This is a genomic window from Rhodococcus sp. PSBB066 (genome assembly GCF_017068255.1).
GTDB lineage: Bacteria > Actinomycetota > Actinomycetes > Mycobacteriales > Mycobacteriaceae > Rhodococcus > Rhodococcus aetherivorans.
This window is the reverse complement of record NZ_CP070859.1, coordinates 1879632-1935576: the sequence shown is the minus strand read 5'-3', so window position 1 is coordinate 1935576 and position 55945 is coordinate 1879632. Positions and strand designations below refer to the sequence as shown.

At 70.7% G+C, this 55945-nt stretch carries 56 protein-coding genes and 2 pseudogenes (2 of these 58 only partly in view); 31 read left to right on the top strand and 27 right to left on the bottom strand.

Annotated elements, in window-relative coordinates; genetic code table 11:
* From JYA75_RS09065 to JYA75_RS09050, 5 genes are all read right to left on the bottom strand, one after another.
* Positions 1-1425 carry the 5' portion of a 2-oxo acid dehydrogenase subunit E2 gene (locus tag JYA75_RS09065; RefSeq protein ID WP_203329901.1) on the bottom strand. The gene continues 126 nt to the left of window position 1, outside the view, so 1425 of the gene's 1551 nt are visible here — the first part of the coding sequence; its start codon is at positions 1423-1425; the stop codon falls past the left edge of the window.
* Position 1426: 1 nt separating this feature from the next.
* Positions 1427-2458 carry an alpha-ketoacid dehydrogenase subunit beta gene (locus JYA75_RS09060; RefSeq protein ID WP_017679840.1) on the bottom strand — a complete coding sequence of 344 codons (1032 nt, stop codon included), beginning with the start codon at positions 2456-2458 and terminating at the stop codon, positions 1427-1429.
* A gap of 14 nt (positions 2459-2472) precedes the next feature.
* A complete protein-coding gene (locus JYA75_RS09055) occupies positions 2473-3438 on the bottom strand; it encodes a thiamine pyrophosphate-dependent dehydrogenase E1 component subunit alpha (protein ID WP_006944220.1) in 966 nt (321 codons plus the stop codon).
* Positions 3439-3839: 401 nt separating this feature from the next.
* On the bottom strand, positions 3840-3962 hold the full coding sequence (locus JYA75_RS29095; protein WP_255326707.1) for a hypothetical protein: 123 nt from the start codon (positions 3960-3962) through the stop codon (positions 3840-3842).
* Between the two features lie 582 nt (positions 3963-4544).
* Positions 4545-5438: an IclR family transcriptional regulator gene (locus JYA75_RS09050; protein ID WP_043798636.1), complete on the bottom strand. Its 894-nt coding sequence runs from the start codon at positions 5436-5438 to the stop codon at positions 4545-4547.
* A gap of 247 nt (positions 5439-5685) precedes the next feature.
* Here JYA75_RS09050 and JYA75_RS09045 point away from each other — a divergent pair, with 247 nt between their 5' ends.
* Positions 5686-6585 (top strand): TIGR03619 family F420-dependent LLM class oxidoreductase, encoded by a 900-nt coding sequence (locus tag JYA75_RS09045; RefSeq protein WP_168580100.1) that lies wholly within the window; start codon positions 5686-5688, stop codon positions 6583-6585.
* Positions 6582-7076, top strand: coding sequence for a nuclear transport factor 2 family protein (locus tag JYA75_RS09040; RefSeq protein WP_203329900.1), 495 nt, complete (start codon positions 6582-6584; stop codon positions 7074-7076). Before JYA75_RS09045 ends, JYA75_RS09040 begins: the two co-directional genes overlap by 4 nt.
* A gap of 66 nt (positions 7077-7142) precedes the next feature.
* On the opposite strand, the gene JYA75_RS09035 is transcribed toward JYA75_RS09040, so the two are convergent.
* On the bottom strand, positions 7143-8765 hold the full coding sequence (locus JYA75_RS09035) for an acyl-CoA synthetase (protein WP_050035891.1): 1623 nt from the start codon (positions 8763-8765) through the stop codon (positions 7143-7145).
* Positions 8766-9050: 285 nt separating this feature from the next.
* Here JYA75_RS09035 and JYA75_RS09030 point away from each other — a divergent pair, with 285 nt between their 5' ends.
* From JYA75_RS09030 to JYA75_RS09005, 6 genes are all read left to right on the top strand, one after another.
* A complete protein-coding gene (locus tag JYA75_RS09030) occupies positions 9051-9989 on the top strand; it encodes a 3-oxoacyl-ACP reductase (protein WP_050035892.1) in 939 nt (312 codons plus the stop codon).
* Between the two features lie 16 nt (positions 9990-10005).
* Entirely contained in the window at positions 10006-10758 is a 753-nt protein-coding gene (locus JYA75_RS09025) for an SDR family NAD(P)-dependent oxidoreductase (RefSeq protein WP_050035893.1), read from the top strand.
* Between the two features lie 195 nt (positions 10759-10953).
* Positions 10954-12093 carry a 12-oxophytodienoate reductase gene (locus JYA75_RS09020; protein WP_203329899.1) on the top strand — a complete coding sequence of 380 codons (1140 nt, stop codon included), beginning with the start codon at positions 10954-10956 and terminating at the stop codon, positions 12091-12093.
* A gap of 44 nt (positions 12094-12137) precedes the next feature.
* Positions 12138-13001 carry a coniferyl-aldehyde dehydrogenase gene (locus tag JYA75_RS09015; RefSeq protein ID WP_203329898.1) on the top strand — a complete coding sequence of 288 codons (864 nt, stop codon included), beginning with the start codon at positions 12138-12140 and terminating at the stop codon, positions 12999-13001.
* Positions 12998-13462 carry a nuclear transport factor 2 family protein gene (locus JYA75_RS09010; protein WP_203329897.1) on the top strand — a complete coding sequence of 155 codons (465 nt, stop codon included), beginning with the start codon at positions 12998-13000 and terminating at the stop codon, positions 13460-13462. Before JYA75_RS09015 ends, JYA75_RS09010 begins: the two co-directional genes overlap by 4 nt.
* Positions 13463-13475: 13 nt before the next feature.
* On the top strand, positions 13476-14000 hold the full coding sequence (locus JYA75_RS09005; RefSeq protein ID WP_006931593.1) for a nuclear transport factor 2 family protein: 525 nt from the start codon (positions 13476-13478) through the stop codon (positions 13998-14000).
* Between the two features lie 9 nt (positions 14001-14009).
* On the opposite strand, the gene JYA75_RS09000 is transcribed toward JYA75_RS09005, so the two are convergent.
* The gene (locus JYA75_RS09000) at positions 14010-14600 is read right to left on the bottom strand and encodes a helix-turn-helix transcriptional regulator (protein WP_203329896.1); all 591 of its coding nucleotides are present in this window, start codon (positions 14598-14600) and stop codon (positions 14010-14012) included.
* Positions 14601-14649: 49 nt separating this feature from the next.
* Here JYA75_RS09000 and JYA75_RS08995 point away from each other — a divergent pair, with 49 nt between their 5' ends.
* Positions 14650-15489: a class I SAM-dependent methyltransferase gene (locus JYA75_RS08995; RefSeq protein WP_203329895.1), complete on the top strand. Its 840-nt coding sequence runs from the start codon at positions 14650-14652 to the stop codon at positions 15487-15489.
* On the opposite strand, the gene JYA75_RS08990 is transcribed toward JYA75_RS08995, so the two are convergent.
* From JYA75_RS08990 to JYA75_RS08980, 3 genes are all read right to left on the bottom strand, one after another.
* Entirely contained in the window at positions 15486-16406 is a 921-nt protein-coding gene (locus JYA75_RS08990) for a TIGR03619 family F420-dependent LLM class oxidoreductase (RefSeq protein WP_102799493.1), read from the bottom strand. The genes JYA75_RS08995 and JYA75_RS08990 overlap by 4 nt on opposite strands.
* Positions 16407-16436: 30 nt before the next feature.
* Positions 16437-17258: an SDR family NAD(P)-dependent oxidoreductase gene (locus JYA75_RS08985; protein WP_203329894.1), complete on the bottom strand. Its 822-nt coding sequence runs from the start codon at positions 17256-17258 to the stop codon at positions 16437-16439.
* 88 nt (positions 17259-17346) lie between these two features.
* A complete protein-coding gene (locus JYA75_RS08980; protein WP_203329893.1) occupies positions 17347-18264 on the bottom strand; it encodes an NAD(P)-dependent oxidoreductase in 918 nt (305 codons plus the stop codon).
* A gap of 95 nt (positions 18265-18359) precedes the next feature.
* Here JYA75_RS08980 and JYA75_RS08975 point away from each other — a divergent pair, with 95 nt between their 5' ends.
* On the top strand, positions 18360-19001 hold the full coding sequence (locus JYA75_RS08975) for a ScbR family autoregulator-binding transcription factor (RefSeq protein WP_006931603.1): 642 nt from the start codon (positions 18360-18362) through the stop codon (positions 18999-19001).
* A gap of 14 nt (positions 19002-19015) precedes the next feature.
* On the opposite strand, the gene JYA75_RS08970 is transcribed toward JYA75_RS08975, so the two are convergent.
* Positions 19016-19954, bottom strand: coding sequence for a ScbA/BarX family gamma-butyrolactone biosynthesis protein (locus JYA75_RS08970; RefSeq protein WP_203329892.1), 939 nt, complete (start codon positions 19952-19954; stop codon positions 19016-19018).
* Positions 19955-20323: 369 nt separating this feature from the next.
* The gene (locus tag JYA75_RS08965) at positions 20324-20638 is read right to left on the bottom strand and encodes a helix-turn-helix domain-containing protein (RefSeq protein WP_029545995.1); all 315 of its coding nucleotides are present in this window, start codon (positions 20636-20638) and stop codon (positions 20324-20326) included.
* Between the two features lie 440 nt (positions 20639-21078).
* Between JYA75_RS08965 and JYA75_RS08960 the strand changes: the two genes are divergently transcribed.
* The 5 genes from JYA75_RS08960 (at position 21079) to JYA75_RS08940 (ending at position 24286) form a co-directional block, all read left to right on the top strand.
* Positions 21079-21714 carry a TIGR03086 family metal-binding protein gene (locus tag JYA75_RS08960; protein WP_029545998.1) on the top strand — a complete coding sequence of 212 codons (636 nt, stop codon included), beginning with the start codon at positions 21079-21081 and terminating at the stop codon, positions 21712-21714.
* 124 nt (positions 21715-21838) lie between these two features.
* Positions 21839-22585, top strand: coding sequence for a pentapeptide repeat-containing protein (locus JYA75_RS08955; RefSeq protein WP_006931611.1), 747 nt, complete (start codon positions 21839-21841; stop codon positions 22583-22585).
* A 73-nt stretch (positions 22586-22658) separates the two neighbouring features.
* Complete coding sequence (locus JYA75_RS08950) at positions 22659-23039, top strand: hypothetical protein (protein WP_029546000.1); 381 nt, start codon at positions 22659-22661, stop codon at positions 23037-23039.
* Between the two features lie 10 nt (positions 23040-23049).
* The gene (locus JYA75_RS08945; RefSeq protein WP_203329891.1) at positions 23050-23721 is read left to right on the top strand and encodes an alpha/beta hydrolase; all 672 of its coding nucleotides are present in this window, start codon (positions 23050-23052) and stop codon (positions 23719-23721) included.
* Positions 23722-23971: 250 nt separating this feature from the next.
* The gene (locus JYA75_RS08940; RefSeq protein ID WP_006931619.1) at positions 23972-24286 is read left to right on the top strand and encodes an ANTAR domain-containing protein; all 315 of its coding nucleotides are present in this window, start codon (positions 23972-23974) and stop codon (positions 24284-24286) included.
* Here the strand turns inward: JYA75_RS08940 and JYA75_RS08935 are convergent.
* Positions 24287-25898 (bottom strand): annotated as a pseudogene (locus JYA75_RS08935) (hypothetical protein).
* 95 nt (positions 25899-25993) lie between these two features.
* Between JYA75_RS08935 and JYA75_RS08930 the strand changes: the two are divergent.
* Positions 25994-26317, top strand: a complete 324-nt coding sequence (locus JYA75_RS08930) for a hypothetical protein (RefSeq protein ID WP_006931622.1) — start codon at positions 25994-25996, stop codon at positions 26315-26317.
* A 13-nt stretch (positions 26318-26330) separates the two neighbouring features.
* On the opposite strand, the gene JYA75_RS08925 is transcribed toward JYA75_RS08930, so the two are convergent.
* The 3 genes from JYA75_RS08925 to JYA75_RS08915 form a co-directional block, all read right to left on the bottom strand.
* Positions 26331-27035 carry a hypothetical protein gene (locus tag JYA75_RS08925; RefSeq protein ID WP_206530938.1) on the bottom strand — a complete coding sequence of 235 codons (705 nt, stop codon included), beginning with the start codon at positions 27033-27035 and terminating at the stop codon, positions 26331-26333.
* A gap of 100 nt (positions 27036-27135) precedes the next feature.
* Entirely contained in the window at positions 27136-28044 is a 909-nt protein-coding gene (locus JYA75_RS08920) for an alpha/beta hydrolase (protein WP_029546010.1), read from the bottom strand.
* An 88-nt stretch (positions 28045-28132) separates the two neighbouring features.
* Entirely contained in the window at positions 28133-28453 is a 321-nt protein-coding gene (locus JYA75_RS08915; protein WP_043798738.1) for a winged helix-turn-helix domain-containing protein, read from the bottom strand.
* A gap of 160 nt (positions 28454-28613) precedes the next feature.
* Here JYA75_RS08915 and JYA75_RS08910 point away from each other — a divergent pair, with 160 nt between their 5' ends.
* Both JYA75_RS08910 and JYA75_RS08905 read left to right on the top strand, forming a co-directional pair.
* Positions 28614-28961, top strand: a complete 348-nt coding sequence (locus tag JYA75_RS08910) for a VOC family protein (RefSeq protein ID WP_174824761.1) — start codon at positions 28614-28616, stop codon at positions 28959-28961.
* 162 nt (positions 28962-29123) lie between these two features.
* Positions 29124-30189 (top strand): annotated as a pseudogene (locus JYA75_RS08905) (TerC family protein).
* Here JYA75_RS08905 and JYA75_RS08900 read toward each other — a convergent pair.
* On the bottom strand, positions 30173-30790 hold the full coding sequence (locus JYA75_RS08900) for a TetR family transcriptional regulator (RefSeq protein ID WP_050035902.1): 618 nt from the start codon (positions 30788-30790) through the stop codon (positions 30173-30175). The pseudogene JYA75_RS08905 and the gene JYA75_RS08900 overlap by 17 nt on opposite strands.
* A 92-nt stretch (positions 30791-30882) precedes the next feature.
* On the opposite strand from JYA75_RS08900, the gene JYA75_RS08895 reads away from it, so the two are divergent.
* The gene (locus JYA75_RS08895) at positions 30883-32232 is read left to right on the top strand and encodes a cytochrome P450 (protein WP_043798673.1); all 1350 of its coding nucleotides are present in this window, start codon (positions 30883-30885) and stop codon (positions 32230-32232) included.
* 1 nt (position 32233) lies between these two features.
* Here the strand turns inward: JYA75_RS08895 and JYA75_RS08890 are convergent, their stop codons facing one another.
* Positions 32234-33451: an FAD/NAD(P)-binding oxidoreductase gene (locus tag JYA75_RS08890; RefSeq protein ID WP_102800646.1), complete on the bottom strand. Its 1218-nt coding sequence runs from the start codon at positions 33449-33451 to the stop codon at positions 32234-32236.
* Positions 33452-33697: 246 nt separating this feature from the next.
* Positions 33698-35815: a thiamine pyrophosphate-dependent enzyme gene (locus tag JYA75_RS08885; RefSeq protein ID WP_029546024.1), complete on the bottom strand. Its 2118-nt coding sequence runs from the start codon at positions 35813-35815 to the stop codon at positions 33698-33700.
* 131 nt (positions 35816-35946) lie between these two features.
* Here JYA75_RS08885 and JYA75_RS08880 point away from each other — a divergent pair, with 131 nt between their 5' ends.
* Positions 35947-36921, top strand: coding sequence for a hypothetical protein (locus tag JYA75_RS08880; protein ID WP_050035905.1), 975 nt, complete (start codon positions 35947-35949; stop codon positions 36919-36921).
* Positions 36922-36931: 10 nt separating this feature from the next.
* Here the strand turns inward: JYA75_RS08880 and JYA75_RS08875 are convergent, their stop codons facing one another.
* The gene (locus JYA75_RS08875) at positions 36932-37663 is read right to left on the bottom strand and encodes an HNH endonuclease family protein (RefSeq protein ID WP_006931648.1); all 732 of its coding nucleotides are present in this window, start codon (positions 37661-37663) and stop codon (positions 36932-36934) included.
* Entirely contained in the window at positions 37663-38682 is a 1020-nt protein-coding gene (locus JYA75_RS08870; RefSeq protein WP_006931650.1) for a beta-ketoacyl-ACP synthase III, read from the bottom strand. The genes JYA75_RS08875 and JYA75_RS08870 overlap by 1 nt, the downstream gene beginning before the upstream one ends.
* Positions 38683-38938: 256 nt before the next feature.
* Between JYA75_RS08870 and JYA75_RS08865 the strand changes: the two genes are divergently transcribed.
* The 3 genes from JYA75_RS08865 (at position 38939) to JYA75_RS08855 (ending at position 42579) form a co-directional block, all read left to right on the top strand.
* The gene (locus tag JYA75_RS08865; protein WP_203329890.1) at positions 38939-40003 is read left to right on the top strand and encodes a DUF4185 domain-containing protein; all 1065 of its coding nucleotides are present in this window, start codon (positions 38939-38941) and stop codon (positions 40001-40003) included.
* Between the two features lie 30 nt (positions 40004-40033).
* Positions 40034-40642: a class I SAM-dependent methyltransferase gene (locus JYA75_RS08860; protein ID WP_029546031.1), complete on the top strand. Its 609-nt coding sequence runs from the start codon at positions 40034-40036 to the stop codon at positions 40640-40642.
* A gap of 101 nt (positions 40643-40743) precedes the next feature.
* On the top strand, positions 40744-42579 hold the full coding sequence (locus JYA75_RS08855) for an acyl-CoA dehydrogenase (protein WP_050035906.1): 1836 nt from the start codon (positions 40744-40746) through the stop codon (positions 42577-42579).
* Positions 42580-42789: 210 nt separating this feature from the next.
* On the opposite strand, the gene JYA75_RS08850 is transcribed toward JYA75_RS08855, so the two are convergent.
* Positions 42790-45165: a VanW family protein gene (locus JYA75_RS08850; RefSeq protein ID WP_203329889.1), complete on the bottom strand. Its 2376-nt coding sequence runs from the start codon at positions 45163-45165 to the stop codon at positions 42790-42792.
* A 242-nt stretch (positions 45166-45407) separates the two neighbouring features.
* Positions 45408-46721, bottom strand: coding sequence for an acetyl-CoA C-acetyltransferase (locus JYA75_RS08845; RefSeq protein WP_006931659.1), 1314 nt, complete (start codon positions 46719-46721; stop codon positions 45408-45410).
* 130 nt (positions 46722-46851) lie between these two features.
* Between JYA75_RS08845 and JYA75_RS08840 the strand changes: the two genes are divergently transcribed.
* Entirely contained in the window at positions 46852-48198 is a 1347-nt protein-coding gene (locus JYA75_RS08840) for a 3-oxoacyl-ACP reductase (RefSeq protein ID WP_203329888.1), read from the top strand.
* Complete coding sequence (locus tag JYA75_RS08835) at positions 48198-49055, top strand: MaoC/PaaZ C-terminal domain-containing protein (protein ID WP_029546038.1); 858 nt, start codon at positions 48198-48200, stop codon at positions 49053-49055. The genes JYA75_RS08840 and JYA75_RS08835 overlap by 1 nt, the downstream gene beginning before the upstream one ends.
* Before the next feature lie 126 nt (positions 49056-49181).
* Here the strand turns inward: JYA75_RS08835 and JYA75_RS08830 are convergent, their stop codons facing one another.
* Positions 49182-49667 carry an SRPBCC domain-containing protein gene (locus JYA75_RS08830; protein ID WP_203329887.1) on the bottom strand — a complete coding sequence of 162 codons (486 nt, stop codon included), beginning with the start codon at positions 49665-49667 and terminating at the stop codon, positions 49182-49184.
* Positions 49664-50038 carry a metalloregulator ArsR/SmtB family transcription factor gene (locus JYA75_RS08825; protein ID WP_029546042.1) on the bottom strand — a complete coding sequence of 125 codons (375 nt, stop codon included), beginning with the start codon at positions 50036-50038 and terminating at the stop codon, positions 49664-49666. The genes JYA75_RS08830 and JYA75_RS08825 overlap by 4 nt, the downstream gene beginning before the upstream one ends.
* Before the next feature lie 211 nt (positions 50039-50249).
* Here JYA75_RS08825 and JYA75_RS08820 point away from each other — a divergent pair, with 211 nt between their 5' ends.
* Genes JYA75_RS08820 through JYA75_RS08805 form a run of 4 tightly spaced genes read left to right on the top strand, consistent with a single transcriptional unit; the run spans position 50250 to position 53059 of the window.
* Positions 50250-51473, top strand: a complete 1224-nt coding sequence (locus JYA75_RS08820) for an alkane 1-monooxygenase (protein ID WP_006940284.1) — start codon at positions 50250-50252, stop codon at positions 51471-51473.
* A complete protein-coding gene (locus tag JYA75_RS08815) occupies positions 51473-51634 on the top strand; it encodes a rubredoxin (protein ID WP_003939211.1) in 162 nt (53 codons plus the stop codon). Before JYA75_RS08820 ends, JYA75_RS08815 begins: the two co-directional genes overlap by 1 nt.
* Position 51635: 1 nt before the next feature.
* Positions 51636-51821, top strand: a complete 186-nt coding sequence (locus JYA75_RS08810; RefSeq protein ID WP_006940282.1) for a rubredoxin — start codon at positions 51636-51638, stop codon at positions 51819-51821.
* The gene (locus JYA75_RS08805; RefSeq protein WP_203329886.1) at positions 51818-53059 is read left to right on the top strand and encodes an FAD-dependent oxidoreductase; all 1242 of its coding nucleotides are present in this window, start codon (positions 51818-51820) and stop codon (positions 53057-53059) included. Before JYA75_RS08810 ends, JYA75_RS08805 begins: the two co-directional genes overlap by 4 nt.
* Before the next feature lie 8 nt (positions 53060-53067).
* On the opposite strand, the gene JYA75_RS08800 is transcribed toward JYA75_RS08805, so the two are convergent.
* Positions 53068-53676: a TetR/AcrR family transcriptional regulator gene (locus tag JYA75_RS08800; protein WP_006940279.1), complete on the bottom strand. Its 609-nt coding sequence runs from the start codon at positions 53674-53676 to the stop codon at positions 53068-53070.
* A gap of 67 nt (positions 53677-53743) precedes the next feature.
* Positions 53744-54925 (bottom strand): glycoside hydrolase family 3 N-terminal domain-containing protein, encoded by a 1182-nt coding sequence (locus JYA75_RS08795; protein WP_006940277.1) that lies wholly within the window; start codon positions 54923-54925, stop codon positions 53744-53746.
* A 100-nt stretch (positions 54926-55025) separates the two neighbouring features.
* Here JYA75_RS08795 and JYA75_RS08790 point away from each other — a divergent pair, with 100 nt between their 5' ends.
* Positions 55026-55493: a universal stress protein gene (locus JYA75_RS08790; RefSeq protein WP_006940275.1), complete on the top strand. Its 468-nt coding sequence runs from the start codon at positions 55026-55028 to the stop codon at positions 55491-55493.
* A gap of 45 nt (positions 55494-55538) precedes the next feature.
* Positions 55539-55945 carry the start of an isochorismate synthase gene (locus JYA75_RS08785; RefSeq protein WP_006940273.1) on the top strand. It continues 676 nt past the right edge of the window, so 407 of the gene's 1083 nt are visible here — the first part of the coding sequence; the start codon lies at positions 55539-55541; its stop codon lies beyond the right edge, outside the window.

Sequence of the window (55945 nt, the reverse complement as noted above, 5' to 3'; positions counted from 1 at the left end):
GACCTGACCGTCGACAACGACGGGACGCTCCTGTGCGGCACCGACCGCGAGGATGGCGCCCTGCGGTGGGTTGATGATCGCGTCGAATTCCCGCACACCGAACATGCCGAGATTGGACACCGTGAAGGTGCCGCCCTGGAACTCGTCGACCGCCAGTTTCCCGGTCTTGGCCTTGGTCACCAGTGACTGCACCTCCCCGGAAATCTCGGCGAGAGTCTTGCCGTCGGCGCCGCGCACGATCGGGGTGATCAGACCCGACGGCAGTGCGACAGCCACCGAGATGTCGGCACTTGCATAGCGCAGCACCGACTGTGTCGCCTCGTCGAACTGAACGTTGACATCGGGCACCTTCCGCAGCGCTGCGGCACACGCCTTGACGACGAAATCGTTGACCGACAGCTTGACGGCCGGAACGGTTGCATTGATCTTTGCCCGCAAGGCCAGAAGATCGTCGATCTGCAGGTCCGCGGTGAGCCGGAAGTGCGGGGCGCTGCGTTTCGACTCCTGCAACCGCTGCCCGATCGCCTTGCGCATCGCGGTGAACGGAATCGTCTCGAACTCCGCCTCCGCGACGGGTTCGGGCGCTGCGACGACTTCCGGTTGCAGCCGGAACCGGCGCTCGGCCTCGCGGACGTCGGCCTCACACACCCGGCCGCGTGACCCGGTGGCCCGGCAGTCGTGCAGGTTGATCCCGAGGGATGCGGCCAGACGTCGGGCCACGGGGGTGGCCGGGACGGTGCTGTCGTCCTCGAAGGAACGTCCCGGTATACCTGACCGCGTCGGCGACGGCGGTTGTGCGACGGTTCCACCGGCCGCCCGGATCGTGTCGTGGATGTCGGCAACGGAGATCCGGCCGTCCCGGCCGGTCCCCGTCACACGGGCCAGGTCGATCGACAACTCGTCCGCCAAGCGGTGGGCGTGCGGGGTCGCGAACACGTCACCGTTCGTCCGTCCTCGCAGGGCATCGGGAACGATCGTCGCACCGGGCCGCTGACGGGACCCGGTGGTCGCCCCGGTCACCGGTACCGATTCGTGGGCCGCCGGCGCCGGCGGGCTGCTCTCGAGATCCGGCTGCGCGGGGGCGGGCTGTCCGGCCGGTGAGCGCCCGGACTCGGCCGGGGTCGGCACCTGATCCGCCCCGATGCCGGCGAGGAATTCCTCGATTTCGGCGTCGGAGACTGCAGCCTCGGCCGACACCGCCAGCACCGCACCGACCGGCAACGTCTCCCCCGGCTTGGCGACGACCCGTCGGAGCACCCCGTCGAACGGCGCCTCCAACTGGTTGGCGATCTTGCTGGTCTCGATCTCGCAGATCAGGTCGCCCTTCGAAAAGGACGCTCCCTCCTCGACCAGCCACTCCGCCACGGTGCCTTCCTCCATGGACAGGCCCCACTTCGGAACTTCGATCAATTTGATCTCACTCATGTCAGGCACTCACAACCTTGCGGACGGCGGCCTCGATCCGAGCCGCGTTCGGCAGCCACGCCTGCTCGAGGACCGGGGAGAACGGCACCGGAGTGTGCGGCGGGGTGACCAGTTCGATCGGCGCCTTCAGTGACCCGAAAGCACGCGTCGCGATCAGCGCGGCGACGTCGTGACCGAACCCGCAGCGCGCCGCGGACTCGTCGGCGATCACTACCCGGCCGGTGGACGCCACGGATTCGAGGATGCCCTCCTCGTCGAGCGGCGACACCGTGCGGGGGTCGACGACCTCGACGGAGATCCCCTCGGCGGCCAGCTTGTCCGCGGCGGTGTTGGCGGCGTTCACCATCGCCGACAGCGCGATGATCGTGACGTCCGTGCCTTCACGGGTGTAGTTGGCGACACCGAACGGGATCGTGTACGGCTCGTCCGGAACCTCGCCCTTAACGTCGTAGAGTGTCTTGTGTTCGCAGAACACGACCGGATCGTCGTCGCGAATCGACTGGATCAGCAGGCCTTTGGCGTCGTAGGCGTTCGACGGGGCGACGACCTTGAGGCCGGGAACGGCGGCGAACACGTTGTACGGTGACTGCGAGTGCTGAGCGGCGGCGGAGAATCCGGCGCCGATCATGCCCCGCACCACCAGCGGGGTACGGGCCTTGCCGCCGAACATGTACCGGAACTTCGCCGCCTGGTTGTAGAGCGCGTCGTAGCAGACTCCGAAGAAGTCCATGAACATCAACTCGGCCACCGGCCGCAGCCCGGTCAGAGCAGCGCCGGCTGCCATGCCGATGATCGCGGACTCGGTGATCGGGGTGTCGATGACACGGTCGGAACCGAACTCGGTCCACAGACCCTTCGTCACCCCCAGCACACCGCCGAACGCCTCCACCTTCCCGGACTCGAGTTCCGGATTGGTGCCGGCGTGACCACCGCGCAGGTCCTCACCGATCTGCACGACCGTCGCGTCCCGCTGCATCTCCTGTGCGAGTGCGGCCTTGATCGCTTCGCGATATGTCGTCTTCGACGTGGTCATTTTCGTTCTCTCTCTCAGTACGACACGTAGACGTCGGTCAGCAGGTTCGTCAGCGGCGGGTACTCGGCAGCTCGCGCCTTCGTGACGGCGACGTCGACCCGTTCACGAGCCTCGGCGTCGATCGCATCGAGTTCCTTCGCGGTGACCTTCTTGCCGTCGACCTTCGCGCGGAACTTCACCAGCGGATCCTGGGTCCTGCGGAGTTCGGCGACCTGGTCCGCGGTGCGGTACAGCTGGGCGTCGCCCTCGAAGTGGCCGTGCCAGCGGTGTGCCACCGCCTCGATGGTGGAGGGACCGCCTCCCCTGCGGGCTCGCTCGACCGCCTCGCGCGCTGCCTCGTGGACCTCGAAGAAGTCGGTACCGTCGACGGTGGTGGCGGGCATCCCGAACGACGCGGCCCGCCCAGCGATACTCGGTGTGCCGACCGCATAGTCGCGGCCGGTGGCCTCACCGAATCCGTTGTTCTCGATGACGAAGACGATCGGCAACTCGAGCACGACCGCCATGTTCATGGCCTCGAATACGGTGCCCTGATTGGATCCGCCGTCGCCAGTGAACGAGGCCGCGACACCGCCGTTCCCCAGGGTCTTGGCGCTCAGCGCAGCGCCGATCGCCAGCGACGGGGCACCGCCGACGATCGCGTTCGCGCCGAGCATGCCGACCGACAGGTCGGCGATGTGCATCGATCCGCCCTTGCCGTGGCACAATCCGTCGTTCTTGCCGAAGATTTCGGCCATCATCCCGTCGAGGTCACACCCCTTGGCAATGCAGTGGCCGTGCCCGCGGTGGGTGGAGCCGATGTAGTCGGTGTCGTTCAGGTTCTCGCACACACCGACTGCGATCGCTTCCTGCCCCGAGTACAGGTGGATGAACCCCGGGATGTCGCCGGTCGCGTTCTCCTCGTGCAACCGGTCCTCGAATTCGCGGATCTCCGACATCTTCCGATACGCGCTCAGTAATGCACTCTTGTTCAGCGCCATTGCTCTCCTCTACTTTCTGTCCGAGGGCCGGCCGCACAGGTTCAGGCCCCGAGCGTGACGAGACTTCGGGACGGTTCTCGTCTCACGCCGTGTAACCCAGGCCACGAATGTAGGGAGAGGGGGCGAGCCCACTCAACGTTGCAGCGGATTGCAGCCCGGACCCCGCACGAGCACTCGCGGTGGCAGCCGGGCCGAGCGCCGCACGGAACGCGCGCGGGCTGGGTACCGCGCGCCCGAGAAGCAGGCACGGACTGGCGCCGCGCGAGGAGAGCATCCGACATCCGCTCGGCGCGGGGGTTGCTCCGGGTACTCCCGTCGGCACTTCATGCGCCCTGATCCGGCGGTGTCGGTAGTAAACCGGTGAAGACCGCTGTGTGCCTGGTGAATTCAGTGGTCGGTGGTCAACCGGCGCGTAGTGCCGGCTGCAGCAGCTGCCACATCTGTTCGATCCGGACGACAGGGCCGGTGCCGTCGGCGAGCGCGACGGACACCTCCTCCACCCCGCGGATGGCAGCCGCCGTCACGAAGGCCACTTGGCTGGAATCCAGGTCGTTGCGCAGATCCTGATGTGTCCCAGCCGGGCCATCCGCTCGAACACCGGTGCAGCGGCGGCAGTGAAGTCGTCGAGCACGGCGGCCATGCGCCTGTGGTGCTCGGCCGACACAGCCTCGGCGATCGCATCCTCGGTCGGGTCGACCGCCTGCCCGCCATGCCCTCGTTGTCCCGCTGTTGCACGGGAACATCATTGGTCACCACGAGCGCCTCGGAGGGCTCGGTTGCGACCGATCGGATGCGGTGCGGAACTGAGGCGTCGAACCAGCAGGTGTCACCGATCCGCGGTAATGACACCCGCCCGTCCGAAACCGAATTCGAGTGCACCGGCACGGACAGAAGTCGACTGGGAGTGCCGCGGACCGCGGCATACCGTATCGGCTGTTCCGCCGGCGGCCGCAGCCGATCCTCGACATGTTGGGCGCCGGATCACGCGCGTCGACGGTCTGGGTGCAGTCCGCCGGGGGCGGCGCAGGACGCGCCGACGAACCACTGTCGGCGGGGCCCAGGCCGCGGTCTCGATCAGAGCTGGTGACCGCTGGCGCCGCTGGTCGCTAGAGCCACTGCCCGCTCTGGACCGACAGCAACCGGTCCATCGCGTCCGGGGACCACGTGCTCTCGGGCGGTTCGGGTGCCCTGCGGCCCCGGCGCGGGGCGCCGAGTTCCGGGTAGAGGCTGCGGGAGACCTCCCGGGCGGCATCCACCACGAGGGGCGCGACCCGCTCGAGCTGCGCGGTGCGGGCATCGCCACACAGCGAGATCGCGGCGACCGGACCGTCGTGCCCGCGCACCGCGACGGCGACGCAGGCAACGCCGCGTACGGACTCGCTGCGCTCGAACGACAGACCGCGCCGCTGCCGGATCCGGCTGAGTTCCTGGTGCAGGGTCGCAAGGTCACCGATGGTGTGCTCGGTGCGGCGGGCCAGGCGCCGCTCGTACAGGTCGTCCACGCGTTCGGGCTCGAGCCACGCGAGCATCGCCTTGCCGCCGGCAGTGGTGTACGCCGGTGCCCGGCCGCCGACCCGCGAGGGCAGCGCCGCGGCGAAGCGGCCGCCGACCTTGTCGAGGTAGACGCTCTCGGCGCCGTCGAGGACGGCGAGGTGGACCACCATGCCGGTCTGCATGTGCAGCTCGTGCAGGAGCGGCGCCGCCGACGCCCGGATCTCCCCGTGGCCGCCGTCCCCGCCGCCGAGGCCGAGCGCCCGCCGGCCGAGGCAGTAGCCGAAGGATGCGTGATCGACCCAGTTCAGCTTCACGAGCTGATCGAGGATGCGGTGCACGGTCGAGCGGGGCAGCCGGGTGCGGCAGGCCACCTCCTCCAGCGTCAGCCGCGAGGACCGGCCCTCGAACGCGTCGAGGATGAGTGTCATCCGTTCGACCATCGACGGCGGCACGTCGCGCCGCGGGGCGGAGGTAGCTGTCGGTTCCGTTGCTTCGACGACTGCCATCTGCGGCCTCCCGATACATCTGCTCCCGGGGTGGGAGCGGGAAAACTGAAATGAATTCTGAAAGTGTATCAGCTCACTCTCGCCACCAGTAGTGATCGGCGGCGCGAATCTCCCACCTGCGACCCTGACGCGCCTCGCGTCCACGATCGACCCGGATCCCGCTCATCGGAACGTCGACCGCGACGGAGCGATGCCGTCCGGTACAACGGACCGACACCCTCCCAGTCCCGGCAGCGGAGAGGCTCGCATGCGCATCGGAATCGTCAGCCCCGTCGTGGTCCAGCACCCCGGCGTGCACTCACCGTGGGAACGCGCCGCCGGCGTCGACGACCTCGTCCGGGTGGCCCGGACCGCCGACCGGCTCGGCTTCCACCATCTGACCTGCAGTGAGCACGTCGCCGTGCCGGTGGACATTGCGGACACCCGCGGAGGCACCTACTGGGACCCGCTCGCCACCCTGAGCTATCTCGCCGCCCGGACGCACCGCATCCGGCTCGCCACCCAGGTGCTCGTCCTGGGTTACCACCACCCGCTCGCGATCGCCAAACGCTACGGCACCCTCGACGTCCTCAGCGGCGGCCGGCTGACGCTCGGCCTCGGGGTGGGCAGCCTGCGCGAGGAGTTCGACCTCCTCGGCGCCCCGTTCGACGACCGGGGCGCCCGCGCCGACGACGCCCTGGCCGCGTTGCGCGCCGCGTTGTCCCGACGCCTGCCGGAGTACCACGGGTCCTATTACGAATTCCAGAACCTGCTCGTGGAGCCGCACGCCGTCCAACCCCGCGTCCCGCTGTGGATCGGGGGCCGCACGCTGCGCTCGCTGCGCCGCGCCGTCTCCCACGGCGACGGCTGGGTGCCGTTCGGTCTGCCCCTGCCCGACCTGACCGCGATGCTGGGCCGGGTGGACCTCCCGGCGGGCTTCGACGTCGTCCTCGACACCGGGGCGCCCGTCGACCCGCTGGGCGCGCGCGAGCGCACCGTCCGGTCCCTGGAACGCCGTCGCGAGGCCGGCGCCACCGTCGTGGGGGCGACCGTCGCCGCGACCGGCGTCGAACACTACTGCGAACAACTCGAGTGCCTGCGGGCACTCGGCACCGACCTGGGGCTGGACTTCGCCCCGGCCGAACCGTCCGAACAGGAGACCCGATGACCGACACCGCAGCGACCGACACCGCACAGCTCGTCCAGTCCCTCCTCGCCCGCGTCCAGCTCCTCGAGGACAAGATCGCCGTCCAGGAGATCGTCACCGCCTACGGCCCGGCCGTCGATGCCGGTGACGCCGACGCGGTGGGCGAATTGTGGACCGAGGACGCCGTCTACGACGTCGACATGCGCACCATGAACGGCCGCAGGGAGATCATGGAGATGGTGCGCACGCGGCCGCACCAGGACTACATCCACGAAGGATGCGGACACCTCCTCGACCCTGTGCACATCCGGGTCGAGGGTGACACGGCCGTGGCCACCTGCCATTCGCAGCTGCTGCGTCACGACGAGAACGGCTTCCGCGTCTGGCGCGTAACGGCCAACCGCTTCGAACTCATCAAGAACGACGGTCGGTGGCGGATCCGCAAGCGCACCGCACGGGTCCTCGACGGCCGCGACGAAGCGCGCGAGCTGCTCGCCCGAGCCGGCCGCTGACGTGCCCCGAAGACCGGGAACGGCCGGCCCCGGATGTGGGGCCGGCCGCTTCCGTGTCCGACGGCGTCAGGCGTCGACGGTCGCGTTCTCGAGCGTCGCCTTGGCCCACCGATAGTCCGCCTTCCCCGCCGGTGAGCGCATCACCTCGGGAACCGGCACGATCGTCTTCGGGATCTTGTACCCGGCAATCAGGGTCCGGCAGTGATCGGCCAGTTCCGTGACCGAGGGCGCTTCCACACCGGGACGGAACTGGACGGCCACCGAGACCCGTTCTCCCAGTAGCGGATCCGGAACTCCAGCCACCACCGCATCGAGGACGGCTGGATGGCTCTTGACGGCCTCCTCGACCTCCTCCGCGTAGACCTTCTCGCCGCCGGTGTTGATGCACGCCGAGCCGCGGCCGAGTACCACGATCGAGCCGTCCGGCTCCACGGTGGCCAGGTCGCCGAGCAGGCACATGCGCACGCCGTCGCGCTCGGGGAACGTCGCCGCGGACTTGTCCGGGTCGTTGTAGTAGCCGAGGGGAACGTGGCCGATGCGCGCGAGGTAGCCGATGGTCTCCGAGCCGGGCTCGACCTCGGCCAGATCCGTATCGACCACCCGTAGCGTCGGCGACGGGGAGATCCGGGCACGGCCGTCCGAACCGACGTCGAGGGTGCCGGTCGCGCCTGCCTCCGACGAGCCGAACGAGTTGCGCAGGTAGACGTTCGGCAGCAGCTCCGCCAGTTGCGCGCGCACACTCGCCGACCACAGCGCCCCGCCGGAACCGATGACCAGCAGCGAACTCAGGTCGAACTCCTTGCCGCGTGCGGCCACTGCGTCGGCCAGCGGCCGGCTGATGGCGTCGCCGACCACCATCACGATCGCGATCCGGTGCCGTTCGATCAGGCGTAGCGCCTCCACCGGCTCGAACGACCGCATCAGCACCTGCTTCGCACCCGTGAACAACCCCATCAGCACCGAATACATCGCAGCCCCGTGCATGAGCGGTGCCGTGACGAGATAGGACATCGGGTGCTCGTTTGCCGCGGCGGCCGCGGCGAGATCGGCAGGGCTGCGGTGCGGTTCGCCGTACGGGTTGCCGCCGGCCAGCGCCGCGAAGTAGAAGTCCTCGTGCCGCCACATCACGCCCTTGGGCATGCCCGTCGTGCCGCCGGTGTAGAGGATGTACCGGTCGTCGCCGCTGCGCTCACCGAAATCCCTCTCCGCCGAGGCGCTCTCCGCCGCCTCCGCATACCGCACCACGGTCGCACCCGCACCTGCCGCAGCCTGTTCGAGCGCCGCCGTCTCCGCGCTTCCGACGACGACGATGTGCCGCAGCCGTGAGGTGTGCGGCACGGCCTGCGCCGCGACGTCGGCGAACTCGTCGTCGAGCACGAGTGCCACGAGGTCCGCATCGGTGTAGAGGTGCACGAGCTCGGCACCCACGTAGCGGAAGTTGATGTTCACGGGTACTGCGCGAATCTTCAAACAGCCCAACATGACCTCGAGGAATTCGAGGCTGTTGCGCATGTGCAGGCCCACATGATCACCTGCGGTCACTCCGACGGCCGCGAGGTAATGCGCGACCCGGTTGGCGCGGGCGTCGAACTCGGCGTACGTCCGGGACTCGTCCCCGCAGCTCAGGGCCGTCCGGTCGGGTATCGCATCGACGACGGCCTCGGTGAGGTCGGCCAGGTTCAGAGACATCGCGGGTCCTTCCGGAGTTCGTGGGTGGGCGAGGACGCGCACGCCCACGCGATCGTCGCGTGTGTGCCGCGGATCACAGCAGATTCAGTAGAACATATTCCTATTCCTGGATCAACGGCCGGATAGCGACGAACGAGGAGCCAGGCCCCCAGCCTGGCTGCAGGATTCGAGGACCGCCTCCCACCCGAGGGACCGCGGTCCGAGAACACCCTTGTGCAAGCAATAGAATGAATACTAGTTTTCAGTCATCGTTCTGCATACCCGCACGGACACAAGGAGCCCACCATGACCCAGAACCTGACCCTCGACGGCCGCGCCGCCGTCGTCACCGGAGCAGGCGCCGGCCTCGGCCGTGCCGAAGCCCTCGCCCTCGCCGACGCCGGGGCCGCCGTCGTCGTCAACGACATGGGTGCCGCCGCCCACGACGTCGTCGACGAGATCCGCGCCGTCGGGGGCCGCGCCGTCGCCGTCACCGGCGACGTCTCGGACTGGGCGCTCGGTGAGGAACTCGTCCGCACCGCGGTCACCGAGTTCGGCTCGATGGACATCCTGGTCAACAACGCCGGCATCCTGCGCGACAAGATGATCTTCAACCTGTCCGAGTCGGACTGGGACGACGTGATCCGGGTACACCTCAAGGGCCACGCTGCGACGTCGCGCGCCGCGGCCGTGCACTGGCGGCAGGCTTCGAAGGACGCAAACGGCCCGGTCTACGGCCGCGTCATCAACACCTCCTCCGAGGCGTTCCTGTTCGGCTCGGCCGGGCAGCCCAACTACTCGGCCGCCAAGGCCGGCATCACCGCCCTGACCCTCTCGACCGCCCAGGGCCTGTCGCGGTACGGGGTGCGAGCCAATGCCATCTGCCCCCGCGCCCGCACGGCCATGACGGCGGACGCGTTCGGCGAGAACAACACCGGTGCGTCGGGCCTGGACCCGCTCGCGCCCGAGCGAGTGGCCACCCTGGTCCGGTACCTCGCCTCCGCCGTCTCCGACGAGGTCAACGGCCAGGTCTTCGTCGTGTACGGCAAGATGGTCGCGCTCATGGAAGCACCCAAGGTCGAGCATCGTTTCGACGCCGCCGGTTCCGCGTTCACCGTCGAGGAACTCGGCGGACAGCTGTCGTCCTACTTCTCCGGTCGCGGACCGTACGAGACGTACTCGGCCTACAGTGTGGCCGAACTGGAGAAGGTCGCGCTGGCCACCGGTGAGACCGTCGGCGCCTGAGCGGAAGGACACGGTCGTGAAACTGAGCGGAAAAACCGCCGTCGTGACCGGCGGCGCGGGCGGGATCGGGCGCGCCGTCACCCGGGTGTTCGTCCGCGAGGGCGCCCGCGTGCTGTTCGTCGACGTCGACGACGAGCGCGGCCACGCCCTCGAGACCGAACTCGTCGACTCCGGCGGCGCGGCGAAGTTCCTGCAGGCCGACATCTCCCGGCGCGAGAGCGCGGAGCGGATCCGGGACGCCGCCGTGGCGGCGTTCGGAGGCATCGACGTCCTGGTCAACAACGCGCACGCGTCCCGCCAGGCCCCGCTGCTCGAGCACACCGCGGAGATGTTCGAGCTGTCGTTCGGCACGGGCTTCTACCCCACCGTGCACCTCATGCAGGCCTGCCACCCGCAGTTGAAGCAGGCCCGCGGGTCCGTCGTCAACTTCGGCTCCGGATCCGCCCTCGACGGCATGCCGACGCAGACGTCGTACGCGGCGGCGAAGGAGGCGATCCGGGCGGTGAGCCGCGTGGCCGCGAACGAGTGGGCGGCCGACGGCATCCGCGTCAACGTCGTGTGCCCGTTCGCCGCCACAGAAGGTGTGCTCGCCTGGCAGCAGGCGTTCCCCGACCGGGCGGCCGCCGCGGCGGCGAAGGTGCCGTTGCAGCGGATCGGCGATCCCGAGACGGACATCGCCCCGGTGGTCGTGTTCCTCGCGTCCGACGATTCGAGGTACATGACGGGCCAGACGCTGATGGCCGACGGCGGCAGCATCAAGTTGCGCTGACGCGGCCGGGGACGCCGGCCCGTTCCTCGATCGCACTGAGTGGGACACCGGGTCGCCGCCGGCCGGACCGCATGGGAATGTGAGCCGCACGGGCCCGCCGGCCGGTGTCGTACCCGGCCGGCGGGCCACTTCCAGACCGTCCCGCCGAGAGGCGGGAGATTCCATACCGTCCTGCCGAGAGAGGTTTTCGACCGCATGGCTTCCTCCTCCCCGCTGTTCCGCCCGCTCCGCGTGCGTTCGCTCGAACTGGCGAACCGCATCGTCATGTCACCCATGACGCGGTCGTACTCGATCGACGGCGTGCCGGGCGACGATGTCGCCGCCTACTACCGCCGGCGGGCCGAGGGCGGGACCGGCCTGATCGCCACCGAGGGGGTGGCCGTCGATCATCCGACGGCCGTGGACAATCCGCGGGTACCCCGCATGCACGGCGCGGCTGCGCTGGCGGGCTGGCGCCGGGTCGTGGACGAGGTGCACGCAGCCGGCGGGCGGATCGTCCCGCAGTTGTGGCACGTCGGGCCGCTGTGGGGTGCGATGAGCGCCGTGGACCCCGCACTGAAGCCCATGCGCCCCTCGGGCAGCTGGGGCACCCCGGGGGTCACCTCGTATTCCGCCGACTACGTCGCGCGGGCGTCGCGCCCGACGGAGGCGATGACCGAGCAGGACATCGCCGACGTGATCTCCGCCTATGCGCGCGCGGCGGCCGCCGCGGCGGAGGTCGGCTTCGACGGGATCGCGCTGCACGGCGGGCACGGCTACCTGCTGGACTCGTTCCTGTGGGAGGGCACCAACACCCGCACCGACGCCTGGGGCGGCGACCTCGAGCGCCGCACCCGGTTTCCCGCTGCGGTGGTCGAGGCCGTGCGCGCCGAGATCGGCGACGACCTGCCCATCGTGTTCCGTTTCTCGCAGCACAAGCAGCAGAACTACACCGCCCGCATCGCCGAGACGCCCGACGAGCTGAAGGTGATCCTCGGTGCTCTCGTCGAGGCCGGGGTCGACATCCTCGATGCGAGCATCCGGCGCTTCGACACGCCCGCCTTCGAGGGCAGCGACCTCTCGCTCGCCGGCTGGGCGAAGCAGCTGACCGGGGTCACGACGATGGCCGTCGGCAGCGTCGGCATCGGCAAGTCGCTGCGGGAGAGCCGGATCAGCGGCTCGGCACCGGTCGACGACAACATCCCCGAGCTCGAACGGCGTCTCGGCAGCGGGGAGTTCGACCTGATCGCCGTCGGCCGGCTGCACCTGGCCGATCCGGCGCTGGCGACCACCCTGCGCGCCGGGGGACCGCTGCCCGCATTCGACCGCGAGATCCACGAAGCGTCGCTGACCTAGCGCCCGGCACGGGCGGGTACGCGGCGGTGACGACAGGAGGCCCCATGGAATCCTCGTTCCCCGAGCAGCTTTCCACTGTACTCGATCGGCAGCGCCGTGCGCCCGCGACCGCGCCGGCCACCGATCCCGCGCACCGCGTCCGGACCGTCCGCGCGATGATCGACGTGCTCGTGCGGCACCACAAGCCGCTGACCGAGGCGGTCCACGCGGACTTCGACGGTGTGCTGCCGTCGCACGTGGTCATGGACGACATCGTCACCTCCCTGACGGCGCTGCACCGCGTCCGGGAGTCCCTGGAAGGCTGGGGCACCGCCGCCCGTCCCACCTACCGGATCCCCGGACCGTCCGGAGCGCTGTGGCACTGCGGCCCCCACCACGACGCCGGGACGGTGGCCATCCTCGGAACCCGCACCGCTCCCCTGTTCTCGCTGCTGGGGCCGTGGGTCAGCGCGGTCGGCACCGGGCACCGTGCCGTCCTGATGCCGGCGCAGGGCCTGCCGCGCACCGTGCGTGTCCTCTCCGAGGCCGCCGAGTCCATGCTCGACCCCACGGACATCGCGGTGATGATCGGCGTCGGCGAACACGACGATGCGATCACCGCCGACCGGTTCGACCACGTGGTGATCACCGGCGAGCGCGCACCCGCCGGCGCCGGGACGGCGACCGTGCTGCGTCCCGGCGCCGCGCGATCGGTGACACCGCACCGCCGCACGTTCGCCGACGCGCTCGCCGCGACGTATGCCGCGCTGCTCCCCGCCGTCACCGAGAACGCCGGCCTGGTCGTGACCGTCACCGACCATCCGGGCACCTGCCCCGTCCTGCGCTTCACCCGCCCCGGCGCGGCGCCGTCCGGTCAGCGGGACGAGGGACGCGCGCCGGCCGGCGGGCGATGGAGAATGCCGGCATGAGCAGCCCCGTCGAGGACCGCCTCGCCCTCGCGGACGTCGTCGCACGGTATGCCCGCGCCGTCGACCGGCGCGATCCGGCCGTGCTGCGCTCGCTGTTCGCCGACGACGCCGAGTTCGTGCAGCCGCCGGGACTGGTCCGTCGCGGGCACGACCCGGTGCTCACCGGAGCAGGGCCGATCGCCGAGGGGGTGCTCGCCGCGGTCGCGCACCTGCACTCCACCCGGCACGTCCTCGGCCAGCATGTGATCGACTTCGACGGCGACCGGGCCCGGGGCGAGCTGTATTGCGAGGCGCACCACGTGTACCCGAGCGGCGACGGATACCGGGACTACACGGTGTCCGTCCGCTACCGGGACGAGTACCGCCGAGTGCCGGACGGGTGGCGCATCGCGCGCCGGGAACTGGTCGTCGACCTCACCGCCGACCGCGAGGTGCGGCTGCACCGATCCGCTACCGAGTGAAGGGAAAGCCCTTGTGACGCATACGGAACCGGCCCTGACGCTGACCGCCGCGGAACAACTGCTGGCCGTCGAGGAGATCAAGCGGCTCTTCGCCGCGCGGCTTCGCGTGATGGACACCAAGCAATGGGACCTGTATCCCACGCTGCACACCGAGGACGTCGTGAGCGAGACATGGGGCGGCCTGCCCGAGGACACCCAGCCGCGGACCGGTGATCGCGCCAACCGGGTGGTGGGCCGGGAACCGCTGCGGCGCGCGATCGAGAACCTGCTCGACGGAGGCACGCCGGTCACCAGCGCGCACCACGGTCACACACCCGAGATCACGCTCACCTCCGACACCACGGCCACCGGGATCTGGGCGATGGAGGACCAACTGTGGTGGACGAACGGAGCGGTCGAGGAGCACCTGCACGGCTGGGGCCACTACCACGAGGAGTACCGGAGGGTCGACGGCGTGTGGCTGATCAGCTACCGCGCGCTCACCCGGCTGCGGCAGGTGCACACGCCCGGGTTCTTCGACTTTCTGAAACCGCTGTAGCCGCCGGCGTCACGGCCGCGACGTGCCGTGCTCACCGTGGAGGTGGGCACGCTCGCCGTCGTGGTCGAAGATCGTGAGAATCTCCACCGGACCGTCGTGGGCACCGATCACGTGCGGGACCATCGTCGAGAACGCGGCGGCCTCGCCGGTCCGCACGAGCACGGTCCGCTCGCCCAGCTGCAGTCGGGCCGTGCCGGAGAGCACGGTGAACCACTCCCGGCCCGGATGCACCTTCGCCGCACCGGTTCCGGTGGACCGGTCGGGGGTGATACGCATCTTCGCCACCGTCACGCCGTGCATGGCACGTTCCCGGGACAGCAGCCACGTGGTCACCCCGGGCATGTGCTCGGGCTGCGGCCGGATCACCACGTCCTCGTCCTCGGCGGATTCGACGAGCTGATCGAGCGTGGTGCCCAGGGCCCGGGCAATCGGCACCAGTTGATCCAGAGCGATCCGACGGTTGCCGGTCTCGATGCGGCTCAGCGTCGACGGGCTGAGCCGGCAGCGGGCCGCCAGCGAATCGAGCGACCAGCCACGGGCCAGTCGCAGGCCGCGGATGCGTCGGCGGATCACGGCGTCCAGATCGAGATCTTGCGTCATACGCAAGATGGTATGCCCTTCACGCATCGAAGTCGCTACCGTGGCAGCCATGACGCACGATCATCAGCCCCCCGGCAGCCGGCACGCACACCACGACCCGGGGCTGGCAGAACTACTGGACCTGGACGCGGAGGTACTGGGCTCGTACCTGGACGAGGTGACCGCGTGGGCCGAGCTGCACGCCCCGCAGGGGCCGCGCACGATCGTCGACGTCGGCGCCGGAACGGGCACGGGCAGCCTGGCGCTCGGGCGCCGCTTCCCCGCCGCCGAGATCGTCGCGGTCGACAGGTCGGCGTCGATGCTCGCACGCGTCCGCGCCGCCGCGGCCGAGAACGGCACGGCCGAGCGGCTCCGGGTCGTGCTCGCCGACCTGGATGCCGCCTGGCCCTCGATCGGTACGGTCGATGTCGCGTGGGCGGCCTCGTCGCTGCACGAGGTCGCCGACCCGGACAGGGTGCTGCGCGACCTCCACGCCGCACTGAATCCCGGTGGCCTGCTGGTGGTCGTCGAGATGGACGAGCTGCCCCGGTTCCTGCCCGACGACGTCGGGCGGAGCAGGCCGGGCCTGGAGCGGCGCTGCCATGAGGCCCTGGCGCGCGCGGGCTGGAACGCGCACCCGGACTGGCGGACCCACCTGGAGCGGGCCGGTTTCGAGGTCACCGCCCAGCGCAGCTTCACCGTGGCGGCGGCGCCGGCACCACCGAGCGCGGCCCGCTACGCACACGCCTACCTGTCCCGCATCCGCGCCGCGCTCGACGGCCGGCTGGCCACCGACGATCTCGAGACCCTCGACGCTCTGCTGGCGCCCGACAGCCCCGACGGTCTGCTGCACCGCGGCGACCTGACGGTCCGTGGCAGCCGCACCGCGTGGGCGGCCCGCCGCCGCTAGAGGGCCGCCTCCCGCAGCACCGTGACGAGCGTCGCGAGCCGGTCCGCGGCCCGGTCCGGATCGGGATGCACCAGGGTCAGCGGCACCATCACGTCGGTGACACCCACGGCGAGAAGCTCCTTCACCGCCTGCGCCGTCGCGGGCACGGCGATCTCGCCGGCCGAGTCGTGGACCACCTGCAGCCGTCCGCGGATCTGCAGGACGTCGGGATCGCGGCCGTCCCGCTCGAGCGCGCCGCGGAGCAGATCGCGGCCCCGGCGCAGCTCGTCCGGGCCGGCACCCATGATGGGAATCCACCCGTCGCCCCACCGGGCGAGCCGGCGGATCACCGGCTTCGACAACGACCCCGAGACCCAGACCGGGATGCGACGGCCGCCGGGACGCGGCGCACAGTACACGTCGGTGAACGCCACGCTCGGGCGCTGCACCGAGGCCGGGGCGTGCTCCCACAGCGCCCGGCAGGCGGCGAGCGTGTCGTCGAGCAGCGGGCCACGATCGGCGAAGCTCAGTCCCGCGGCCTCGTATTCCTTCTCCTGCCAGCCTGTTCCGACCCCGAGGTCGAGCCGCCCTCCCGACATGTGGTCCAGGGTGGCCGCGGTCTTGGCGAGCACGGCGGCGCCCCGCAGCGCCGCGATGATCACGCCGGTGCCGAGGCGAATCGTGCGGGTCCGGCCGGCGATCACCGCGAGCACGGTCATGGGTTCGAGCCACATCGCATCGGGTTCGGTGGCGAACGGTCCCCACGCGTAACCGGAGGTGTCGGCTCCCATCACGACATGGTCGGTGACGTTCACGCGGTCCACGCCGCATTCCTCGGCCCGGACCGCGACGTCCACGAGGTGGGCGAAGTTGTCGCGGGCCAGCACGTCGCCGAAATTGGGGAGATTGACGCTCAGCGTCGGGGGGAGGAAGTTCACGCGAAAACCCTTCGGGTGTAGAGGATCCGGTCAGGGCAACAGGGGACGATTGGTCCACGAGCCGTCGGCGCGCGGGAACCAGCCGCCGGCCGCGAGGCTGCCACCGTCGACGTGAACGGTGGACCCCGTGACGTAGCGGGAGAGGTCGGAGGCGAGGAACAGGGCCGGTCCGGCGACGTCCTCGGGGCGGCCCGGGCCGCCCAGCGGCGCCCACCCCGGCCAGCGGTGCCGGTCCGCCTCCGGCACGAGCCGCTCGTACGGCACCTGCGGCGTCGCGATCAGGTCGGGGGCGATCGCGTTCACCCGGATGCCGTGCCGGCCGACCTCGACCGCGAGACTGCGGGTGAAGTGCCGCAGCCCGGCCTTGTACGTGCCGTACACGACGTGCCCGGGAATGCCGCGGTGCGCCTCGACCGTGGTGACGTTGACGACGGAGCCGCCCCGGCCGCGGTCGATCATGCCCGGAAGGACGGCGCGGGTCATCCGCAGGGCGTGGTCGAGATTGGCGCGGGCCAGGGCCTCCCATTCGGATTCGTCGGCCTCCGCGAAGGGCGTCGACGGGCGGAGGAAGTCACCGACGTTGTTGACGAGTACGTCCGGGGCATGGCTCGCGGCCTCCGTCGCGACGGCCGGGTCCGCGGCGTCGCCGACGATCGGCACCACGCCGGGAATTCCGGCGGCCAGCCGCTCGGCCGCCCCACGATCGGTGTCGACGAGGACGACGCGGGCACCGTGCTCGGCGAACAGCCGGACGACGGCCGCGCCGATGCCGTTCGCCCCTCCGGTGACGATCGCCGTTCTTCCGGACAGCAAGGGATGCGACATATTACTCGAAGCCGGAACGGTGGTCACCGTCGCGACGGTAGCTGCCGCGCCCCGAGGCGCCCCGGTCGTTCCCGGTGGCCGGGAACGAGACCGAGCCCGCGCGCAGGGAGGGCCCCTACGGACCGAAGGCAGAGGGCGGCACTCGCAGCCCGGTCTCCCGCCAGATGCGCGTCGCGTCGTAGTAGTGGTCGTGGCCGGCGAGATCTATGTGCCGCTCGGTCAGTCCCCGCTCCGGCGCGACGGCCACGGCCTCGTCGTACCCGAGACTGGTGCGGGGCAGGTCGAATCCGGCGCCGCGCGCGAAGGCCGACGCGAGGGCCCGCACACTCACCGGATCCGGGTGGGCGGCGTGCAGGACCTCGCCGCCGGAGCCGGGGCGGGTGCCGCGGACCGCGAGTGCCGCGATCAGGCGGCCGAGATCACCGACCGAGATCACCGACAGCAGGGGGCGGCCGTCCTCGACCCAGGCGCCGAGGCGAGTGAGGATCTGCGCGATGCCGGGCACGAACCAGCGGTCTCCGGGCCCGTAGACGAAGGCGGCCCGCACCACGGTGCCGCCGTAATCACGCACGGCCAGTTCGGCCGCGAGCCGGCTCTCGCTGAGCACCGAGACCGGATTCGGCACGACGGCATCCTCGTCCACACCGCGGTGCGGGCCGGGACCGTAGACCCCGATCGTGCTGACGTAGATCACGTGCGGCCGGTGCTGCCGGACCGCCGCGGCCAGGAGGTTCCCGGTCCCGGCACGGTTCACCGCGTCGCACGTCTGCGGGTCCGATCCGGTGTAGGAGGCGGCGTGCACGATCACGTCGGCGGCGGCGACCACGGCGTCCAGGGACGACGGTTCGGTCAGGTCCGCCGCGGCCGTCCGCGTCGCGGCGGGTGGCAGCTCGTCCGGCCGTCGCGCGACGGCCGTGCAGGGCACGCCGGACGCCGTGAGCGCCGCGAGCACGGCGCCCCCGACGAAGCCGGTGGCGCCGATCAGCGCGATTCGCAGGGGTTGCGACGAACCTTCGTCGCGGCGGCGGTCCATTACTGTGGGTACCATTCGGCCGGGTGGGGGAAACCCGATGGGGTTCGTCACGATGCACCTCGTCGGAACACAGGGTGGGAACGGAGTGAGGACGGATGGCTCAGCAAGCGCGAGCGGTGGCGACCAGGCAGCAGATCGTTCTCGGCGCGGCCGAGAACTTCGAACGGTCGGGCTACGAGGGCGCGAGCCTCGGCGCGATCGTCGAGAGCTCGGGCATCACCAAGGGCGCCCTCTACTTCCACTTCCGGTCGAAGGACGAACTCGCCCAAGTCGTCATCGAGGAGCAGCATCGCATCTCGATCGCCGCGGTCGAGGCCATCGCGGGCCTCGACATTTCCGCACTCGAGCAGATCGTGATGCTCTCGCACGAGATGGCGCGGCAGATGATCGACGAGCCGATCGTGCGGGCCGGCATCCGCCTGACGCTCGAACTCAGCGCCACCGACGGTCCCACCGGCCCGTACCTGGACTGGATCGCCGCCTGCGAGAAGCTCACCGAGCAGGCGATCGCCCAGGGCGACATCCTCGACACGATCGACGCGGCCATGCTGGCCCGGTTCGTGATCTCCGCCTACAACGGCGTCCAGCTCGTGTCCAACGTCCTCACCCACCGGCAGGATCTCGAACAGCGCCTCGACGAGATGTGGATCCTGTTGCTGCCCGCCGTAATGCCCGCAGACCGCCACGGTGAGATCCCGCGGATCCGTCGGGCCCGCTGGACGCCGCCCGCCGACTGAACGCCACGCGGCGGTCAGCATCGTGACCGATCCGGTGCGAGCCGCACCGTGCCGGTCGCCAGCGCCTCGCCCCACTGCTCGACCGAGGTCCGCACGGTCCACGGATCGTGCGGATCGATCCGCGCCACCACGTTCGCCCGCTCGTCCAGTTCGACGAACCGGTGGTAGGCGGCCTCGATGAGGTCGACGTCGGCGTGCGGGCGGCCGCATGCGGCGCGGGCGCTCTGCCGGAACGCCTCGAGGACGAGCATGCCGGGAACGTGATCGCTGGGGTGGTCGAACAGGACCGGATGACGATCGTCGACCCGCAGGCGCCAGCGGTTCTCGGCGTACTGCGGACCGAGCACGACGTCCAGTGACCGGGACTGCCCGACGACGGCGGGGGGAATCGCCGGGGGGCAGACGGGATCCCCGATCGTGCGCGGGCCGGTGCCGTTCCAGCGCAGCCGCTGGTAGTCGTCCGGGGTGAGGACGTTCGCCACTCCCTGTCCGGTGCCCACCTGCCGTCCGCCGACGACGAACACCACCGTCAGATCGAACTGGGACAGCAGCCCGCCGCGGTACACCGGGTCCTCCAGGCAGGCGTCCAGCACGACCTCCGCGGCGCCGGTACCGATGGCGAGCGCGTGCACCGCCGCGTCCACCCGCAGGGTCTGCATGACGAAAGGATGACCGAGGGGAACGCGATATTGCGTGTGCCCCAGGTAGATCGCCGTCTGGCGCAGGGTCTCGGCGATCAGCATGGTGTCGTATCGGCCGGTTTCGGTCCGGTAGAAGCCGTGCAGCCGTGGCCACTGCGCGCCCAGCAGGAATCGATGGTCGGCGCCGACGGACGTGCAGTCCGTCAGGAACACCTCCGACACCGATTGCCGGTGGACGTACCGTCTGGGCACCGTCGACTCGAAACCGAGGACGGGACTGTTCCGAGGCACTGCGTCCGCATCCACGGTCATTGTCGCTTCTTTCATTGCAAACCGGCCGGACTGCTTTTATCGAGGGACTATAGACGACCCGGACGAATCGGGGCACGCCCGTGTCCAGTGACTGGATCGGACGCCAGGAACGGCTTTCGTCCCCTGTCGGTCGCTCAGATGAATTCTTCGAATCCAACAAACCGATCGACCGGTTTATGGTAAGGTGTCAAGCAGTCGGGAAACAAATGAAACAAATGAACAGGGTCGGCCGTCGAGCACGCGGAGGGGTGTTCGCGCGGCAGGCCCGAGGTCACAGCACCTCCGCGCCGCCGGGACTATACGAGGGGTAGCCCCTGCGGCGCGGAGGCGTGTCTGCGTTCACATCGCCGCCACCCGAAACCGGGTGCCTCACTTGCTCGGAATGCGACTTCGCGCTTCGGCGAGCTGATCCTCGAGGTAGACGATCCGGCACGCCGCGTCCACCGCGGTGCCGCTGTCGACCAGTTCCCGCACCCGCGCGACGAGCCGGAGCTGGTTCCGGGAGTAGCGGCGGTGACCGCCCCCGGAACGGTGCGGCACCACGAGGCCCGTGTCGTCCAGACTGCGGAGAAAGGCAGGAGTGACCCCGAGCGCCGCAGCGGCGCGACCCATGCTGAAGGCGGGGTAGTCGTCGTTGTCGAGTTCGTTGGTGACCGCGGGAGCGCGGTCGGGTGTGGGATCCACGTGCCCTTCGTTGCTACGAGAGGGAACCCCGGCACATGGGGCACCGGGGTTCGTGACGGTTATGACAGTGCCGGCCTCGACCGGCACGAGGAAATGACATACACGAGTTCGCAATCCCGATGGATACGCATCACCAGCCTCTCGCTCTGCTCTCCGGTGGCGACGTGGTCGGCCTCCGCAGAGTCCGCCCGTCGCGTCGTCGGGGTGGAGCCGCAGAACCGAGTGCGGCTCCGCCCCCTCTGCAACTTCCCCGGCAACCCGTCGGCTGCCCCTCTTCCGGATCCTTCGCGTTGACGTCCTCGATGTTATCGGCCTCGATGCCGAAAGTCTACTGTTGCGACTGTAGATTTTCCCGTCGCGTCGAGACGTCCGGAACGGCCCGGCCGAACCTGTCGGACCGGTGCGGCACCATGAGCACACCGCCGCCGGAAGGAACGCTCATGACCGAGATCCTCGACCTGGCACCGGCCGCCCACGAGATGGCACGGCTCGTCGGCGCGCTCACGCACGAACAACTCGCCCGTCCCACCCCGTGCGCGGGCACCACCATCGGGGACCTGGTGGATCACGTGGGCGGGCTGTCCCTGGCATTCACCGCCGCCGCCGGGAAAGCCGTCGGCGACCACACCGGGCAGGGACCGTCCGCCGACGCGTCCCGGCTCGGCGACGACTGGCGCACCAGGATCCCCGGGCAGGTCCTCGCCCTCGCCGAGGCGTGGCGCGATCCCGGCGCATGGACCGGAACCACCCAGGCCGGCGGCATCGATCTGCCCGGTCACGTCGCGGGGATCGTGGCGCTCGACGAACTCGTGATCCACGGCTGGGACATCGCCACCGCCAGCGGCCGGAGGTTCTCCTGCGATCCCGCCGCGCTGGCCGCGTGCCTGTCGTTCGTCGCCGCGACCACCGACGAGGAACGCGCGGCCGGCGGGCTCTTCGGGCCGGCGGTCGCGGTTCCCGACGACGCCCCGGACCTCGATCGTCTGATCGGACTCAGCGGGCGTGACCCGTCGTGGCGGCCACCGCCCGGCCCCTCGGGCCGCCCACCGCGGGCCCCGGAGGGCGGGCCGGGCTAGGCTCGGCCGGCCACCGGCTGCGCCCCGCCCACCGAAAGGAACGTGAGCCTTGTCCGAGACGGACCGCCGCCCTCCCCGTCCGGACCTTCTGGCCGACTGCGGCAGTTGCTTCGGTTTGTGTTGTGTGGCTCTGCCTTTCGCCGCGTCGACCGATTTCGCGATCGACAAGGAGGCGGGCCGGCCCTGCCCGAACCTGCGGGACGACTTCCGCTGCGGCATCCACCGGGACCTGCGGCGCAAGGGGTTCACCGGGTGCACCGTCTACGACTGCTTCGGCGCCGGCCAGAAGGTCTCACAGGTCACGTTCGGCGGCGCGGACTGGCGTCGCGCGCCGCAGACCGCCCGGCGGATGTTCGACGTCTTTCCCGTCGTGCGCCAACTGCACGAGCTGCTCTGGTATCTCGACGAGGCGGTGTCCCTGCCCACCTCCGGGCCGCTCCGCGCGGACCTGCGCGGTGCGCGTGCCGCGACCGACCGGCTGACCCGCGGCGACGCCGACGCCCTCGCCGGACTCGACGTCGCGGCGCACCGGCAGGAGATCAATGCCCTGCTGTTGCGCGCGAGCGAACTCGCCCGGGCCGCCGTGCCCGGCCGGAGGAAGAACCGCCGCGGCGCGGACCTGCTCGGCGCGAAGCTCCGGCGCGCCGACCTGCACGGTGCGAACCTGCGCGGCGCCCTCCTCGTCGCCGCGGACCTGCGCGAGGCGGACCTGCGCCGGGCCGACCTCATCGGCGCCGACCTGAGGGACGCCGACCTGCGCGGCGCCGACCTCACCGGATGCCTGTTCCTCGTCCAGTCACAGGTCGATTCCGCCCGGGGCGACGCACGTACCCGGCTGCCCGCCACAGTGGCCACACCCGAGCACTGGTAGCGCAACGGGCGAATCGGGCCCGTTGCTCGCGAAAGCCCTCGATCCGGCCGCGATCGGGTGTGCAATAGGTCCCATGAACATCCCCGACCTCCTTCCCACAGACCGCCGCCGGATGGCTCGTGCTGCCGTGGATTCGTTGGGCAGCCAGCGCAGCGACCACGCCCTCGTACGCGTGAAGTGCCCCGCCAGCCACAACGTCGCCACCGTCTACCGCACCCCGGAGGGGCCGGTGCTTGTCGCCGGCGGTGGTCCGACGGCGCACGGCAATCGCGACCGGTCCGAGACCGCGCACCACGGCGGATCCCTCGGGTCCGAGTTCGTCGACACCCTCGAGGCGACCCAGTTCGAGGACGACGACGTGCCCGCGCGCTGCGCGTGCGGTCCGCACACCCTCTCGCGCCAGGACCTGCAGGCCGCGGTCCGCTCGCACACCCGCACCGTCACCCTGGCCTGAGCCGGACCCGATGAGCACCGCCGACAGCCGGCGCGACCGCGGCGTCGATTCCGGCGGCCGGGACGTCGAGCTCGAGCTTCGCGACGTGAGCCTGGCCGGCACCCTGACCGTCCCCGCCGGATCGGACGGCCTGGTGATCTTCGTGCACGGCAGCGGCAGCAGCCGGTTCAGCCCGCGCAACCGGTACGTCGCCGGGGAACTGAACGCCGCCGGCCTGGGCACGTTGCTGTTCGACCTGCTGACCGCCGGCGAGGAGGGCGACCGCGCCCTCGTCTTCGACATCGAACTGCTCGCGAGCCGGCTCGGCGAGGTGACCGATCTCGTCCGCGCGGAAGCCGAGTGGATCGGCTACTTCGGGGCCAGCACCGGCGCCGCCGCGGCGCTGTGGGCCGCCGCCGATCCGGACCGGGAGATCGCCGCCGTCGTCTCCCGCGGCGGGCGACCCGATCTGGCGATGCCCCGGCTCGGCCGGGTCCGCGCCCCCACGCTCATGCTGGTCGGCGGCCTGGATCGCATGGTGATCGAACTGAACCGGCAGGCCGCCGCGGCCATGCGGTGCGAACACGAACTGCGGATCGTGCGCGGGGCGACGCACCTGTTCGAGGAACCCGGCACGCTCGAGGTCGTGGCACAGCAAGCGCGGGACTGGTTCCTCGATCACCGCCCGACGCCTCCGGCCTGACCGGCGCGCAACATACACGGCGTCGGATCTCTCTGCCGCTCCGGGGAATTCGGACATCGACGACGGAACGCCCGGGGGCACCGCACCGACTCACCGGCTTGCGCTGGGCAAACACGGGTACGGTGGACACGACGGCACAGTCCTCGTACTGTGACGGAGGACACAAACTCGGGTAACTGCCGAACCGGCGGGGTACCCGCACTACAACGAGTTGACACACGCCCAGTGGCGACACCTCAGAGGCGGACAATTGACGATCGAAGCACACCGTGACATCCCCGCGGTACGACGCCTGACGGCACTCGACACCGCGCAGGCTCTTCTCCGCTCCGCAAGGGGCCGTTCCTACACCGAGGACCAGGCGTTCGACGAACTGCTCGACGCCTCGATGCGCTTCCACGTCGACATCGTCGACCTGTGCGAAGCCCTCACCGACCTGGCCACCGGTCCCGGCACCGTCCAGGGACTCCGACGTACCGTCCACGGACACCGGCGCGCCCACACCGTCGCGGCCGAACTGTGGGGCCCGCTGCTCGACCGGAGGACCGCCCCCGCCGAGAACTGATCACCGGAAGCGGATGCTCAGCGTGCGCCGGACGAGGTCACCGATCTCGTCCGCCCACGCGAGGATGCCGAGCGTCGAGTCGATGTTCCCGGGCGGCGTCCGTACCAGGGTGTCCCTGCGGATCAACCGCTCGAAGTCCACCGTCACCGGATCCGGGCGCACCCCGCCGTTGCCGTGGTGGAACTGCACCCCGGCGCGGCGCATCACGTTGATCAGCTCCTGCGCAAGGATCCCGTTCGCGACCGTCGTCGGATGCACGCCGTCGAGGGAGAACAGCCCGCCCGCGGCCCGGCCCCCACGACCGTCGGCCGTCAGGAACCGCGAGTCCGGCACGGGGTCGAGCGCGGCGAGTGCGGACGGGAGCGGGTACGGGGTCCACCACGCCGGACGGGCACCGACATCGGTGACGAAGCGCCGCGACGCGAGGCGCTCGAGCAGGCCGGCCACGTCCAGCAGATACCAGTCCCGGGCCGGGCCGTGCACCCCGGAACGAGCGTCGGCGACCGCCTGCTCGATGCGCTCGTTGTACAGGTCGATCGCGACGTCCACCGCGTACGCGCCGGCACCCGTGATGTGCTCGTCCTGAGCCGGGTCGAACCGCGCCTCCTCGATCCACGGCCGGGTGTAGTACGGGAAATAGGGCGACCCCGGTTCCATCTTGCGTCCGAGTCCCTTCGCGATCGGCGCGATGGTGACGTGGGGAATCGTGCACCACACGACGTGCCGCGCACGGATCGCCGTCACCCGCTCGACCACCTCCGCGAACTCGGCCGCGAAGTGCTCGGGCCGCCAGATGGTGTAGGCGTCCTTCGCGGTGAGGTCGCGAAAATCCGGACCGCTCCATGCGATGCGCAGGTCCGTGACCGTGCCGAGCGCGTTGTTGGAGCCGAGGAACACCACCAGCGTCTCGATCCCGGACTCGGTCGTGTCGTCGTGGTCGTCGCCGAGCGCCGCGGCCGCGTCGAACAACGTCATCGCCTTCGCCCCGTCGCTCCAGCGCGGATACACCCGCAACGCGGCGCGCTCCCCGTTGTTCTGCACGATCTGGTCGAGCAGGTCGTCGTTCGGTGCGGCGATCGCCGCCTCGCACGTCGCGGCGGTCTTGCTCAGGGCGTCGCGCAGGTCCCAGCCGAAACAGGACAGGTTGTGCTGGTATGCCACCGGCAGCGACGGCTCCCGACCGGGCCCGCGCTCCCAGTAGTCCTCCACCTGGTCCATGAACGCGCGGACGGCGAACAGCGCGAGCGGGGTCTCCCACATGTTCACCGACGGCCCGAAGCGTCGCTCGAGATCGCGCAGGAGCAGTTCGATGTTGAGCGGCAACCCGCCCGGACCGCCGTAGCGCGGATAGCGGAACCGGCGGAGCCAGCCGAGTTCGTGGGCGACGATCGCGGGGACCGAGACGTCGGTGTGGAAGACGGCGCCGCTCTGGAACCCCTGCAGCACCGAGTCGCCGATCGCGACGAGCCGGTGCGGGGGCACCCCCTTGGTGTCGACCCGCACGTCGCGGCCGAGCGCCGGATCCGACACCGGCACCCGGGGGGGTGGACGCCGCGCGCACCCGCACGTCCGCGGGTGTGCCGTCCGGGAGATCCATCGGAGTCACCGGCATCTCGTCCTCCCCCGGGCCGCGCGTGCGCCTGCTCCGAGCGTGAGCCGCGCGCGGTGGGTTGTCAACGACCCGGCCGGCGACCAATTCTGTAGGGCATGGCTACCGACGAGGACTTCGCGCACACCGACGAGGCAGCCCGCAATCGGCGGGAGAAGGCGCTCGTCCTCGCCCGGTTCGCCTGGAATCGCGGCATCACCGCGGACGAGCTGCTGGCCCTGAGCGACGACGTGCGCCGGAAGCTGGCCCGGGCCGCCGGAGCGCACCCGCCGCGCACGATGGAGACGTGGGCGCTCGTCGCGCGGCTGCTCACCGAGAAGTCGGCGTGGGCCGCGCAGCATCCCGGCCATCCCGCAGCCGCCCCCACCGCCGCGGACGAGAAGATCATGTGGGTGAAGAAGCCGCCGCGCCGGTGGCTGTGAGCCCCCCGGACCCTCACGCGCCGAGCGGGTCGAACGCGTACGACACGGCCGGCACCTGCATCGCGAACCGGACGAGGTGACCCTCGCGCGCGGCGCAGACGCTCCCGGCACCGCCGGGCAGGGGTGGCAGCGCGACGTCGCGTGGTGGGAGCAGCCGTCCCGGCACCGGCACGCCGTAGCAGCGGGCGTCGCCCAGCTCGATCCGGGCCACGCCGTCCGTGACGGTGACGTCGACGAGCGCGGTGAGCCGGCGGCGGCGATGCGTCGCGCGGATCGATCCGTCGCGGTCGAGGGCGAGAACCCAGGCGTGGCCGAGGGTGTTGAGCCAGTCGAGCACGGTGCCGACGCCGCTGGTGCCGTGCACGTCGAGGCGGTGTGCGCTGAGCCGGGTGCGGAGCCCGGGGACGACACGCACCCCGTGCGCCACCACGGTCACCTCGTCCACCCGGCGCCCGCCCCAGTCGACCGCCGCGAGCTCGACCCGGGACTGCAGGTGCGCGCGGCGACGGCGCACCTGCACCGACCGCACCGTCGCCCGCACCGGCACGCCGTGCACGTCCGTCGCGACGGTGCGTCCGACGTATCGGTGCGTCAGGCCCAGAGCGAGCGCGGTGACGATCACGTCCGGGACCAGGGCGGTCGTCGTGCCGGCGGCGAGGTCGGCGAGCGGCTCCACCCAGCGGGTGGCCCACCCGTCCGCTTCGACGCCGGTGTCCATCCGGACATCATGCCCTCTCCGGCGCCGTGCGCCCCGCCTCGGCCGAATGTGACACGCGTTCAATGTGATCGAACCTGTGTGACATTCGGCCACCGCGGAGTCAGCGGTCGGCGTCGTCCCAGATCCGCAGGATGGTCGAGAGGATGTCCTCGGACACGCCCAGGCCGCCGAGGTGGCTCTCGCCGGGCAGGTGGTGGAACTGGGCGTCGGGCAGCCGGCCCACCACATGCAGGCCGTGTTCCATGGGGACGATGTGGTCCGTGTCGCCGTGCCACCACCGGACCGGCACCTTGACGTCCTCGAGACGGAAACCCCAGTCCCGGGCGAACGCCACGATATCGGCGAAGGGCGCGGCCATCTGCTTGCGGCTGCCGTTGAGCAGATCGTCGAGGAACATCGCCTTGAACTCGGGGCGGGCCAGCAACTGCCGGTCGGCCTCGGGCGAGAGCCACCCGTACATGTCGATGAGCGGCGACGCGAACGGCCGCACGACCCGGATCATCGACGTCACGCCCATGCCGATGGGGACACCCCAGACGGTGAGCAGCGGCGCGACCATTGTGCCCAACCGCATCAGGCCGCCGCTGATCGCGTCGGGCCCGACGACGGGCGCAACGCCCCCGAGCACCGCGGCGGCCACGACCCGCTCGGGCATCGCATGCGCCGCGGCGAGGGTGTAGGGGCCGCCGCCGGAGAGTCCGACGACCGCCATCCGGTCCACGCCGAGAGTGTCCGCGACGATGCGCAGGTCGTCCGCGAAGGCGAGGACGTTCTCGTAGCGGTGCGGACTCGACGAGCCGATGCCGGGGCGGTCGAGGCCGATGAGCCGTACGTGCTCGCGCTCGGCGTAGCTGCGTGCCTCGACGGGGATCTGCCGACGCGCCCCGGGGGTGCCGTGCAGCCAGAACACCGCCCGGCCCTGGGCCGATCCGAACTCGGCGAAGCCGATCCGGCGGCCGCCCCCGACCGCGACGGAACCTTCCAGCTTGGGACGTTCGACGTCGATCATAGGCGCCAGCATGCCACGTGGCTGCGGTCACACGACGCAGGTGTCCGTGACAGCGCGGGCCGGGCATCCCCGGCGACGGGCCCCGCGCTCAGCGCAGCGCGTCGATCAGCTCGCCGACGGTGTGTGCGGATTCGAGCGGATGACGGAGCCGCCCGGCCGGATTCACCGAGTACAGGTTGCGGCGGCCCGCGCGGGTGCGGGTCAGGTAGCCGCCGTCGACCAGGTCGGCGAGGATCGTCTGCACGGACCGCTCGGTGATCCCGATCCGCTGCGCGAGTTCGCGGACGGTGGGCTGTCCGTCTCCGGCGACACACAGCAGTACGTGCGCGTGGTTGGTCAGGAACGTCCAGCCCCGGGCACGGTCCTCGTCGCCGGCGGGCGGCGTTCCGGGGCGGGCGGAGGAGGTCACCCGCACACCATAGGGCACCGCGGTTTCCGGTATCGCGCTTCGCGCTCGGGCCGCGGCCGCATCCCTGGTGCGCCCGGGCGGCCCCGGGTAGGGTTCGCCGGGTGAACACCGGGCCGGCACTACGCCACTCACGGATCGGCGACCCGGTGGAGGTCTGAGCGTGGACCGCAACGAGTCGGCGCGGTTCTTCCGTGAACTGCTGGAACTGTCGGAAGCACCGTCCTGGGGCCCGTTCACCAACATCCAGCTCGACGACGGCGTACTGCTGCAGTTCGCCGAGCCCCCGGTGGAGATCCAGATGCGGCACTACGCGTTCATGGTCGACGACGACCTCTTCGACCGGGCGTATCGGCGGCTGTGCGACGCCGGCATCGAGCACTGGGCCGATCCGCAGATGCGCCGCCCCGGCGAAACGAACACGGGGCACCGCGGGCGCGGGGTCTATTTCAGGGACCCGGCCGGTCATGCGATCGAGCTGCTCACCCGCCCCTACCTCCCGATCCCTTGACAGCTAACCGGAAATACTATTCACTAATTACAGTTCGCGAAAGGGAGTATCCCTCCGCGCTTCGTCGTCAACTCGGGGGCCGTCCGCCGGCCCCCCGGCGGAGCGGGCTCGGTTCGAGCCGGGAAAGACTTTCGGCCGTTTCGAGGCTGAGAGGTGGTCCCGATGACCGTTCCGTTGTGGTTGTGGGCGGCGGTACTCGCCGCGATCGTGGCGATGCTGGCGGTGGATCTGTTCGCGCACCGCCGCGCGCACGTGATCGGCGTGCGCGAGGCCGCAGGCTGGTCGCTGTTCTGGGTCGGCACCGGCGTCGGATTCGGCGCGCTGATCTGGTGGCAGTACGGCTCGGAGTTCGGCCAGCAGTACTTCTCCGGCTACCTGATCGAGAAGTCGCTCGCCGTCGACAACGTCTTCGTCTGGGCGATCATCCTGACGTACTTCGCCGTGCCGCGTGAGTACCAGCACCGGGTCCTGTTCCTCGGTGTGCTCGGCGCCCTGGTGTTCCGGGGTCTGTTCATCGCGGCGGGCTCGGTCCTCATCGCGAGCTTCGGCTGGATCCTCTACCTGTTCGCGGCGTTCCTGCTCTACACCGGCTACCGGATGATCCGGCAGCGCGACGAGCACCTCGACCCCGAGAAGTCCCGGGCGCTGCGGCTGTTCCGCCGCCACGTACCGATGACCGACGCCTACCACGGACAGAAGTTCCTCGTCCGCCGCGGTGGTGCGCTGCTGGCCACCCCCCTGCTCGCGGTGCTGGTGCTCATCGAGATCACCGACATCGTCTTCGCGGTCGACTCGATCCCCGCGATCTTCGCGGTCACGGACGTGCCGTTCCTCGTCTTCACCGCCAACGCGTTCGCGGTGCTGGGCCTGCGGGCGATGTACTTCCTGCTCGCCGACCTGATCCACCGCTTCGTGTACCTGAAGATCGGGCTGGCGCTGGTGCTGATGTGGGTCGGCGTCAAGATGCTGCTGAAGATCGACGTGTTCTACGTGCCGACACCGATCTCGCTCGCCGTCGTCGCCACGATCCTGACCGTGTCGATCGTCGCCAGCCTGCGCGCCACGCGCGGCCAGGGCCGTCGCAGCCTCGCGGCGCCCGCGACCCCCGCCGTTCCGGGTGGCCACAGCCGAGGAGACCGCGGCGCTCGAACCCGTGTGGCGGCTGCCGGGCAGCCGGCGCCGCGCGGCGCGGCCCGAGCGCGACGACAGCCTCAGCGGTGGGCGGTGAACGTGTACTGGCGAGTCGCCGCCTCCACGATCTGATCGGGGGTCACGTCGATCTCGCCGCCGAGCCACGCGGTCATGAGCTCGGCGAGGCCCCCGACGAACAGCAGCGCGGCGATCTGGTCGTGGGGCGGCTGCAGCGCGCGGTCGCCCCACAGCTCGCGGGATTCGATCGCGACGAGGTCCGCGAACTGGCGCAGCAGTTCCCGGCGACGGGTGCGCACGGGCCCGGCGGCCGCGGACTCGACGACGGCGACCCGGCCCTTGCGCGGATCGTCGGTGAGGACCGCGACGAACGCGGCGATGGCGGCGCGGGCCCGCTCCTCGGGGCCGCGCTCGGATTCGGCGAGTGCCGTCAGCGCGCGCTCGCGGATCTCGTCGGCGATCCGCTCGACGACGCACACGAGCAGCTCGTCCCGGCCGGAGAAGCTCTCGTAGAAGTACCGCTCGGTGAGCCCGGCCTCCTGGCAGATCGCGGTCATGGTGGCACGGTCACCGCCCTCGCGGCCGAACACCGTCAGGCCGGCCGCGAGCAACTGCTCACGGCGGTCGGCGGTGCGCTGCTCGGCGCTCTTTCCGCGGTACTGACGACTGGGCCTGCCCATAGTCGAATCTTGACAGATCGCCGCCTGTGATCCACGCTACTGTCAATTGACAGAGCTTCATGTCAGATACGGTCCGACGAATCGGAGACCTCATGACGAAAGTGCTCGCGCCCTCCCCGCCCGGCCTGACCGCGGTACCCGGGGACGCCGGCCTGCCCTACGTCGGGTACGCCCTCGACTACATGCGCAACCCGCTGAGGGCCTACGACCGGCGATACCGCGAACACGGGCCGGTGTCCTGGTTCCGGTTCGCGGGCCGGCCCTGGGTGGTGCTGCTCGGACCCGACGCCTGCGGCGCCGCGCTGCAGAACCGCGACCGGGCCCTCGCGAACGGTCCGGGCTGGCGGACCCTCATCGGCCCGTTCTTCGACCGCGGCCTGATGCTGCTCGACGGCGACGAGCACCGCACGCACCGCCGGATCATGCAGCAGGCCTTCACCCGGGACCGCCTGGCCCGCTACACGGACTCGATGCAGCCCGCGATCGCACAGGCCCTCGACTCGTGGACACCGAGCGAGGATTTCCGCGCCTACCCGGCACTGAAGGACCTCACCCTCGGGCTCGCCACGTCGATCTTCATGGGCGGTGCCGAGGGATCGTCGGCCACCGAGATGGCCGAGGTGAACAAGGCGTTCATCGGGTGCGTGCAGGCGGCCACGGCGATCGTGCGCTATCCCCTGCCCGGAACCCGCTGGCGCCGTGGCGTGGTGGGCCGCCGCCGGCTCGAGGAGTTCTTCCGGCGTTACCTGCCGGCCCGTCGCGCCGGTGACGGCGACGACCTGTTCACCGCGCTGTGTCACGTGGAATCCGAGGACGGCGAGCGATTCTCGGACGAGGACGTCGTCAACCACATGATCTTCCTGATGATGGCTGCGCACGACACCTCGACCATCACGCTGTCCACCGTGCTGCAGTACCTCGGCCAGTTCCCCCAGTGGCAGCAACTGTGCCGGGAGGAGTCGCAGGCACTCGGTACGACGAGCCCGACCCTGGCGGACCTCGAATCGCTCACGAGCCTGGACCTGGTGATCAAGGAGTGCCAGCGGATCGTGACCCCGGTACCCGGCATCGTCCGGTACACCACCGCCGACACCGAGATCCTGGGCCACTTCGTGCCGCGCGGCACCCTGATCAACGTCGGGCTGCACTACAGCCACCACATGCCCGAGTTGTGGCCGGAACCGGAGAAGTTCGATCCCGGTCGCTTCGCACCGGAACGACGTGAGGACCGCGTGCACAAGTTCGCGTGGACGCCGTTCGGCGCCGGAGAGCACCGCTGCCTGGGCATGTACTTCTCCGGCGCCGAGATCAAGACGGTGCTGCACCACCTGCTGCTCGGGTACCGGTGGCACGTTCCGTCCGATTACGTTGCGCCGCTGAACTTCACGTCACTTCCGTACCCGTCGGACGGGCAACCGATCGCGCTGCGCCGCCTCCGGTGACTCAGACGCGGCCCTTGACCATCCCGTGCCAGTACATGGCCGGCAGGCCGTAGCGCTTGAGCAGCCACATGTCGCGGCGATCCTTGGTGGTGTCGATGACCGGGATGCTCGGAGAGGGGTTGAGCTCGTAGTCGAACTCCGCGAGCATCATCCTGTCCCGGGCGGTGACGAACGGGCAGGACGAGTACCCGTCGTAGCTCTTGCGCTTGCCGACGCCGCGCATCTCGGCGACCAGGTTGGCGACGAGAACGGGCGCCTGCTTGCGGACCGCCGCGCCGGTCTTCGACGTCGGCAGGTCCGCGACGTCACCGAGTGCGAACACGTTGGGATACCGGCGGTGCTGGAGCGTGTGCTTGTCGACCTCGACGTAGCCGAAGGGACTCGCCGGGTTGGCGAGCGGGCTCGCCGCGACCCAGCCGGGCGCGCGCTGCGGGGGCACGGCGTGGAGCATGTCGAACCCGACGACCTCCTCGGTGCCGGTGGCGTTGTTCACGATCGTCGCCTTGCGCGACGATCCGTCGAGCGCGGTCATCTCCGAGCTCAGGCGCACCTCGATGCCGTACTTCGCGGCGACCCCCTCGAGGGTCTGCCGCCAGGACGGGATGCCGAACATCGAGTCGCCGGGCAGGACGAGCATGACGCGGATCCCGTCCAGCAGGCCCTGCCGCCGCCAGTAGTCGGAGGCGATGTAGGCGATCTTCTGCGGCGCGCCGGCACACTTGATGGGGCCGGCGGGCTGGGTGAAGATCGCCGTGCCGGAGCGCATGTTCCGGATCAGCTCCCACGTGTAGGGGGCGTACTGCGAGGAGTAGTTGCTCGAGACGGCACCGTGCCCGACGGCCTCGGCGAGGCCCGGCACGCCGTCCCAGTCGAGTTGCAGGCCGGTGGCCAGCACAAGGTAGTCGTAGCCGACGACGGTCCCGCGCTCGGTCGTGACGGTCTGCGCGTCGGGGTCGACGGCGGTCGCGGCGGCCCGGATCCACCGGACGCCCTTGGGGATCAGCTTCTCCTCGGCTCGGCGGGTCTCGTCCAGCGACGCCTGTCCGCCGCCGACGAGCGTCCACAGGGGCTGGTACCAGTGCTCATCGGAGGGCTCGATCACCGCGATGTCGGTGACGCCGGCCCGGCGCAGGCGCGCAGCGGTCGCGATTCCGGCCGTGCCACCTCCGACGACGAGTACTCGATGTCGCGCGGCACCGTTGCCTGAATGGAGCGACATGTGAACAGTCCTTTCCGTCCGTGACGCAGGCGCGGACGCGGGCTGGGCCTCCACGCCCCTTGATACCCGGTGGGGTATTCAACGACGACTGTAGACCCGGGCCCGGGACTCTTCAAGTACCCCTCCGGGTATTCCTGCCCGGTGAAGGTCCCCGCTTCCCGGGACCTTCGTCCCTGCCGGGGCGGGGCGCGAGGCCGTCGAGCTGCGCGACGGCGGCGACCCGGAGACGACCGCGACCGCGCGCCGCTACTCCGTCGCCGCGCTGACGACGTCGTCCTCGGACAGCAGCACCTCGGCCGCCGCCGGGCCGAGCGGCACGAAACTGTCGCGGCTGGTGACCCGCGAGATCCGGCCCCGGTAGCCCGCGTCCACCAGTGCGGTGACCACCGCCTCCGACACCCCGCCGCTGCGCCGCGTCTCGTCCACCACCAGCACGCGCGGGAAGGACTGCGCGCACGCCAGCAGTTCCGCCAGCGGCAGCGGCGCCAGCCACTGCAGGTCCAGCACGGCGGCCTCCACGCCGCGCGCCGACAGCCGACGGGCCGCGCGCAGGCTCATCCGGACGCCGTTGCCGAACGTCACGATGAGCACGTCGTCGCCCGTACCGTACACCCGCACCGAGCCCGGCTGTACCGCAACGGAATCGGGCGGCTCCTGCCACAGCCCGTCGCCCTCGTCGTACAGGTCGCGCTCGTGGTACAGCGCGATCGGCTCGAGGAACACGCACACCCGGCCCTCACTGCGCGCGAGGTGCACGCAGCTGCGCAGCAGCGCCCCCGCAACCGACGGACGGCTCGGCACCGCGAGCACCAGACCGGGAATGTCGCGCAGCACCGCGACGGAGTTGTCGTTGTGGAAGTGCCCACCGAAGCCGCGCTGGTAGGCGAGGCCGGCGATGCGCACCACCATCGGGTTGCGGAAGCGGCCGTCGGAGAAGAACATCAGACTCGCCGCCTCGCCGCGCAACTGGTCCTCGGCGTTGTGCAGGTAGGCCAGGTATTGGATCTCCGGAATCGGCAGCAGGCCCGCCACCGCGAAACCCAGTGCCGTACCGAGGATCGTCTGCTCGTCCAGGATCGTGTCGAAGACGCGGTGCGGCCCGAATCGGCGGAGCAGACCGCGCGTGAGCCCGTACACCCCGCCCTTGTCCGCCACGTCCTCACCGAACACGAACGACTCCGGTATCGCCTCGAGAATCCCTGTGAGCGCGGCGTTCACCGCCTGGGCGAGCGTGCGGGGCTCCGGCGACGGGAGCCCCGGCTCGTCCGGAACCCGCCGGCGACCGTGCGCGTGCAGCGGCCGCATCACCTCGGCGGCCGATACCAGCCGCGGGGCGGTCGCGAGCGCCTCCATCTCGGCGGCGACGACGGAACGCATCTCCTCGTATCGTTCGAGAATCCTTGCGGAGGAAAGTGTTCCGCGGTCGACCAGAGTACGCGCGGTGGCCAGCAACGGATCCCGGACGTAGTCGGCGGCGATCTCCTCGCGGGTGCGGTACGCGGTCTCGGCGTCGGAGCCGGCGTGGCCGAGGAACCGCACCGTCTTCAGGTGCAGCACGGCCGGTGCGCGGGAGGTGCGGACGGCGACGAGCAGGTCCGCGACGGCGGTGAGCACGCCGACCGGGTCCGCGCCGTCGGCCGCGCGGTAGCTCACCCCCGGATACGACGAGAGGGTGCGTTCCGCCCAGCCCTCCGGCGTCCGGACGCTGATGCCGAACCCGTTGTCCTCGCACACGAACAGCAGCGGCAGCGGCAGCCCCCGGTACGCGCAGTAGGCGGCCGCGTTGAGCGCCCCGACCGCGGTGGAATGGTTCGCCGAGGCGTCCCCGAAGCTGCACAGCACCACCGAGTCCGCGGGCCACGGGCACTGCAGGCCCAGCCGGGCCGCGCGGGCGAGGGCGAACGCCGTCCCCACCGCGCGCGGCAGATGGGAGGCGATCGTCGAGGTCTGCGGGAGAATGTTCAACTCGGCGTTGCCGAACACCTTGTGCCGGCCGCCGGAGATCGGGTCCAGCGTCGAGGCGGTGCAGCCGGCGAGCACGTCCCGCACCGGCGTCGTGCCCGGCACCCGGGCCGCCCGCGCGGCATAGAAGGCCCCCGACCGGTAGTGCAGCAGTGCCGGATCGGTGACCCGGGACAGCAGGCCCAGGGCGGCGTTCGCCTCGTGCCCGGCCGAGCCGATGGTGTAGAACCCGGCACCGCGCCGCTGCATCTCCCGGGCCGCGAAGTCGAGGTGACGGGACTGCAGTTGGGCGTCGAAACAGCGCAGCACCAGCTCGTCCGGTACCTGTCCGGCCACGGCACGGCCGGCGCTCCAGCCGCGGACGGTGGCGGTGAAGTACTCGTCGAGCGGCTCGGCCGTCATCGCGCTTCCCCACACCCTCGCAGGTCCTGCCCAATACTGTGTACCGGCACAGTACCGCCCGGTCCCGGTCGGCGCGGGTCGCCCCGCCCGGCCGCACATGCAGGCCGGGACCGAACGGAAGGAACACCGAGATGTCCACCCGCCTCACCGACGGGGAACTCGTCGACCGGTACCTGCACGCCGTCCTCGTCCACCTGCCGCGGTCCCGGCGCGACGACGTGGCCGCCGAACTGCGCCGGCGCATCGACGACGCCGCCGCCGACCGCGACGTGCGTGAGGTGCTCGCCGGCCTCGGCTCCCCGGAGGATCTCGCCCGCACCTACCGGGGCGCCCCGCGGCACCTGATCGGTCCCCGGCTCTACGACACCTACCTACGGGTGCTGTGGCCCGTCGTCGGGGTCGTGGCGGCGGTGCTCGGCGGACTGACCCTGCTCGGCGCCCTGACCGAGGCCACCGCTCCCGCGGCCGCGCCCCTCGACACCGCCGACGTCGTGTGGGACGCGATCGACGCGGCCCTGACCGGCGGTGTGTACGCCGCGTTCTGGGTGACCGTCGTCTTCGCGGTGCTCGAGCGCACCGCGCCCGCCGGCACGGACCTCGGCCGGTGGGACCCGGACGACCTCCCGGCGGTGCCGCACGGCCGGGAGATCCCCGTCGGCGAGGCGGTCGCGGAACTGGTGTTCGCGGTGGTCGTGCTGATCGGGGTGGCGAGCCTGTCCCCGTCGCTCGCGCCGTCGTTCTTCGGTGCCGGGTACGAAGCCCTCGACCCCAGCTTCACCGACCGGCTGGTGCCGGCGATGATGGCCGTCGCGGCGCTGTGGGTGGTCTCGGCGAGCGTGGCGCTGGTCGTGCGCAGCTGGACGACGGTCGTCACCGCCCTGTCGGTGGTCTCCGATCTGCTCGCCGTCGCGGTGGCCACGGCCGTGCTCGTGCACCGGCCGTACTTCTCGCCGCAGTTCCTTTCCGACCTGCGCGAGCGCACGGGCTCCGACCTGACGGCTCAGCTGAACCTGGCGGTCGGCATCGTGTGCATCGTGGTGATCGTCGCCTCGGCGGTCGGGGTGGTGACGGCGGTTCGCAAGCACCTCGCGCACCGCCGCGCCTGAGGCCCGGCCGTCAGCAGGTGGCCAGGACGCCGGCCATCGCGTCCCTCTCGTCCGGCGTGATCCACAGGCCGTACTCCGCCTTCACCTCGATCTGCCGGGAGACGTAGGTGCAGCGGTACTCCGAGTTCGGGGGCAGCCACTGCGCCGCGTCCTTGTCGCCCTTGCCCTGGTTCGTGGGCCCATCGACGGCCTGCAGGTTCCGGGGATCGTTCGCGAGGTTCTTGCGGGCCTGCGCATCGAGCAGCCGCGCACCCTTCTGCCACGCGTCCGACAGGGCGACGACGTGATCGATCTGCACCGCCGACGACGTGTCGACGCCGCGCCGGAAGTAGATCTCCCGCCCCGTGTACGGGTCGTACAGGGTCCCCGCCTCGACGGTGCACTCCTTCGTCACCGGCGCCAGCTTGATGTTCACGAGATCCCGCTTCAGGACGTCGTTGCGCGTGTCGCAGCCGTTGCGCCCGCCCGCGACGGTCACGTCGTCGGTCCATGCCGGCCCGAACAGGGCGCGGTCGTAACCGCCGGACGGGTCCGGTTCCCGCACGGCGAGGCTCTTCAGCAGTTCGACCGCCTCGGCGGCGGCGGCCGACGACGGGGCCGGCGCGGGCGCCGACGTGGACCCGCCGGGACCCGCCTCGTCGCCGCCGTACGTCTGCTGGAGGACGACGAACGCGACGAAGGCGAGCACGTAGGCGAGCAACCACAACCAGCGCCGGCGGCCGGCGGAGTTCGCCGCGGCCACTACTGCGCGAGCGGCGGCATCTTCACGACCTGTCCCGCGTAGGACAGGCCGGCACCGAAGGCGAGCAGCAGGCCGAGCCCACCCGGCTGGACCTGACCGGTGCGCAGCATCTTCTCCATCGCGAGGGGGATGGAGGCGGCGGAGGTGTTGCCCGTCTCGATGATGTCGTCGGCGACGGCGACCGTCTCCGGCAGGTCGAGCTGGCGGACGATGACGTCGTTGATGCGCAGGTTGGCCTGGTGCGGGACGAACGCGTCGAGGGCGGCGAGCTCGACACCGGCCTTGTCGGCGATCTGCCGGGCGATCTTGCCCATCTCGAAGGCCGCCCAGCGGAACACCGCGGTGCCCTCCATGATGATCCAGGGCCGCTTCTGATCGGGGTTGTTCGCGAAGTTCACCCAGTCGGGTTCCTGGCGGATGGCGTCGGCCTGCGAGCCGTCCGATCCCCACACGGTGGGGCCGATGCCCACCTCGTCGGACGGGCCGACGACCACGGCGCCGGCGCCGTCGCCGAAGATGAACCGCACCGAGCGATCGGTGGGCTCGGTGGTGTCGCTCATCCGCTCGACGCCGATGACGAGCGCGTAGTCCTCGGTGCCCGCGCGCACCAGGTCGGAGGCGACGCCGAGGGCGTAGCAGAAGCCGGCGCAGCCTGCGGAGATATCGAGGGCGGCGGCGCCGCCGGTGCCGAGGGCGTCGGCGACCAGCGCGGCGGACTGCGGGGTCTGGTACGGGTAGGTCGAGGTCGCCACGATGACGGCGCCGAGCCGGTCGCCGGTGATGCCGGCGGCCTCGAGCGCCTTGCGGCCCGCGGAGATCGCCATGTCGAGGACGGTCTCGCCGGTGTCCTCTGCGAAGCGCCGCTCCTTGATGCCGGAACGGGACTGGATCCACTCGTCGCTCGAGTCGATCTGCTGACAGATCTCGTGGTTGGTCACGATCCGCTCGGGGCGGTGCACGCCCAGCCCGAGCAGTGCGGTGTTCCGCAGCGGGGCGGGACCGGCGATCTGTGCACCCATCAGGCGAACTCCTCTTCTTCGTGCACTGGCTGTCAGTGCATCGCGTTCCTGACACGGTAACGCGCGCGCGAATCGTAGCGGAGCCGACCCGTCGGCCACGGCCCTTGCGCGCGGGCCGCCGGGACACGCCGACGGGCCCGGGACCGCGTGTGACTACTGCCACCTCCTGTTACCGTCTGTGGCCGTGCACACACGTAATGGGGGTTACCGACGTGCTTCCGCCCGCCTCGGAGTCCTTGCGCTGACCTGTGCCGCCGTGACGGTGGTTCCGTTCGCGGGCACTGTGGCGGCGAACCCGAACGCGATCAATCCCATCCCGGGACTCAACGGGGTCAACGGCCTGCCGGAGCTGCGCGGCCGCACCCAGGTGGTGGCGCAGCAGACCGGGATGCTCAGCACCAACCGCACGCAGGACATGAACGTGCTCGGCACCGACCTCGGCGTCATGTGGGACAACGGCCGCGGCCAGGTGCTGACCGCGTTCGGCGACACGGCGGGCCTCGGGCTGCCCAACCTTCTCTCGGGCAGCATCTGGGCCTGGCGCAGCAGCGCGCTGTTCCGCAGCTCGGACCGCAACCTCACGGACGGAATGACGTTCGACAGCGCGGCCCGTGACTTCTTCGGTCAGGCGAAGGAACTCGTACCGAGCCCGAAGATCCCGTTCGTGGAGATCAGCCGGATCCCCACCGCGGGGATCGCCGTCGGCGACACCCAGTTCCTGAGCTTGATGTCGGTGAAGAACTGGGGGCAGGCCGGCTCGTGGGAAACCAACTTCTCGGGGCTGGCCTTCTCCCACGACAACGGGGAGAACTGGACGGTGGCGCCGCAGACCGAGCGGCCGAGCGTCGGCGGGAACCGGAACTTTCAGATGGGCGCCTTCGTCCGGCACGGCGGGTTCGTCTATCAGTACGGAACGCCGCCCGGCCGCGGCGGCCTGGTGCACCTGGCGCGCGTGCCGGAACTGCAGATGCTCGATCTCGCGGCGTACGAGTACTGGGACGGCGGCGCGTGGGTGCGCGACGTGAATGCGGCCCGCCCGGTGATGGCGGGCGGCGCGGCCGAGCTGTCGGTGCAGTGGAACAACTACCTCGGGCAGTTCGTGCTGCTGACCACCGACGGCCACAACTCCGTGGTGCTGCGCCGCGCCCCGTCGCCCACCGGCCCGTGGAGCGCGCCGGAGGTCGTCGTCGACACCCGGGAGCTGCCGACGGCGTACGGCGCGTACATCCACCCGTGGTCGTCGGGTCCGGACCTGTACTTCCTCACGACCGTGCACCAGAACTACAACGTGCTGCTGCTGCGTACCACGCTCCACCCCTGACCGGCGCGGCGTCCGGGCTACCGTGCGTCCATGGACGCACAGGAGTGGGATGCGCGGTATGCGGAGAGCGAGACGGTGTGGGGATCGCCGCCGAACCCGGTGATCGTCGAGTTCGCGACGTCGCTGCCGCACGGCCGGGCACTGGATCTGGGGTGCGGCGAGGGCCGGCACTCGCTCTGGCTGGCCACGCGCGGCTGGGAGGTGACCGGCGTCGACTTCTCCCGGGTGGCGGTGGACAAGGCCCGGGCGATCGCGGCGCAGGCGCCGCGACGGGTGCGTGAGCGCCTGACGTACGCGTGCGCCGACGTGACCGAGGTCACCTTCGACGCCGAATATGATCTCGTCCTCTCCGCCTATCTCCATTTCCCTCCGCCACAGCGACGAGCATTGATCGACAATGTGATCGCGGCCCTGAAACCTGACGGAATCCTCATATTTCTGGGGCACGATTCGACCAATCCCACCGAGGGCGTCGGAGGTCCTCGCGATCCCGAGATCCTCTACACACCAACGGATCTCGCCGAGGAAATGCACGACCGGCTGGATATCCGGACCGCCGAGCGGAGAATGCGGGAAACGGACGCAGGAATGGCGATCGACGCGCTGGTCGTGGCACGCAAACCGACCCTTGGCAGTTAGTTGCCCGGCGGGTAACATAGGCGGATGTTACCGACGAGTAATAACTTGGGCGGTACTCGAACACTGCTTGACCGCACCATCTCACTGGGAGTAGCGCAGACATGGGCCATTACAAGAGCAACCTCCGGGATCTGGAGTTCAACCTCTTCGAGGTGCTGAAGATTCAGACGCTCCTCGAGGCCGGGAAGTTCGGTGACCTCGACGAGGAGACCTCTCGTGGCATTCTGGCCGAGGTGAAGACCCTCACCGAGGGCCCCGCGGCGGAGTCGTTCGCCGAAACCGACCGCACCCCCCCGGTCTTCGATCCCGAGACCCACTCGGTCTCGCTGCCCGAAGGCTTCAAGAAGGCGTTCAACTCCTGGTACGAGGCCGGCTACTGGTCTATGGGCCTCGAGGAGGAGATCGGCGGAACGCCGGCGCCGCGCGCCCTGAGCTGGGCCGTCAACGAGATGATGCTCGGCGCCCAGCCGGCCGCCTTCATGTACGCCGCCGGTCCGTCCTTCGCCGGCGTGCTCCACGCCAACGGCACCGACGAGCAGAAGAAGTGGGCCGCGACCATCGTCGAACGCGGCTGGGGCGCCACCATGGTCCTGACCGAGCCCGATGCCGGTTCCGACGTCGGCGCCGGCCGCACCAAGGCGATCAAGCAGGACGACGGCTCCTGGCACATCGAGGGCGTCAAGCGGTTCATCACCTCCGCCGACTCCGACGATCTGTTCGAAAACATCTTCCACCTCGTCCTCGCCCGCCCCGAGGGCGCCGGCCCCGGCACCAAGGGCCTGTCGCTGTTCTTCGTCCCGAAGTTCCACTTCGACTTCGAGAAGAACGAGATGGGCGAGCGCAACGGTGTGTTCGTCACCAACGTCGAGCACAAGATGGGCCTGAAGGCGTCCGCCACCTGCGAGGTCACCTTCGGCGGCCACGGCGTGCCCGCCCAGGGCTGGCTCGTCGGCGAGGTCCACAACGGCATCGCCCAGATGTTCGACGTCATCGAGCACGCCCGCATGATGGTGGGCACCAAGGCCATCGCGACCCTCTCCACCGGCTACCTCAACGCCCTGGCCTACGCCAAGGAACGCGTCCAGGGCGCCGATCTGACCCAGATGACCGACAAGACCGCCCCCCGGGTCACCATCACCCACCACCCGGACGTGCGGCGCGCCCTGGCCATGCAGAAGGCCTACGCCGAGGGTCTGCGCGCGGTCTACCTCTACACCGCCGCCCACCAGGACGACGTCGTCGCCGAGCAGATCTCCGGCGCCGACCACGAGCTGGCGCACCGCGTCAACGACCTGCTGCTGCCCATCGTCAAGGGCGTCGGCTCCGAGCGCGCCTACCAGTACCTGACCGACTCGCTGCAGACCCTCGGCGGCTCCGGCTTCCTGCAGGACTACCCGATCGAGCAGTACATCCGCGACGCGAAGATCGACTCCCTCTACGAGGGCACCACCGCCATCCAGGCGCAGGACTTCTTCTTCCGCAAGATCGCCCGCGACCGCGGCGTCGCCCTCGCCCACCTCACCGGCCAGATCCAGAAGTTCCTCGCCTCCGACAGCGCCGACGAGCGCCTCAAGTCCGAGCGGGCCCTGCTCGCCACGGCCCTCGAGGACGTCCAGGCCATGACCGCCACCCTGACCGGCTTCCTCATGGGCGCCCAGGAACAGCCGACCGAGCTGTACAAGGTGGGTCTGGGCTCGGTGCGGTTCCTGCTCGCCTTCGGTGACCTGCTCATCGGCTGGCGCCTGCTCGAGCAGGCCGAGATCGCCCTCGCGGCCCTCGACGCCGGCCCGGACGCCAAGGACAAGGCGTTCTACGAAGGCAAGGTCGCCATCGCCGGCTTCTTCGCCAAGAATGTCCTGCCCGAGCTGACCGCCGTGCGCGGCATCGTCGCGAACGTCGACCTCGACATCATGGAGCTCGACGAAGCGGCCTTCTGAGCCGTGGCAGGTGGCCGTGGCAGGTGGCCGTGGCAGGTGAGCGAATGTATCGTCCGCTACCGCTGAGGAGCTGAACGATACATTCGCTCGGCCCGGCTCGGCCCGGCTCGGCCCGGCTCGGCCCGGATCCGAGTGAGTAGGTAGTACACAGGACTGTGCCCTCCCGTTTCGTAACGGGAGGGCACAGTCGTGTGCAGGCTGGTTCCGCCGCTACGGCGTGCCGGTCTGCGACGTTCCCGCGGGGGCCGCGGCCGGCGCATCCCCGGATTCGTCCGGGGTGCTCGGGGCGGGCTGCGGGGTCGTCGTCACGGCCGGTCGCGCGCCGGCGGGTGCCTCCGCGCCGCCTCCGGGCGTCTCCGCCTCCCCGGGCGCCGGCTGCGACGGCGCGGCCGGTGCCGCCTCCGGCGCGGGCTCCGGCTCGGCGCTGACGCAGCGCACCACGGGCACCGGGTCGTAGCGGACCGTGCGGGTGGTGCTCGAGATCTGCCGGCCGGTGGCCGCGTCGGTGATGATGCGGGTGTCGCTCACGGTGAAGCCCTGCGCGCCGCTCGACGGGATGCACCCCGGCCCGGCCGGCAGGGTGATCGTGTTCGGCGCCGTGAAGTTCGTGCGGGAACCGGTCACGGATTCGACGTCCACGGTCTTGGTGCCCCAGATCCGCACCGTGATGTCCGACGACGTGCCGATCGCCTGGATCAGCACCCCGGTGTCGAACGGATTGCGGAACTTCAGGTCGATCGCGCCCTCGAAGACCGTCGCCTCCCGGGCCGCCGGATACCGGGAGATGTAGTAGCTGTGCTCGGTGTGCTCGACGTCTTCCATGCCTGCGAAGTACGTCGCGTTGTACAGGGTGGTCGCGAGCTGGCTGATGCCGCCGCCCACCGCTTTGGATGGGCGCCCGTTGTTGATGATGCCGGACTCGACGTACCCCTGCGCCGCGCCGCGCGGGCCGGTGTAGCCGTTGAGCGAGAACGTCTCCCCCGGCTTGACCAGCGCACCGTTGATCTCCGAGGCCGCCAGGCGGATGTTCACGCCCGAGGCGTACTCGAAGCCCCCGGTGGTGAACTCGCCGATCACCTCGCGGATGCCCAGCTTCTCGGCGGCCTCCGTGGTCAGCTTGGGAGCGACCGGCTTGTACACGGCGTCGGTCACCCGCTCCCCCGGCGCGGCCAGCAGCTGCGGCAGCGATTCGAGGCTGACCGCCCAGTCGACGAGCTCGCCGTCGACCGACGGGATCACCGTCGGGCCCCCGCCCTCGAGCACGATCCGGGCGTCTTTCGGCTCCACCTCGGTCGCGGCCAGTTGCGGCCGGAGGATCTCGGTCGCGGCCTCGATCCCGTACTGCGGGGTCAGTCCCCCGTTGCCGTCGGGCACGAAGGTCAGCACGGCGCCGACACGGTCGCTGGGCAGGGTCGCGACGGCCCCGTCGCGACCGCGGACCGTCACGTCGGCTGCGACGGCGGGGTCCGCGACGTCTCGCAGTGCGCGTTCGAGTCCCTCGGGCGTGACCGTCACCTCGACCGTCTCGACGGGGAACGCGACGTCGCCGAACGCCCAGCGTTCGGCGAACAGGTCTGCGGAGGCCTCCGCATCGAGCGTCTGCCCGGGCAGCGGCGGCACGGGCACCGGGGTCGCCCCGTCGAACACGAGGTTGCCCTCCCGTGGCGGCCGGTCGGCGACCGCGCGGACGCCGCCGATCGCCGCCGACAGCGCGGCGTCGTCGCGCGTCGACACGACGCCGATCTCGTTGCCGCCGCCGAAGACCGACGCCACGCGGGCGATCGGGTCGAGCGGTTGCGATCCGATGCGGTCGAGGGTGTGCTCCCAGTCGACGTCCAGACCCGCCTGCGCCGGCACGATCTGCGCGGTCACGTCGCCCGCCGTGACGGTCACGGGCTCGTCGACGCGCGGCCCGAGTTCGGTCCGCAGTATCTGTTCCGCCTCCGGGACCGACCGCCCGCCGATCTCGATACCGGCGACGGTGACGCCGCGCGGCACGTTGCCCGACGAGACGGCGAGGTCGCCGACGTAGAGGGCGGCGAGCACGGCGGCGACGCCGCCGACCACCAGCGCGATGCGACGCCAGGGCGGACGGCCGTCGCGTCCGGGTCCGGCCTGCGCCGGCTCGGCCGGGGGCGGTCCGGGCGGTGGTGGCTCGGTCGGGGGCGGTCCGGCCGGGGTGCCGGACTCGGGAGGTACGGTCGCCGGCCGAGGGGCCGCTTCCTGCTCGGTGGCCGGCTCCCGGGAGGCGTCGTCCGACAGGGTGGGGATGACCTCGGTCTCGACCTCGGCGTCGGTGCGGCCGGACGCCGGCGCGACGACGGGCAGCACGGCAGTGGGCGCCTCCCAGGGCGGCACGTCGGCGTCCGCCGGCGGTTCCGGCTCGGCGTCCGGGACCTGCTCGGGTGCCCCGGCAACGTCGCCGGCGACGGGCTGCGGGGGCGGGGTGGGCTCGGCGCTCGCCACGGGGACGGCCGCCGTCCGGTTGCCGGCGGCGTCCTGGGGCGTCGCCTCCGGCACAGGGACGGCGGACCGAACCTCGTCCTGGCCGTCCTCGGGGTCGTTCGTCCCGCTCTTGCCGCTCACCCATGTCCTTTCACCGGGGTGCGCCCCGGATCGGGCGCACCACTCGGTATCCAGCCTAATGTCGGGTTCCCGGCGCCCCCGAGCCGATGGGCGGTCCGAGCCCCCGCGGACAAGCGAAAGACCTCGCGTTGCCGCCAGGTCGGGGGTCAGGCAGCAACGCGAGGTCGACTGGTTTATCGGCGGCCCCGCCGGGGCGTTACAGACTTCCGGGATTTTTTCCGGACGGGGCCGCCGGGGTCGGCTCAGGCCTCGAGAATGGCGGTCACACCCTGCCCACCTGCGGCACAGATCGAGATGAGGCCCCGCACGGGCTTGCCGGTCTCCTGCCGCTTCTCATGCAGCATCTTCGCCAGGGACGCGACGATGCGGCCACCCGTCGCGGCGAACGGGTGCCCGGCCGCCAGCGACGAGCCGTTGACGTTGAGCTTGCTGCGGTCGATGGACCCGAGCGGAGCGTCCAGACCGAGCCGGCCCTTGCAGTACTCCTCCGACTCGAACGCCTGGAGCGTGGCCAGGACGACGGAGGCGAACGCCTCGTGGATCTCGTAGAAGTCGAAGTCCTGCAGCGTCAGGCCGTTGCGCTTCAGCAGCCGCGGGATCGCGTAGGTGGGGGCCATGAGCAGGCCGTCGCCACCGTGGACGTAGTCGACCGCCGCGGTCTCCGAGTCCACGAGGTAGGCGAGCACGGGCAGCCTGCGCTCCGCAGCCCACTCCTCCGACGACAGCAGCGCCGCCGACGCACCGTCGGTGAGCGGGGTCGAATTGCCCGCGGTCATGGTGGCGCCGCCGAGCTCGACGCCGAACACCGGCTTCAGGCCGGAGAGCTTCTCGACCGTCGAGTCCGGGCGCAGGTTGTCGTCGCGGGTGAGGCCGAGGAACGGGGTGACGAGGTCGTCGAAGAAGCCACGGTCGTAGGCGGCGGCCATGTTGCGGTGGCTCGCGGCGGCCAGCTCGTCCTGAGCCTCCCGGGCGATGCCGAACTCCTTGGCGGTGATCGCCGCGTGCTCGCCCATCGACAGACCGGTGCGTGGCTCGCCGTTGCGGGGGATCTCGATGCCGAGCATCGACGGCCGGACCTGGCCGAGCAGCTTGACGCGGTCGCCGGTCGAGCGGGCCCGGTTGAGGGAGAGCAGGAACTCGCGCAGCTCGTTGTTGACGCCGATGGGGGCATCGGAGGTGGTGTCGACACCGCCGCCGATGCCGGCCTCGATGCGGCCCGCGGCGACGGCGTCACCGACGGAGATGATCGACTGCAGGCCGGTGCCGCAGGCCTGCTGCAGGTCCCAGGCGGGGGTGTGCGGGTTCAGCGCGCTGCCGAGTACGCACTCGCGGATCAGGTTGAAGTCGCGGCTGTGCTTGAGGACGGCCCCGCCGACGACGGCACCGAGCCGCTCTCCCTGGAGGTTGAACCGGCTCACCAGCCCGTCGAGCGTGGCGGTGAACATGTCCTGGTTCGACGCGCGGGCGTACGTGCGGTCCGACCGGGCGAAGGGGATCCGGTTGCCGCCGAGGATTGCGACACGGCGCAGCTGCGTGGAACGAGCGGTGGTGGTCACTGACGTCTCCCGGGATGCTGGTGGATACAGACTCTGGCTACTATTCTTACTCGCGAGTAAGTTCGTTGTCGACACCACACCGTCGGCCCCTCCCGACAATACCGACGTCCGAACAAGAGAAGGTGGAATCGTGGCTGAAACCAAGAGCGCCCCCGGCCTCTATGCCCAGTTGATCGGGTCCGCGCCCGGAGCATTCCTCGCCAAGCAGTTCGGCCTGCCGAAGCCGGAGAAGCTGCGCCGGTACGAGCCGGGTCAGCCGCCCCTGGCCGGCCCGCTGCTCGTCGGGGGCAACGGCCGCCTCGTCGAACCGATCCGCACTCTGCTGTCCGACTACCCGTTCGCCGATCCCGCCGACACCGCGTACGGGGCGCTCGTCTTCGACGCCACCGGCATCACGGACGTCGCGGGCCTCGAGCAGCTGTTCACCTTCTTCCAGCCCGCGATCAAGGGGCTCGGCCCGAGCGGGCGCGTCGTGGTGCTCGGCACCACCCCGGAGGAAGCCTCCTCCGTGGACGAGCGCATCGCCCAGCGCGCGCTCGAAGGCTTCACCCGCAGCGTCGGCAAGGAACTGCGCCGCGGCGCGACGGCCCAGCTGGTGTACATCTCCCCCGATGCCGCCACCGGCCTGGCCGGCCTCGAATCCACGCTGCGCTTCCTGCTGTCCGCGAAGTCCGCGTTCGTCTCCGGCCAGGTGATCCACGTCGGTGCCGGCGACGCGAAGGCCCCCGAGTCGTGGGAGCGCCCGCTCGCCGGGAAGGTCGCCGTCGTCACCGGCGCGGCCCGCGGCATCGGCGCCACGATCGCCGAGGTACTCGCCCGCGACGGCGCGCACGTCGTCTGCGCGGACATCCCCGCGGCCGGCGACGCCCTGTCGCAGACCGCGAACAAGGTCGGCGGCGTCTCCCTCGCCCTGGACGTCACCGCCCCGGACGCGGGCGACAGGCTCGCCGAGTACCTGCTCGAGCGGCACGGCGGCGCCGACATCATCGTCCACAACGCCGGCATCACCCGCGACAAGCTGCTCGCCAACATGGACGCCGCGCGGTGGAACGCCGTCATGGCCGTGAATCTGCTCGCCCCCCAGAAGATCACCGAGAAGCTGGTCGAGAAGGGCGCGCTGAAGGAGGGCGGCCGCGTGGTCGACGTGTCGTCGATCGCCGGCATCGCCGGCAACCGCGGCCAGACCAACTACGGCGCGTCCAAGGCGGGTGTCATCGGGATGGTGCAGGCCACCGCGCCCGTGCTGGCCGAGAAGAACATCACCATCAACGCCGTCGCACCCGGCTTCATCGAGACGGCCATGACCGCAGCGATCCCGGTGGCCACCCGCGAGGCCGGTCGCCTCATGAGTTCGCTGCAGCAGGGCGGGCAGACCGTCGACGTCGCCGAGACCGTCGCCTGGTTCGCCAACCCGGCGTCGAGCGCGGTCACCGGCCAGGTCGTGCGCGTGTGCGGCCAGTCCATGCTGGGGGCGTGATGGCTGTCGTCGAACTCTCCTCGCGCCCTTCGACTCTCGACGTCTACGCGCGGGCGGCGCTCTCGGCGCTGCCCGTGGTGGGCGCCTCGGGCGACCGCCTGCCCGACGACACCCTCGTACTGCGCGGCCTGCGCGTCGACCCGGACAACCTGGCCGAGTACACGAAGGTGTGCGGACTGCGCTTCGGCGACACGCTCCCGCTGACGTACCCGTTCACGCTGACGTTCCCCGTCGTGATGAAGCTGATGGTGTCGAAGGGCTTTCCCTTCGCCGCCGTCGGTTCCGTCCATGCCGAGAACGTGATCGAGCAGGTGCGGCCCGTGTCCGTGACCGAGCCGCTGGATCTGAGGGTGCATGCCGAGAACCTGCGGGAGCACCGCAAGGGCCTGCTCGTCGACCTGGTGAGCGAGATCAGCGTCGGCCGGGAGCTGGTGTGGCGGCAGACGTCGTCGTTCCTGCACCAGCAGCGCACCTCGCTGTCGGATCAGCCGAAGCCCGAACCGAAGGCCGAGGAGATCCCTCCGGTGCCGACGTCGACGCTGCGGGTGGACCAGAAGACGATCGACCGCTACGCATCGGTCTCGGGTGACCGCAACCCGATCCACGTCTCCCGGCTCGGCGCCAAGGCGTTCGGGTTCCCGAAGCCCATCGCGCACGGTATGTGGAGCGCGGCCGCGGCGCTGCGGGCCGTGGAGGGCCGCATCCCGTCGCGCGCGACGTACTCGGTCCGGTTCGGCAAGCCGGTCCTGTTGCCCGCGACCGTGAACCTCTACGCCGCACGCGCCGCCGACGGCTGGGACCTGGCGCTGCGCCACCCGAAGAAGGGCTACCCGCACCTCACCGCCACCCTGCGCTGAGAGCGGCTGCGCCGCAATCGCTCCGAGCGAATGTATCGTCGACTCCCACTGAGGAGATCAACGATACATTCGCTCGGGCGGGGGCGGGCTCGGGGGCGGGGGCGGGGGCGGGGCGCGCTCGGCGGATCAGCCGGCGAGCAGAGCGTCCATCTGACCGACGGCGAGCCGCAGGCCTTCTTCCATACCCATGCCGGCCAGTTGCTCCATCTGCTCCCGGGACGCGAACGCGGAACGAATCCGCATCCGGGTGCCGCCCTCGTGCTCGACGAGCTGCATCCGCACCGTGGTGGTCGGCATCTCGAGGTTCGGCGTCCCGTCCTCGTCGGCGAATCCGTCGGTGAATTCCAGGGACTCGGAGGGCTCGACCGCGGTGACGTTCCACCAGCCGCGGTACTTGTCCCCCTCGGGACCGGTCATGAAGTAGGTGACGGTGCCACCCGGGACCAGATCGTGCTGCTCCACGGTCGCCGGGTGGGTCGGCGGTCCCCACCACCGCTCCAACTGCCGGGGGTCGGCCCACAACTGCCACACCCGTTCGAGCGGTGCGCGGAAGTCGGCGATCAAGGTCAGGGTCAGGCTGTCGAAGTCCTTCTCGACGCTGGTCACGCTCATCGTTGTCGTCCTTTCCTCGGGTCGTTCCGGGCCGGATCCGGTTCCTCGGTGAGCAGGGCCGACATCCGATCCACTCGTTCCCGCCAGGCGCCCTCGAGCTGGTCGAGCACCCGCCGGGCCGTGTCGATCGCGTCCGGGTCGGTGTGCACGAGTTGCTCCCGTCCGCGTCGTTCCTTCCTGACGAGGCCGGCCCGTTCGAGTACCGCCACGTGCTTCTGCACCGCGGCAAAGCTCATGGGATAGGCCTCGGCCAGCCGCGAGACCGACGCCGCGGTCCGCGCGCAGCGATGCAGGATGTCCCGTCGGGTGGCGTCCGCCAGGGCGTGGAACAGCTCGTCCACCGCGTCTTCACGAATCCGATCTACAACCATTTGGTTGTAGATTAGCGGGGCAACCCCCGCCTGTAAAGGAGTCGGCGTCGACGGCGGAAACGGGCAACCCCCGCCGGCGCGACGAGCTTTTTACAAATTACGATCTTTTGTCTACCACTGAGACCGAAAGTCCTGTACTGTCCACATCACAGTGAGCTGGCTCATACCGGCTCCTCGAACTGGACGCTTCACGGGACAGGGAGGTCGAACGGTGACGACGTCGGACATCGGGCGGTACGCGCAGGCGCCGGTGGAACAGTGGCGCGATCGCAAGCGGTATCTGTGGCTCATGGGGCTGATCCCGCCCACGGCGATCTTCCTCGCGACCGCACTGATCTGGGGATTCAACCAACTCGGCTGGACCGCGGTCTCGCCGATGTGGTGGTGGATCGGTCCCCTTCTGGTGTACGTGCTGCTGCCGATCCTCGACCGGTTCTTCGGCCCCGACGGGCAGAACCCGCCGGACGAGGTGATGGAGATGCTCGAGAACGACAAGTACTACCGGTACTGCACCTACGCCTACATCCCGTTCCAGCTGGCCAGTCTCGTCTTCGCCTGCTACCTGTGGTCGACCGGGAACCTGTCCTGGCTGGGGATCGACGGCGGCCTGGGGCTGATCTCGAAGATCGGTCTGGCGTTCAGCGTCGGCGTGATGGGTGGTGTCGGGATCAACACCGCCCACGAGCTCGGCCACAAGAAGGACGACCTCGAACGGTGGCTGTCGAAGATCACCCTGGCCCAGACCTTTTACGGCCACTTCTACATCGAGCACAACCGCGGCCACCACGTGCGGGTGTCGACCCCGGAGGACCCGGCTTCGGCCCGCTTCGGCGAATCGTTCTGGACGTTCCTGCCGCGCAGCGTGTGGGGCAGCCTGAAGTCCTCGTGGGAACTCGAGAAGACCCGCCTGCAGCGCCTCGGCAAGAGCCCGTGGACCCTGCGTAACGACGTCCTCAACGCGTGGGCGATGTCGGTGGTCCTGTTCGGTGTGCTCGTCGCGGTGTTCGGCCCGGTGATCATCCCGTTCCTGATCCTGCAGGCCGTCTACGGCTTCTCCCTGCTCGAGACGGTGAACTACCTCGAGCACTACGGGCTGCTGCGGCAGAAGACCGCCACCGGCCGGTACGAGCGCTGCACCCCCGCGCACAGCTGGAACTCCGACCACATCGTCACCAACATCTTCCTGTACCACCTGCAGCGGCACAGCGATCACCACGCGAACCCGACCCGCCGCTACCAGACCCTGCGGAGCATGGACGGCGCCCCCAACCTGCCCAGCGGCTACGCGAGCATGATCGGGCTCGCCTACATCCCGCCGCTGTGGCGCAAGGTGATGGACCACCGCGTCGTCGAGCACTACGACGGCGACATCACCCGCGCCAACATCCAGCCGAGCAAGCGCGGCAAGGTCCTCGCCGAGTACGGGGCGCAGTGATGGCCGCCTACGAGTGCCCGGTGTGCAACTACGTCTACGACGAGACCGCAGGCGCGCCCCGCGAGGGTTTCCCCGCCGGCACACCCTGGGACGCGATTCCCGACGACTGGTGCTGCCCCGACTGCGGGGTCCGCGAGAAGATCGACTTCGAAGGACGCTGACATGACCACGAACTACAAGCTCTTCCGTTGCCTGCAGTGCGGATTCGAATACGACGAGGCCGAGGGCTGGCCGGAGGACGGCATCGCCCCCGGCACCCGATGGGACGAGATCCCCGACGACTGGTCCTGCCCGGACTGCGGCGCCGCCAAGTCCGATTTCGAGATGGTCGAGGTCAGCCGGACATGACCGAGACGATCGTCGTCGTCGGCACCGGGGTGGCCGGCGCGACAGCCTCACAGACCCTGCGCAAGGAGGGCTTCGCCGGACGTGTCGTGCTGATCGGCGAGGAGGCCGCGCTGCCCTACCGGCGGCCGGTGCTGTCGAAGGATCTGCTCGCCGGCAGCATCACCGCGGAGCGGGCACAGCTCGAACCGGCCGGCTACTGGGCCGACCACGACATCGACCTGCGCACCGAGACCCGCGTCGTCGAACTCGACCCACGGCGTCGCCGGCTCCGGCTGTGGGACAACGAGATTCTCGACTACGACGCGGTGATCCTGGCGACGGGCGCCCGCGCCCGCCACCTGGACCACGACGGCGGGGACAGGGTGCTGAGCCTGCGCACGGCCGAGAACGTCGCCCCGCTGCGGGCCGCGATCGAGGCGCACCGTTCGCTCCTCGTCGTCGGCGCCGGCCTGATCGGCTGCGAAGTCGCCTCCACCGCAAGGGAACTGGGAGCAGAGGTCACCGTGCTCGAGAGCGCGCCGTCGCCGCTCGCCCGCATCGTGCCGCCCGCCGTCGCCGAGATGTACGTCGGCCTGCACGCCGAACGCGACGTGCCCGTCCACACCGGCGTCGCGCTGCGCTCCCTCACCGGCGACGACGACGGGGTGTATGCCACCGCCGAGGACGGGCGCGCCTGGACGGCCGGCGCTGCCCTCGTCGCGGTGGGCTCGGTGCCGGACACGGCGCTCGCCCGCGCGGCCGGGCTGACCGTCGGCGACGGCATCGTCGTCGACGAGGCCTACCGCACCTCCGCCGACGGGGTCTACGCCGCGGGCGACGCGATCGAGCAGCCCAACCCGGTGCTCGGCGGCCGGCACCGCACGGAGAACTGGAACAGCGCACGGGCCCAGGGCATCGCCGCCGCGAAGTCCGTCCTCGGGCAGCCGCTCGGCGCCGCGGAGGTGCCGTGGGGCTGGTCCAACCAGTACGGGCACAACCTGCAGTTCGCCGGCTGGTCCCGCCACGAAGACGACTACGTGGTGCGCGGGTCGATCGAGGGCCGGGACTTCACGGCCCTCGCGCTGCGCGGCGACCGGCTGGTGGGGGCGATCGCCCTCGGCCGCCCGAAGGACATCCGCATCGTGCGGCAGCTCGTTGCCGCCGGCGCGGCGGTCGATCGCGGCGCGCTCGCGGACGAGTCCGTCGCGCTGGGCGACGTCGCGGGTCGGCGCGCGGCGGCCACGCCGGCATCGCTGTAGCGGGCTGCTCAGCCTTGGTGGTCGGTGCGCTTCTTGCCGGCCAGGCCGCGCCAGGCCAGGTTCTCGAGCAGATCGGCGGCCTTCTCCACATCGATCTCGCCGCCGGCGATGCGGTCGGCGACGGCCTCACCGGCGCCGACGAGCGCAACCGCCATGATGGCGAAGTCGGTTCCCGGCTCCGGGTCGCGCGTGCTCGACTCGAGCAGGTGCGCGGTGAGCTCGATGAGCCGGTCCCGGCTGCTGCGCACCTGCCCGGCGAACGCCTGCTGGGACATCGCCTGGCGGTAGAGCACCATCCACGAGTTGCGGTGGGCGTCGACGAATCCGAGGAACGACTCGAGCGCCACCCGCAGCTGATCGCGTGGCGTGAGCCCGGGATCACCGGCGGGCGTCAGGGCCTCGACGAACCGCTGCCCCTCCCGGCTGATGCACGCGGCGAACAGTTCGTCCTTCGAGCCGTAGTACAGGTAGAGCATCGGCTTGGAGATCTGGGCCCGGGCCGCGATGGCGTCCATCGAGGTATTGTGAAACCCGTTCTCGGAGAAAACCTCCACGGCGGCGTCCAGCATCTGCTGTTCCCGCACCGCGCGAGGCAGTCGCTTGGTACCGCCGGCCATGTCTCCTCCAAGTCCCGATGCTCCCAGCTCCTTACTCTAGAGTAAGGAGCTGGTTTCCGACGCCGATTCAGCAGTCCAGCGCGCCCTTGGCGCGCGCGACGGTGCGCACCGCGTCGTCCACCCGCGCGGCCGGCAGCGCTCCCGTCGCCACGGCCTGTTCGAGATGGTCGAGCACCCGCGGGACGTCGTCGGTGGTCAGCCACAACGCCTGGTCCACCCCGGCGGCGAGCGCCGCCTGCACCGCTTCGGTGATGTCGTACGTGTCGGTGATGGCCCGCATGCCCGACAGGTCGTCGGTGAAGACCACCCCGTCGAACGGCGGGGCACCGTAACCGGTTCCAGACCGCAGCAACTGCACCGCCTGCGGGCTGATGCTCGCCGGCAGTCCCTCGGTCAGCCCCGGCACGTCGAGGTGCCCGAGCATCACCGCGACCCCGGAATCCACGAGCTCCCGGTACGGCACCAGGTCCACCTGCTGCAGCTGGTCGAGCGGCGGCGCGGTGACCGCACCGGTGTGCGAGTCGCCCGACGCCGAACCGTGGCCCGGGAAGTGCTTGAGCACCGGCAGGATTCCCGCGTCGCGCAGGCCCCGCGCATAGGCGCCGGCGTACTGCACCACCACCTGCGGATCGTCGGAGAAGGAGCGGTCGCCGATCACCGAGTCGTCCGGCTGGCTGCTCACGTCCACGTCCGGCGCGAAGTCGACGGTGACGCCCAGCTCGCGGAGCTCGCGGCCCCGCTCGAGCGCCATCCGGTACGTCTCCTCGACGGTCATCGTCTGCGCCGTCACCCGCGCCGACGGATCGGGGCCGAACAGCGCCCCCACGCGCGAGACCCGGCCGCCCTCCTCGTCGATGGTGACCATCAGCGGCAACCGGCTCGCCGCCACCACCTGCGGGATCTCCCGGTTGGCCAGCATCGACACGTCGGTCCAGCTGCCGACGAAGATCCCGCCGATCTGTTCGGACCGCACCGCCTCGAGGGCGTCGGCGGTGCCGGTGACACCGACGTTGAGCAGCTGGGCGAGCCGCTGCCGCACCGTCAGCGACGCGAGCAGCTCGTCGCCGCAGGACGGTGCGGGTGACGCGGTCGCCATCGGGGCGGGCGACGGCGACTGTGCGACGGTCGACGTGGCCTGCGACGTCGCGGCGGCCGTGGGCTCCGGGGTCCGGGGCGCGTCCTGTCCCCCGCACCCGGCGACGGCGAGGACAGCCGCGACCGCGACGGTGAGGGTGTGACGGATCCGCATGGCCACCGACGGTAGCCGACCACCGCCGTGCCTGCCCCGACGACCCACGGCGACGGGTAAAGTGCCCCCCAAGGACCGCCACGACAGCAGGGGACGCGTGATGCCCGCAGATCTCATCCTCATCGCCTACGACGGCTCCGAGAACGCCAAGCGGGCCGTGCGGTATGCGGGGCGATTCCTCGCCTCGTGCCGCGCCGTCGTCGTCACGGCCTGGGAACCGATGGTCCGTCAGGCCGCCCGCATGTCCGGGCTGTCGGGGGTGATGCAGCCGGAGTGGGTACCCGACGAGGAAACCGAGGACGTGGCCCTCACCGACGCGAAGGTGATCAACGCGGAGGGACTCGAACTCGCCCGCTCCGCCGGCCTCGCCGCGGAGGGCCGCACCCTCGAGGTGGTCAGTGCCGTGTGGACCGCGATCGTCGAGGCTGCCGACGAGCTGAACGTCGACATCATCGTCACCGGCACCCGCGGCACCACGGGCCTGCGCTCGCTGCTGCAGTCGTCGGTGGCCGACCACGTGCTGCGCCACAGCCATCGGCCCGTGCTGATCGTCCCCCCGGGACGCTAGCCGCGGCGCGTACCGGGCGCGGGCGGGGGATATCGTCGACCCACCATGGACGGTTTCCTGCTCTCCCGCGCCGATCGCACCGTGCACACCACCGGGACGCGCCGCCGGTTCACCGACGTCGCCGAGGCCTCTTTCGCGTTGCGCCGCGGCGAGGCCGACCTGATCGTGGGCGCGCTGCCCTTCGATCCCGAGCGCCCCGCCGCGCTGACCCAGCCGGAGACCGCCGACGTGACCGACGCGGCGTGGCAGCCACCGGACGCCCTGCCCGCCCTGCCTGCGGTGCGGATCGCCGCGCAGACCCCGGCGCCGCAGCAGCACGTCGCGCGGGTCGCGGCGCTGCGCGACCGGCTCGGCCGCGGCGAACTCGACAAGGTCGTCGCCGCGCGCTCGGTCACGCTCGTCTCCGAGACGCCCGTCGACCCGCTCGCCCTCGCGGCCCGGATGGCCGAGCG

Coding starts and splice junctions, on each gene's coding strand:
- JYA75_RS09000 (WP_203329896.1), bottom strand. CDS start 14,600: ATGACGCAAGATCTCGATCTGGACGCCGTGATCCGCCGACGCATCCGC.
- JYA75_RS09020 (WP_203329899.1), top strand. CDS start 10,954: ATGGCTTCCTCCTCCCCGCTGTTCCGCCCGCTCCGCGTGCGTTCGCTC.
- JYA75_RS08945 (WP_203329891.1), top strand. CDS start 23,050: ATGAGCACCGCCGACAGCCGGCGCGACCGCGGCGTCGATTCCGGCGGC.
- JYA75_RS09030 (WP_050035892.1), top strand. CDS start 9,051: ATGACCCAGAACCTGACCCTCGACGGCCGCGCCGCCGTCGTCACCGGA.
- JYA75_RS09045 (WP_168580100.1), top strand. CDS start 5,686: ATGCGCATCGGAATCGTCAGCCCCGTCGTGGTCCAGCACCCCGGCGTG.
- JYA75_RS08795 (WP_006940277.1), bottom strand. CDS start 54,925: ATGCGGATCCGTCACACCCTCACCGTCGCGGTCGCGGCTGTCCTCGCC.
- JYA75_RS08830 (WP_203329887.1), bottom strand. CDS start 49,667: ATGAGCGTGACCAGCGTCGAGAAGGACTTCGACAGCCTGACCCTGACC.
- JYA75_RS09040 (WP_203329900.1), top strand. CDS start 6,582: ATGACCGACACCGCAGCGACCGACACCGCACAGCTCGTCCAGTCCCTC.
- JYA75_RS08815 (WP_003939211.1), top strand. CDS start 51,473: ATGGCCGCCTACGAGTGCCCGGTGTGCAACTACGTCTACGACGAGACC.
- JYA75_RS09055 (WP_006944220.1), bottom strand. CDS start 3,438: ATGGCGCTGAACAAGAGTGCATTACTGAGCGCGTATCGGAAGATGTCG.
- JYA75_RS08980 (WP_203329893.1), bottom strand. CDS start 18,264: ATGGACCGCCGCCGCGACGAAGGTTCGTCGCAACCCCTGCGAATCGCG.
- JYA75_RS09035 (WP_050035891.1), bottom strand. CDS start 8,765: ATGTCTCTGAACCTGGCCGACCTCACCGAGGCCGTCGTCGATGCGATA.
- JYA75_RS09015 (WP_203329898.1), top strand. CDS start 12,138: ATGGAATCCTCGTTCCCCGAGCAGCTTTCCACTGTACTCGATCGGCAG.
- JYA75_RS08790 (WP_006940275.1), top strand. CDS start 55,026: ATGCCCGCAGATCTCATCCTCATCGCCTACGACGGCTCCGAGAACGCC.
- JYA75_RS08930 (WP_006931622.1), top strand. CDS start 25,994: ATGGCTACCGACGAGGACTTCGCGCACACCGACGAGGCAGCCCGCAAT.
- JYA75_RS08890 (WP_102800646.1), bottom strand. CDS start 33,451: ATGTCGCTCCATTCAGGCAACGGTGCCGCGCGACATCGAGTACTCGTC.
- JYA75_RS08855 (WP_050035906.1), top strand. CDS start 40,744: ATGGGCCATTACAAGAGCAACCTCCGGGATCTGGAGTTCAACCTCTTC.
- JYA75_RS08860 (WP_029546031.1), top strand. CDS start 40,034: ATGGACGCACAGGAGTGGGATGCGCGGTATGCGGAGAGCGAGACGGTG.
- JYA75_RS08920 (WP_029546010.1), bottom strand. CDS start 28,044: ATGATCGACGTCGAACGTCCCAAGCTGGAAGGTTCCGTCGCGGTCGGG.
- JYA75_RS08970 (WP_203329892.1), bottom strand. CDS start 19,954: ATGACCGTGGATGCGGACGCAGTGCCTCGGAACAGTCCCGTCCTCGGT.
- JYA75_RS09060 (WP_017679840.1), bottom strand. CDS start 2,458: ATGACCACGTCGAAGACGACATATCGCGAAGCGATCAAGGCCGCACTC.
- JYA75_RS08900 (WP_050035902.1), bottom strand. CDS start 30,790: ATGGGCAGGCCCAGTCGTCAGTACCGCGGAAAGAGCGCCGAGCAGCGC.
- JYA75_RS08885 (WP_029546024.1), bottom strand. CDS start 35,815: ATGACGGCCGAGCCGCTCGACGAGTACTTCACCGCCACCGTCCGCGGC.
- JYA75_RS08995 (WP_203329895.1), top strand. CDS start 14,650: ATGACGCACGATCATCAGCCCCCCGGCAGCCGGCACGCACACCACGAC.
- JYA75_RS09050 (WP_043798636.1), bottom strand. CDS start 5,438: ATGGCAGTCGTCGAAGCAACGGAACCGACAGCTACCTCCGCCCCGCGG.
- JYA75_RS08975 (WP_006931603.1), top strand. CDS start 18,360: ATGGCTCAGCAAGCGCGAGCGGTGGCGACCAGGCAGCAGATCGTTCTC.
- JYA75_RS08800 (WP_006940279.1), bottom strand. CDS start 53,676: ATGGCCGGCGGTACCAAGCGACTGCCTCGCGCGGTGCGGGAACAGCAG.
- JYA75_RS08835 (WP_029546038.1), top strand. CDS start 48,198: ATGGCTGTCGTCGAACTCTCCTCGCGCCCTTCGACTCTCGACGTCTAC.
- JYA75_RS09010 (WP_203329897.1), top strand. CDS start 12,998: ATGAGCAGCCCCGTCGAGGACCGCCTCGCCCTCGCGGACGTCGTCGCA.
- JYA75_RS08925 (WP_206530938.1), bottom strand. CDS start 27,035: ATGGACACCGGCGTCGAAGCGGACGGGTGGGCCACCCGCTGGGTGGAG.
- JYA75_RS08870 (WP_006931650.1), bottom strand. CDS start 38,682: ATGGGTGCACAGATCGCCGGTCCCGCCCCGCTGCGGAACACCGCACTG.
- JYA75_RS08810 (WP_006940282.1), top strand. CDS start 51,636: ATGACCACGAACTACAAGCTCTTCCGTTGCCTGCAGTGCGGATTCGAA.
- JYA75_RS08825 (WP_029546042.1), bottom strand. CDS start 50,038: ATGGTTGTAGATCGGATTCGTGAAGACGCGGTGGACGAGCTGTTCCAC.
- JYA75_RS08880 (WP_050035905.1), top strand. CDS start 35,947: ATGTCCACCCGCCTCACCGACGGGGAACTCGTCGACCGGTACCTGCAC.
- JYA75_RS08960 (WP_029545998.1), top strand. CDS start 21,079: ATGACCGAGATCCTCGACCTGGCACCGGCCGCCCACGAGATGGCACGG.
- JYA75_RS08805 (WP_203329886.1), top strand. CDS start 51,818: ATGACCGAGACGATCGTCGTCGTCGGCACCGGGGTGGCCGGCGCGACA.
- JYA75_RS08895 (WP_043798673.1), top strand. CDS start 30,883: ATGACGAAAGTGCTCGCGCCCTCCCCGCCCGGCCTGACCGCGGTACCC.
- JYA75_RS08950 (WP_029546000.1), top strand. CDS start 22,659: ATGAACATCCCCGACCTCCTTCCCACAGACCGCCGCCGGATGGCTCGT.